Source organism: Bradyrhizobium sp. GW821-FHT13H05 (assembly GCF_058804065.1).
The window spans coordinates 895410-936263 of record NZ_JBXAPO010000003.1; the positions used below are offsets into that span (position 1 = coordinate 895410).

General features: G+C 63.0%; 37 protein-coding genes. 24 read left to right on the forward strand and 13 right to left on the reverse strand.

Going from position 1 to position 40854, the window contains the following annotated elements; all coding sequences use genetic code 11:
* The first annotated feature begins 7 nt into the window (after positions 1–7).
* The 3 genes from AC1RR3_RS13125 (at position 8) to AC1RR3_RS13135 (ending at position 3193) form a co-directional block, all read left to right on the forward strand.
* Entirely contained in the window at positions 8–1072 is a 1065-nt protein-coding gene (locus tag AC1RR3_RS13125) for a serine hydrolase domain-containing protein (RefSeq protein WP_492823051.1), read from the forward strand.
* Positions 1073–1436: 364 nt separating this feature from the next.
* A complete protein-coding gene (locus tag AC1RR3_RS13130) occupies positions 1437–2240 on the forward strand; it encodes an alpha/beta fold hydrolase (RefSeq protein ID WP_492823053.1) in 804 nt (267 codons plus the stop codon).
* A gap of 221 nt (positions 2241–2461) precedes the next feature.
* A complete protein-coding gene (locus AC1RR3_RS13135) occupies positions 2462–3193 on the forward strand; it encodes a class I SAM-dependent methyltransferase (protein ID WP_492823055.1) in 732 nt (243 codons plus the stop codon).
* Positions 3194–3689: 496 nt separating this feature from the next.
* Here AC1RR3_RS13135 and AC1RR3_RS13140 read toward each other — a convergent pair whose 3' ends face one another.
* From AC1RR3_RS13140 to AC1RR3_RS13165, 6 genes are all read right to left on the reverse strand, one after another.
* On the reverse strand, positions 3690–4793 hold the full coding sequence (locus tag AC1RR3_RS13140) for a tetratricopeptide repeat protein (protein WP_492823057.1): 1104 nt from the start codon (positions 4791–4793) through the stop codon (positions 3690–3692).
* A gap of 34 nt (positions 4794–4827) precedes the next feature.
* Positions 4828–5379 (reverse strand): hypothetical protein, encoded by a 552-nt coding sequence (locus AC1RR3_RS13145; protein WP_492823059.1) that lies wholly within the window; start codon positions 5377–5379, stop codon positions 4828–4830.
* 331 nt (positions 5380–5710) lie between these two features.
* Entirely contained in the window at positions 5711–6424 is a 714-nt protein-coding gene (locus tag AC1RR3_RS13150) for an ABC transporter ATP-binding protein (protein WP_492823061.1), read from the reverse strand.
* On the reverse strand, positions 6421–8190 hold the full coding sequence (locus AC1RR3_RS13155; protein WP_492823063.1) for a branched-chain amino acid ABC transporter ATP-binding protein/permease: 1770 nt from the start codon (positions 8188–8190) through the stop codon (positions 6421–6423). Before AC1RR3_RS13155 ends, AC1RR3_RS13150 begins: the two co-directional genes overlap by 4 nt.
* Positions 8187–9230, reverse strand: coding sequence for a branched-chain amino acid ABC transporter permease (locus AC1RR3_RS13160; protein WP_492823065.1), 1044 nt, complete (start codon positions 9228–9230; stop codon positions 8187–8189). Before AC1RR3_RS13160 ends, AC1RR3_RS13155 begins: the two co-directional genes overlap by 4 nt.
* Positions 9231–9272: 42 nt before the next feature.
* Positions 9273–10433: an ABC transporter substrate-binding protein gene (locus tag AC1RR3_RS13165; protein ID WP_492823067.1), complete on the reverse strand. Its 1161-nt coding sequence runs from the start codon at positions 10431–10433 to the stop codon at positions 9273–9275.
* A gap of 633 nt (positions 10434–11066) precedes the next feature.
* Between AC1RR3_RS13165 and AC1RR3_RS13170 the strand changes: the two genes are divergently transcribed.
* The 7 genes from AC1RR3_RS13170 to AC1RR3_RS13200 are packed head-to-tail and all read left to right on the forward strand — an operon-like array spanning position 11067 to position 18430.
* Positions 11067–11849 (forward strand): aspartate/glutamate racemase family protein, encoded by a 783-nt coding sequence (locus tag AC1RR3_RS13170; protein WP_492823069.1) that lies wholly within the window; start codon positions 11067–11069, stop codon positions 11847–11849.
* Positions 11850–11879: 30 nt separating this feature from the next.
* Complete coding sequence (locus tag AC1RR3_RS13175) at positions 11880–12308, forward strand: organic hydroperoxide resistance protein (RefSeq protein WP_492823071.1); 429 nt, start codon at positions 11880–11882, stop codon at positions 12306–12308.
* A gap of 25 nt (positions 12309–12333) precedes the next feature.
* Positions 12334–13512: a thiolase family protein gene (locus tag AC1RR3_RS13180; protein WP_492823073.1), complete on the forward strand. Its 1179-nt coding sequence runs from the start codon at positions 12334–12336 to the stop codon at positions 13510–13512.
* On the forward strand, positions 13509–14750 hold the full coding sequence (locus AC1RR3_RS13185; protein WP_492823075.1) for an SDR family NAD(P)-dependent oxidoreductase: 1242 nt from the start codon (positions 13509–13511) through the stop codon (positions 14748–14750). Before AC1RR3_RS13180 ends, AC1RR3_RS13185 begins: the two co-directional genes overlap by 4 nt.
* Positions 14751–14785: 35 nt before the next feature.
* A complete protein-coding gene (locus AC1RR3_RS13190; protein ID WP_492823077.1) occupies positions 14786–15568 on the forward strand; it encodes a cyclase family protein in 783 nt (260 codons plus the stop codon).
* A 57-nt stretch (positions 15569–15625) separates the two neighbouring features.
* Positions 15626–16783: an ABC transporter substrate-binding protein gene (locus AC1RR3_RS13195; RefSeq protein WP_492823079.1), complete on the forward strand. Its 1158-nt coding sequence runs from the start codon at positions 15626–15628 to the stop codon at positions 16781–16783.
* 9 nt (positions 16784–16792) lie between these two features.
* Positions 16793–18430 (forward strand): ATP-dependent acyl-CoA ligase, encoded by a 1638-nt coding sequence (locus AC1RR3_RS13200; protein WP_492823081.1) that lies wholly within the window; start codon positions 16793–16795, stop codon positions 18428–18430.
* A gap of 9 nt (positions 18431–18439) precedes the next feature.
* Here AC1RR3_RS13200 and AC1RR3_RS13205 read toward each other — a convergent pair whose 3' ends face one another.
* Positions 18440–18784, reverse strand: a complete 345-nt coding sequence (locus tag AC1RR3_RS13205; protein WP_492823083.1) for a MarR family winged helix-turn-helix transcriptional regulator — start codon at positions 18782–18784, stop codon at positions 18440–18442.
* 453 nt (positions 18785–19237) lie between these two features.
* Between AC1RR3_RS13205 and AC1RR3_RS13210 the strand changes: the two genes are divergently transcribed.
* The 3 genes from AC1RR3_RS13210 to AC1RR3_RS13220 are packed head-to-tail and all read left to right on the forward strand — an operon-like array spanning position 19238 to position 23201.
* Complete coding sequence (locus tag AC1RR3_RS13210) at positions 19238–21556, forward strand: bifunctional salicylyl-CoA 5-hydroxylase/oxidoreductase (RefSeq protein WP_492823085.1); 2319 nt, start codon at positions 19238–19240, stop codon at positions 21554–21556.
* A gap of 16 nt (positions 21557–21572) precedes the next feature.
* Complete coding sequence (locus tag AC1RR3_RS13215) at positions 21573–22751, forward strand: acyl-CoA dehydrogenase family protein (protein ID WP_492823087.1); 1179 nt, start codon at positions 21573–21575, stop codon at positions 22749–22751.
* 18 nt (positions 22752–22769) lie between these two features.
* Complete coding sequence (locus AC1RR3_RS13220; RefSeq protein ID WP_492823089.1) at positions 22770–23201, forward strand: RidA family protein; 432 nt, start codon at positions 22770–22772, stop codon at positions 23199–23201.
* Positions 23202–23234: 33 nt separating this feature from the next.
* Here AC1RR3_RS13220 and allE read toward each other — a convergent pair whose 3' ends face one another.
* A complete protein-coding gene (allE, locus tag AC1RR3_RS13225) occupies positions 23235–24032 on the reverse strand; it encodes a (S)-ureidoglycine aminohydrolase (protein WP_492823091.1) in 798 nt (265 codons plus the stop codon).
* 287 nt (positions 24033–24319) lie between these two features.
* Here allE and AC1RR3_RS13230 point away from each other — a divergent pair, with 287 nt between their 5' ends.
* From AC1RR3_RS13230 to AC1RR3_RS13255, 6 genes are all read left to right on the forward strand, one after another.
* Positions 24320–25366 carry a Rieske 2Fe-2S domain-containing protein gene (locus AC1RR3_RS13230; protein ID WP_492823093.1) on the forward strand — a complete coding sequence of 349 codons (1047 nt, stop codon included), beginning with the start codon at positions 24320–24322 and terminating at the stop codon, positions 25364–25366.
* A gap of 276 nt (positions 25367–25642) precedes the next feature.
* A complete protein-coding gene (locus AC1RR3_RS13235; RefSeq protein ID WP_492823095.1) occupies positions 25643–27031 on the forward strand; it encodes an MFS transporter in 1389 nt (462 codons plus the stop codon).
* Positions 27032–27168: 137 nt separating this feature from the next.
* Positions 27169–27996 (forward strand): 3-oxoadipate:acetyl-CoA acetyltransferase, encoded by an 828-nt coding sequence (locus AC1RR3_RS13240; protein WP_492823097.1) that lies wholly within the window; start codon positions 27169–27171, stop codon positions 27994–27996.
* A 134-nt stretch (positions 27997–28130) separates the two neighbouring features.
* Positions 28131–29336: an MFS transporter gene (locus AC1RR3_RS13245; protein ID WP_492823099.1), complete on the forward strand. Its 1206-nt coding sequence runs from the start codon at positions 28131–28133 to the stop codon at positions 29334–29336.
* Between the two features lie 181 nt (positions 29337–29517).
* The gene (locus AC1RR3_RS13250) at positions 29518–30747 is read left to right on the forward strand and encodes a CaiB/BaiF CoA transferase family protein (RefSeq protein ID WP_492823101.1); all 1230 of its coding nucleotides are present in this window, start codon (positions 29518–29520) and stop codon (positions 30745–30747) included.
* Between the two features lie 4 nt (positions 30748–30751).
* On the forward strand, positions 30752–31627 hold the full coding sequence (locus AC1RR3_RS13255; RefSeq protein ID WP_492823103.1) for a beta-keto acid cleavage family enzyme: 876 nt from the start codon (positions 30752–30754) through the stop codon (positions 31625–31627).
* Between the two features lie 23 nt (positions 31628–31650).
* On the opposite strand, the gene AC1RR3_RS13260 is transcribed toward AC1RR3_RS13255, so the two are convergent.
* Complete coding sequence (locus tag AC1RR3_RS13260) at positions 31651–32001, reverse strand: hypothetical protein (RefSeq protein ID WP_492823105.1); 351 nt, start codon at positions 31999–32001, stop codon at positions 31651–31653.
* The gene (locus AC1RR3_RS13265; protein WP_492823107.1) at positions 32002–33456 is read right to left on the reverse strand and encodes a hypothetical protein; all 1455 of its coding nucleotides are present in this window, start codon (positions 33454–33456) and stop codon (positions 32002–32004) included. It abuts the gene before it with no gap.
* 368 nt (positions 33457–33824) lie between these two features.
* Between AC1RR3_RS13265 and AC1RR3_RS13270 the strand changes: the two genes are divergently transcribed.
* From AC1RR3_RS13270 to AC1RR3_RS13280, 3 genes are all read left to right on the forward strand, one after another.
* Positions 33825–34040, forward strand: coding sequence for a hypothetical protein (locus AC1RR3_RS13270; protein WP_492823109.1), 216 nt, complete (start codon positions 33825–33827; stop codon positions 34038–34040).
* A 99-nt stretch (positions 34041–34139) separates the two neighbouring features.
* Positions 34140–34532: a RidA family protein gene (locus tag AC1RR3_RS13275; RefSeq protein ID WP_492823111.1), complete on the forward strand. Its 393-nt coding sequence runs from the start codon at positions 34140–34142 to the stop codon at positions 34530–34532.
* Positions 34533–34702: 170 nt separating this feature from the next.
* Entirely contained in the window at positions 34703–35521 is an 819-nt protein-coding gene (locus tag AC1RR3_RS13280; protein ID WP_492823113.1) for an outer membrane protein, read from the forward strand.
* Positions 35522–35591: 70 nt separating this feature from the next.
* Here the strand turns inward: AC1RR3_RS13280 and AC1RR3_RS13285 are convergent, their stop codons facing one another.
* Positions 35592–36254: a TetR/AcrR family transcriptional regulator gene (locus tag AC1RR3_RS13285; protein ID WP_492823115.1), complete on the reverse strand. Its 663-nt coding sequence runs from the start codon at positions 36252–36254 to the stop codon at positions 35592–35594.
* A gap of 220 nt (positions 36255–36474) precedes the next feature.
* On the opposite strand from AC1RR3_RS13285, the gene AC1RR3_RS13290 reads away from it, so the two are divergent.
* Both AC1RR3_RS13290 and AC1RR3_RS13295 read left to right on the forward strand, forming a co-directional pair.
* Complete coding sequence (locus AC1RR3_RS13290; protein WP_492823117.1) at positions 36475–37710, forward strand: acyl-CoA dehydrogenase family protein; 1236 nt, start codon at positions 36475–36477, stop codon at positions 37708–37710.
* A 140-nt stretch (positions 37711–37850) separates the two neighbouring features.
* Positions 37851–38909, forward strand: a complete 1059-nt coding sequence (locus AC1RR3_RS13295; RefSeq protein ID WP_492823119.1) for a phosphotransferase family protein — start codon at positions 37851–37853, stop codon at positions 38907–38909.
* Positions 38910–38971: 62 nt separating this feature from the next.
* Here AC1RR3_RS13295 and AC1RR3_RS13300 read toward each other — a convergent pair whose 3' ends face one another.
* Both AC1RR3_RS13300 and argE read right to left on the reverse strand, forming a co-directional pair.
* Entirely contained in the window at positions 38972–39268 is a 297-nt protein-coding gene (locus AC1RR3_RS13300) for a GIY-YIG nuclease family protein (RefSeq protein WP_492823174.1), read from the reverse strand.
* A gap of 232 nt (positions 39269–39500) precedes the next feature.
* On the reverse strand, positions 39501–40688 hold the full coding sequence (gene argE / locus AC1RR3_RS13305; RefSeq protein WP_492823121.1) for an acetylornithine deacetylase: 1188 nt from the start codon (positions 40686–40688) through the stop codon (positions 39501–39503).
* Between the last annotated feature and the right edge of the window lie 166 nt (positions 40689–40854).

Here is a 40854-nt window from a genome sequence, read left to right on the forward strand (position 1 = left end):
ACCTGATATGCGGGCATGGTCGTTTTTCACGGTGGCCTTTTCTGCTTTCGCTCTCAGTCTCACCGGAGCCCAAATTGCGCTCGGAGCGGCGCCGGATTGCGGCATGCCTTCAGACATCCATGATGGATGGGCCATTACGTCGCCGGAAAAGCAGGGGCTGAACGCGACGCTGCTCTGCACGATGGCCGACGGCATAACCGGCGGCACACTTGCCAATGTGGATTCGATCGTCGTCGTTCGCCACGGCGTGCTCGTCTACGAACGCTACTTCAACTACCCGATGCTGCCCGAAAATGATGCAATCACGCGGCACCAAGGTTATTCCATGACCAAGAGCGTCGTCTCGCTGCTGGTCGGGATAGCGATGGATCGTGGCCTGATCAAGGATCTGGACGCGCCGATCGTTTCGTATCTTCCGGAAGATGCCAATCTTCGTGGGTCCGGCAAGGATCGTGTCACCCTGCGTCATCTCCTGACGATGTCGGCAGGATTGGGGTCCGATAGATCTCCCGGTGCATCCTTCAAATACGACAGCCGGGAGACCGAACTGATTGGAGCTGTCCTCCGTCAGGTCACCGGGAAAAACGTCGAAGAGCTGGCTCAGGAAAGCATTTTCGCTCCGCTCGGCATCAATGATGTTGAATGGCATCAAAACGCATCGAGCGGCCTCCCGGCGTCAGGCAGCGGGCTGGACCTGCGGCCTCGCGACTGGGCGAAAATCGGCCAGCTTGTTCTCAATCACGGAGCTTGGGAAGGCAGGCAGATCGTCTCGGCTTCCTGGGTCACTCAATCCACGACCGAGCACATCAAGACCGGCCCGCCGTCTGCCGCGCAAATCGAGGCGGAAGGCCCACACGCTTATGGCTATCAATGGTGGCTCGGGCAATCCCTGGACAAGGACCACGCGGTTCAATGGATCGCCGCGATGGGCTTCAACTCCCAAAAAACCCTCGTCATTCCCGCGCTTGACATGGTCGTTGTCTTCAACTCGTCCCGACAATCCAAAAACATGGTTGCACCTGAATTGGACTTGCTGGATCGATACATCCTGCTCGCGACTTCAGAAAATTGATCGTGCCGCGGCAACGCGCCGAATAGAGGTAAGGCATTTCGTGCCCGGAAGTCCGTCCGAGGGAAATTGCGTCGATCCAGGCATATCCGCAACCCTGCGCTGCTTTCTCGGACTACGGTGACGATGCTGGACTGCACCCCTGAAGTGAGACACGATAATTACAGTGACAGGCATTTCGAGGATGACCTGTGGCAGGACGAGGAAAGAAGCGTCAGTTTCCGACGGCTTACAAATTGAAGGCGATCAAGCGGTTGAGCGGGGCGAAGGCCCTCGCGAACCGATGCGCGAATATCCTCCTGGTTGCAATCCGCTTCAGTCCCGATCTTCCTTAAACAATAGGAATTTTGTCATGACAAATAGTGGAATGACCCGCCGTCGCATCCTTCGCAGCGCTGCGACCGGCGGTCTCGCGGCAGCAGCGGCCTCAGGGGCGGTCGGTGCTGTTCGCGCGCAATCGGCGCGAAAGACCTTTGTCTTTGTCAGCGGGGCTTTTTGCGGCGGCTGGATATGGCGCCGGGTCACTGACCGGCTCGAACAGGGCGGCCATAAAGTGTTCGCTCCGTCACTCACGGGTTTGGCCGAGCGCTCGCATTTGCTGAGCAAGGACGTCAATCTGGACACCCACATCGCCGACGTCGTCAACCTGATCAAATGGGAAAGTCTCGAGAACGTCTGCCTTGTGGCGTGGTCCTATGCGGGTTTTGTTGGCTCCGGCGCACTCGAAAGCATCGGCGATCGCGTTTCATCGATTGTATGGCTTGATGCCTACGTTCCGGCCGACGGACAAAGAGTGGCGGACTTTGCAGCCGAACCGGTTCGTAAAGGCATACAAATGGCCATTGATACGGGCGAGGCCGGCGTTCGTGGATCGGCGAAGTATCCGGCCATTGTAGTTGCCGAACGCGATCGGGCATTCGCCGAATCTAAAGTTACTCCGCATCCAGTCGGCACCTATCTCCAGCCGATCAAGATTTCCGGGGCACTCCAAAAGGTAGCGAAGAAGACATACATCCGCCTCCCAAAATTTCCACAGCCACCCTTTGATAAGGCCCTGGCAGACTGCAAGAGCGACACGTCTTGGGCCACATTCGAACTGCCGGACGTCGGGCACATGGTCATGCTCGATGCACCGGACCGCGTGAGCGAGTTGATACTGCAAGCCGCGTGAGATCGACCGGTCCATAATCTAAAGTGCGGACATCACGCCGCAGGATTATCGTGTCTCACTTGAGGGGTGCAGTCCAGCACTGTCACCGTAATTCAGCGCGTCGAGCACATGCAGCGCAACAAGCTGGTGTTCGACAGCCCGCAAGCCCTCGCGCACGCGCGGGCCGCTGACACCGGTTATCGAGAAATTTAATTGGCTGGAAGAGCAGAGGCCGACCACCAATGGCGCAGAATATCTACGATCAACCGGAATTTTTTGACCAATACAGTCAGTTGCGCCGCTCGGTTTACGGCCTGGATGGCGCGCCTGAATGGCCGTCAATTCGTGCTTTGCTGCCCAATCTCAGCGGCAAGAGCGTGGTTGATTTAGGTTGCGGGTATGGATGGTTTGCTCGCTGGGCACGGCAGCATGGCGCGCTGCGCGTCCTCGGCTTGGATTTGTCGGAGAGAATGATCGCGCGTGCCAAGGCCGATACGGATGATCCTGCAATTGAATATATGATCGCCGACATGGAGCGGGTCGAGCTCCCGGAAGGCGCATTCGATATGGCGTACAGTTCGCTCGCGTTCCACTACATCGTTGATTTCAGCAGGCTTGCAGGCATGGTGCGTCGCGCGCTGCGACCCGGTGCGCAATTCATCTTCACCATCGAGCACCCGATTTACATGGCGCCAACAGACCCGAAATGGCAGGTCGACGAGCGGGGCAAGACTTGGCCAATCGATCGTTATGCGGTCGAGGGGGAACGCACGACGGATTGGTTAGCCAAGGGCGTGGTAAAGTGGCATCGCCGGATGGGGACGACACTTAACACGCTCATTCGTGCAGGATTTACGATCCGTCATGTCGATGAATGGGCCCCAACCCCGGAGCAGATCGCGGCGAACCCGGCTTTGGCTGACGAGTTGGAGCGACCGATGATGATGATTGTTTCAGCCCAGCTCGACGCATGACGCCGGGCTTGCTCGATTCGACGGGCCGGACGATCGTCGTCGGATTTGTCCTTGCCACTGAAGCTGGCATGCGCTGCCGAGGCGGACGCGGTCAGTAGCGCCTGATGCTGCAGCGGGTTGAGGAAGCCAGTCCCGGGATAGCCGCGTGCCGCCTGCCAGCGTGTGATGACAGCGCGGGTCGACACGTCGACCGTCCGTTGACCCTGGTGTCGAAACCGAGACCGGTCAGGGATGCGCTGGACGTCGCGACGCTTTGCCTTGTTGAGGCCGATCTGATCTTCGGCTTCCTGAGTGGCCTCATCCTGCCGGCTGGCTTTGTATAATCGGTAACCGAACTCGACCGCACGGAAAACACCGGAGCCCTTGTCGGTACACGAACGATTTCATTCGATCTGCCTTGCGGACAAGTCGAACTCCTGCTGCCATGGAAGAAGTCTGCTGCCGGCCAGTCACCGCGATCGCTTGAGCGCGTGGCCCGCAGCGCTGCATAGCCAAATCATTTCGGTTCGAGCCGCGCCGCCGCGTCGTAATCGGCCATGGCGCGGCCCTTGTCGCCCTTGGCCTTGTACGCATTGGCGCGGCCGTTAAATGCGGCCTGGTATTCAGGGAATAGCGAAATCGCCTCGCTGTAGTCGGCGATGGCATGGTCGAAGTCGCGTTTGGCGTAGTAGGCGTCGCCGCGGCTGTTGAAGGCGGGCGGGTATTTGGGGGCGAGCGCAATCGCTTGACCGTAATCGGCAATCGCGTGATCGAGGTCTCCCTTGTCCCGATAGACATCGCCGCGATACACATAGGTCGGCGCATAAGTTGGATTGATCTGGATCGCTTCGTTGCAGTCTGCAAAAGCCAGATCGCTCTCATGCCTCTTGTTGTGGTCCACGCAGCGGCCGGTATAAGCCAGCATGAATCCCGGTTGGAGCGCGATCGCCCGATCAAAATCGGCGATGGCGCGCTCGAGATCGCCTTTCTTGTCGTAGGCCGCGCCGCGACCGTGGAAGGAGAGTGCAAATCCCGGATCGAGCGCGACCGCTTCATCGAAGTCGGCAATCGCCTGATCTAGGTCGCCCCTCAAATAGTATGTATTGCCACGGCCGTTGTGGGCGATAACGAATTTCGGATCGATTGCGATTGCCTGACCATAATCGGCGATTGCACGATCAAGCTCGCCCTTGTCCTGATAGGCGTTGCCACGATTATTGTAGGCGAGCGCGCTCTTGGGATCGAGTACGATCATTCGATCGTAATCGGCGATGGCGCTGTCGTAGTTGCCCTTTGCCTGGTACGCGTTGGCGCGGTTTCCGTAAGCTGGACCAAAGTTTGGTACGAGCGCAATCACCTGAGTATCGTCGGCGATGGCGCTGTCATTGTCACCTTTGGCTCGGTGCGCGATCGCGCGGTTATACAGCGCGCCAGCCGCACAGTCCCCGGTGCATCTTCCTGATTTGAGCACGTTGGTGCAGCCGGCGATCTGCTCGTCCCAGGGGAGGTCGGGATTGCCGGTGCATTTCCAGTCATTCAAGGAGTCCGCCCGAATGGGCGAAGCGGTGGCCGCCAGCAACAGCGCTGCACCGACGAATTGAACGAGAGCATGTCTTCCCATGAATTCTCCAGAGCCCGGCTATCCGACCTTTACGTCAGCCTGGCGCAAGCGACGCCGTCTCACCGGGCGGGATGGTCCATCGTTCCCAATTGTCGCGGGCGGTCTTCAACTTGCCGATCCCCTTGTGGAGAAAGGCCTGCCAGCGCGGCGCTTCCTCTTCATCCAGCAGCACAGCGCTGCCCTCGACGTTCAGGCTGAACCGCGGGCTGCCGTAGAGGCCAAAGCCGTCCCTGGGCAGGCGGAATTCCTGGATGATACGGACATTGTTGCCGACCGGTGCTTCTCCTGCATCCACCATCATCACAGGTTTTTCGTTGTCGGTCGGATTGAGGGCGATGCAGGCAAAGGCCCATGCGTCCCACGTTCCTGCGTGCTTCGCGGCTTCGGCGCGCGCCAATTCCGTCAGCCCTGTATCGGGATATGACCCGAAGCGAATCTGGTTGATTTTCGTGCCGCTCCAGAACGACGTCTTGGCGAGGTGAAGCGTGGGCACGTATTGCGGGACCGACAGCAGCAGGACCAGATCGGCGAGGGCAATTCCGGCCAGCGTCAGGACGTTTTCCGGCTTCGCGAAGATATTTCTCATATCCGTCCGATTCGCGCATGAGATGCTGCGTCAAAATGTAACAACCAAACGGATCGTCTTCAACGGTGCCAGTGACGGCAACATGTCAGCCGTCATCATGGCGCGGCGAGGCGCGCTGGCGTTTGGCAGTTCACATCGGAAGTCTGGGATGCGTGGGTTGGCGCGATCCCGGGGAGCGGCGATGATGGCATCATGCCACTGTTTTGCCCGACGGAGCAAGCGAATTTCGTAAAATCCGTAAGTGAGCGATCAAGCCATTGATATCGTTAGCGCCGGCTACTGTGCATGGGGTTGTTTTCGATGTTTTGTTGTGCGGCTCGCCAAGCCGGTCTCAGTGGCCGCCGAGATAGGCCGTGATCAGCCTGTCATCGTGGATCAGATCCTTGGCGGGGCCGGATTGCACGATCTCGCCGGTCTCGAGCACGTAGCCGTAATCGGCCGTCTCCAGCGCGGCGCGGGCGTTCTGCTCGACCAGCAGGATCGAGACGCCGAGATCGCGCAGCGAGGCGATGGTGCGGAAGATCTCGCGCACGATCAGCGGCGCGAGGCCGAGGCTTGGTTCGTCCAGCATCAGCAGTTTCGGCTTGGCCATCAGCGCGCGGCCGAGCGCAAGCATCTGGCGCTCGCCGCCGGAGAGGGTGCCGGCCGCCTGGCGCTGCCGCTCCTTCAGGCGGGGAAAGCGATCATAGACCTCGTCCAGCGTTGTCTGCACGCCCGAGCGATCGCGCAGGCTGTAGGAGCCGAGCAGGAGATTGTCGGCGACCGACATGTCGGAGAACAGCTCCCGCTTCTCCGGCACAAGGCACAGCCGGCGCTCGACGCGGTCCTCGACCGACATTTTTCCGATATCGCCGCCCTGGAAGACCATGCTGCCACGAGAGGCGAGCAAGCCGATGGCGGCCATCAACAGCGTGGTCTTGCCGGCACCGTTCGGGCCGATCACGGTGACGATCTGGCCTTCCTCGACCGACAGCGAGACGTTGCGGACCGCTTCGACATTGTCGTAGCAGACGGTCACGTCAGTCATTGAAAACATCTGGCTCACGCGACGCCTCCAAGATAGGCCTCTTGAACCCGCTCATCGCTGCGGATCGCGGCGGGCGCGCCTTCGCAGAGCTTTGAGCCGAAATCGAGCACCACGATGCGATCGACCAGCGACATCACGAACTCCATGTCGTGCTCGACGATCAGGATGGTCAGGTGGTCCGACCGTAGCGAGCGGAGCAGTTCGGCTAGCCGCAGCTTCTCCTGGCGGCGAAGGCCGGCCGCCGGCTCGTCGAGCACCAGCAGCGCCGGGTCCGCGGCGAGTGCGCGGGCGATCTCCAGGATGCGCTGGTTGCCGAGCGGCAGATTGCCGGCGAGCTCGAATGGCTTCTCGCCGAGCCCGACGCGTTCGAGCTGCGTCAAGGCCTCGTGCCGCGCGCTGGCTTCCTCGCGCTGGTTGAGACGGAAGGCGCTGGCAAGCAGGCCGGTGCTGGTGCGGGCGTAGGTACCGAGCATGACGTTCTCGAGGAGGCTCATGCGCGGCCGCAGCTTCACATGCTGGAAGGTTCTCGCGATCCCGGCTTTGGCGATGCGCGATTGCGCGTCGCGTGTGATCGGGCGTCCCGCAAACACGATCTCGCCTTTGTTGACCCGGAGCGCACCGGTCAGGCAGTTGAACATCGTGCTCTTGCCGGCGCCGTTCGGGCCGATGACGGCAAGGATCTCGCCGGAGCGGACCTCGAAGCTGACATTGTTGACGGCGACCAAGCCGCCGAACCGCCGCTCGGCGCCATCGACCTTCAGAAGCAGCTCGCCCGGTGCCGGTTGTGCGCGGCGGGGCAGGGCAGCCGCCGGCTCCGGCCGCTCGCGTTTGATCTTCGGCAGATAGCGCGCGACGAAGGGCACGATGCCCTGCCGTGCCCATTGCAGGAACAGGATGAACAGCGCCGAGAAAGCGACGATCTCGAGCTGACCGGAGGCGCCCTTGGCGATCAGCGGCAGATAGTCCTGCACGCTGTTCTTGAGCAGGGTGACGACGGCGGCACCGACGACACCGCCGAGCAGGCTGCCGGCGCCGCCGACCATCGACATCATCAGATATTCGATGCCCATGCCGGCATCGAACGGGCCGGGGCTGATGAAGCGGCTCATATGGGCGTAGAGCCAGCCGGAGAGCGAGGCGAGGAAGGCCGCGATCACGAAGGTCACGAGCTTGACCTGGAATGCGTTGATGCCGAGGCTCTCGACCAGCGTGTTGCCGCCGCGCAGCGCGCGCATGGCGCGGCCGAGCCGGGAGTCCAGCAAATTGTATCCGAGCAGGAGGACCGCTGCGACGATGCCCCAGATCAGGAAATAGATCTGTGCGCTCGTCACCAGCGCGAACGATCCGATGCTGATCGGCGGGATCGACGCGATGCCGTTGAAGCGGCCAAGTCCCTCGACATTGCCGAACAGGAAGCCGATGGCGAGGCCCCAGGCCACGGTCGAGAGCGAGAGGAAATGGCCCTGAAGCCGCAAGGTGACGACGCCGAGGATGGCTGCGACCGCGCAGGTCAGCGCCACGCCGAACAGAAGGCCGAGCCACGGCGAATAGCCGTTCAGCGCCGAGACCCAGGCTGTCGCATAGGCCGCGACGCCGACGAACGCCGCCTGCCCGAACGACACGATACCGCCGACACCGGTGAGCAGCGCAAGCCCGATGGCGACCAGCGAATAGATCCCGATATAGTTCATCAGCGTGATGCTGAACGGGCTCAGGACGAAAGGCGCAAGCGCGAGGCACACGACCGCAGCCACCGCCGCGAGCTGAACATGAAGGCGCGTCATTCCTCGATCTCCTCCTCGGAATGCAGCGAGGCGAGGGATCGCCAGATCAGGATCGGGATCAGCAGCGAGAACACGATGACGTCCTTCAGCGCACTGCTCTCGAAGGATGCGAAGCTTTCGAGGATGCCGACGCCGACGGCGCCGATCGCAGCACCGGGATAGCTGGTCATGCCGCCGACGATGGCGCCGACAAAGGCCTTGAGGCCGATCAGGAAGCCGGAATCGTAGAACACGGTATTGACGGGTGCGATCAGGATGCCCGAGACGCCGGCCATCAGCGATCCCAGCAGATAGGCGATGGTGCCGGCGCGGGCCGGCCGTATCCCCATCAGGCGCGAGCCGGTCCGGTTCACGGCCGTGGCACGCAGCGATTTTCCGACCAGTGTGAAGTCGAAGAAGAGATAGAGCAGGCCGCTGAAGACGAGGGCCGCGATCACGATCAGCATGGTCTGGCCCGAGACCAGCACCCCGGCGACCTCGGTCGAGAACGAGGTCAGCGGTTCGGTCCTGACGCCTTCGGGGCCGAAGAACAGCAGGCCGAGACCGACCAGTGCGAAATGCAGCGCGACCGAGACCGTCAGGAGCAACAGCACCGTTCCGTCCGCGATCGGGCGGAAGACGATCCGGTCCAGCAGTGGGGCGACCGGCGTGATCAGCATCAAGGCAAGCACGAGCCTGACGGCAAGCGGCGGCTCGGTGCGCATGGCGAGCCAGGCGATGCCGACCACGGCCAACGGCAGCGCGAGATAGAAGAAGAGCGCGCGGGGCAGCAGCCGGGTCTCGCCGGAGCGTACGAGCGAGACGATCTCGATCAGGGTCGCAAGGCAGGCGAGGATGACGACCAGCGCGCCCGTCCCCGGAAAGCGCTTGGCGTCGAGGGCAGCCAGCGTCAGTGCGGTAAACGCCGCGATGTCGCCAAAGGGAATGAAGATGACCCGTGTCACCGTGAAGATGAGGACAGTCCCGATCGCCACCAGCGCATAGACTGCGCCGGTGGCGATCCCGTCGATCCCAAGGATGGCTGCGATGTCGCTCGTCATTGAGACGCCGTTCCCCTGTTCTGGCGGCCAGCCGCCGTCCGACTACGGCGCGTACTTCCAGGCGCCGCCGGTCAGGCGCACCACGACCAGCGAGCGCTCGTCGACGCCGGTCACCGCACCGGGCTTGAAGTTGTAGACGGCATGCACGCCCGGCAGCTCCTTGGTGCTGAGGATCGCATCGCGCAGCGCGGCGCGGAATTCCGCCGTTCCGGGCTTTGCCGTCTTCAGTGCGCGCTCGGCGGCGTTGGCGAAAATCAGCCAGGCGTCGAAGGAGTAGGCGGAGAAGCCGTCGGTGGTCGGGATGTTATGGGTCTTCTGGTAGATGCTGCGGAAATCCAACGCGATCTTCTTGGCGAAGTGCTCGTCGGGAAGCTGCTCGGCGACGATCACGGGCCCTGCGGAAACCTGGATGCCGTCAGCCGCCTTGCCGCCGACATTGACGAAATCAGGATTGACCAGCGCCACGGTGCCGTAGGTGTTGCCCTTGAAGCCGCGCTCGGCGAGGCTGAGCAGAGGCAGTGCGCCTTGCGTGCCCGAGCCGCCGTCGAGCACGGCGTCGGGACGTGTAGCCATTACCTTCAGGATCTGCGCGGTCACCGAGGTGTCGGTGCGGGCATAGCGCTCGTTGCTCTGGATCTTGATGTCACCGGCGGCTTCGGCCGCCTTGGCGCCGTTATAGACGAGATCGCCCCACGCGTCGGTGAAGCCGATATAGCCGATGTTCTTCATGCCGTCGCGCTTCATGCGGTCGGCGACGATCTTGACGAGGAGGGAGGCCGGCTGCGGCACCGACACCACCCACTGCTCCGGTGTTTCAGGCAGCTTGCCGATCGGCGACACCGCGATCATCGGCACTTTCAGCTCGCTCGCCACCGCGGCCATCGCGATGGTCGAGGGCGCCGTGGCGGTGCCGATCAGAAGGTCGACCTTCTCCTCTTCCACCAGCTTGCGGGCGTTGCGGGTTGCGGCCGACGGGTCGGAGCCATCGTCGAGCTGGATCAGGCGAATGGTCTCGCCATTGATGGTCTTCTTGTATTCATAGGCGGCGTTGATGCCGCGCCCGTAGGGGATTCCGATCGACGAACCGTTGCCGCTGAGCGAGGTGACGAAGCCGATTGTGATGTCGGCCTGCGCAGCCGGAGCAGCGACGATTCCGGCGACAAGTGCAAGAACAGGTGCAAGTAAGCTCAGAGTCTTGCGCATTTGCGTTCTCCTCCGTTGATGCTGGATAGGAATGCCTTGAAGCTGCCGCGCGGGGAACCCGAACGACGAACCAACCGATTGAAAGCATTGCTGCGGCGCCGAATCCCCGGCGCGACCGAAGAGAGTTTGCTTGGCGGAGCGTCAGCAGCCATGATGTTGCTTGCCGCTCGAACCACGGGCCCGCCGGCGAATGCGGGCGGGCCTTTCCTGAAGCGATGAAAGGTCGTCGGCGCGGCCGCGATGCGCGGCCGGCGGTGCTGCTGCCACTGCCGGCTGTTCGATCCCGGCGACTGTCCACACGATTGAGTCTCTCAAAATCGGTGCCTGCAACGTCATTGTCATGGCCACCGGCCCTTGACCGGCGAGGAATTACTTAAAGCCTAAAGTATTGTCGGTGGGGCCGTCAACACGTGTCACGGCACTGTCAGAAAAAAATGTCGTTGCATACAATTCCGTCAGAGTGCGGCGTTTCTCCGCCGCTCGACCGGACGAAAATGCCATGCTCGCTGCGCCGTGACGGTGCCCGTCGTCGGCGCCGCCGTGCGCATTTGACGCGTGAATTAGTTTATGGTTGAAATATATTCATCGGCAGCCGACGACCGATCCTCCGACCACCGCTTGAGGAGCAGGACGATGCGCATCTTCTGGCAGAGCTTCGTTGATGCGAGCGTGAACGCGCCCTACATGGCGCGGCTGTCGGAGTACCTCAACAACATCGCTGCACCAGGCACGACGGTTCACGTCGAGGGCATTACGCCGCCGGACCGGGAGTTCGGACGGCTCGCGGAATTGCGCTGCGCCGTCCAGGCGATCGACAACGGCATCGCGGCCGAGGAGGGCGGGTTCGACGCCTTCGTCATGGGACATTTCCAGGATCCCGGACTCTACGAGCTGCGCTCGGCGCTCGACATCCCCGTGATCGGGACCGGCGAGGCGACGCTGCTGGCGGCCTCGCAGCTCGGCCGGCGATTGGGCCTCGTGACGCTCGATCCCGTCTTCGAGGTCTGGCACTACGAGCAGGCCGAGCGTTACGGACTCGGCGGCCGGGTGGTCCACGTGACAGGTCTTGGCTGCAAGCCGGAGGATTTTGCCGATGCGTTCGCCGGCGACCATGCCGCGCAAGCCCGCATGATCGAGGATTTCGTCGCCTGCGCCCTTCCGCTGGTCGAGCGTGGCGCCGACGTCGTGATCCCGGCCGGCGTATTGCCTGGCCTCCTGATCGGCAGGGAGCACGGCCTGAAGGTCGGACACGCGCCGGTGGTCAACTGCGCGGCCGTGGCGCTGAAGAGCGCCGAGATGTGGGTGCAGCTCCGGCAGCTCAACGGTACCGAACCCAGCCGCGGACCGAGCTTCAAGCGGGCCAGTCCCCAGGCGCGCGCTGATTTTCGCGCGCTGCTTGCCCGCAACAGCCGCTAGTCCTGGGAAACTGTTCTTGGAGACCAAATCATGATGACTCCCGAAAAGATCCTGTACGAGACCGAGGTGACGGCGACCGGAGGTCGGGATGGCAAGGCTGCCAGCGCCGACGGCCTCTTGTCGGTGTCGCTGTCCTTGCCGAAATCGATGGGCGGCCCCGGCGGCGACGGCACCAATCCGGAGCAGCTCTTTGCGGCCGGCTATGCCGCGTGCTTTCTCGGCGCGGTCAAGCTCGTCGCGCGAACACGAAAGGTGGTGCCCTCCGCTGAGCCATCCGTGACCGCAAAGGTTGCGATGGGGCCGGTTCCTGTCGGATACGCGCTCGCTGTAGAATTGAAGGTCAATCTGCCCGGTGTCGAGACATCAATGGCCGAAGAGGTCGTGGCCGGCGCGCACGAGCGTTGCCCCTATTCGAACGCAACCCGTGGCAATATTGCCGTGAAACTGACGGTGGTCTGAGGCGGATGAACATGGCGGGCGGTCGGTGACCAATACCTTGCGCACACCGTATGATGGCGTCGTGATTGCGGCGCCCGTCACGATTCCCTATGTGCGCTACTCCATCGAAAGCGCGCAATGGTGGATCGGCCGTGCGCTCAGCGCGCTTGTCGCACAGGCCGGCATCAAGGCGTCCGACATCGACGGCCTGTGCGTCTCCAGCTTCACCATGGGCACTGACAGCGGGGTGGGACTGACGCAACATTTTGGGCTCTGCGTGCGATGGCTGGATACGATCCCGCTCGGTGGCGCCAGCGCCATCGCTGGCTTACGAAAGGCGGCGCGCGCGGTTCAGGCGCGTGACGCCGACATCGTGGCGTGCGTCGCAGGCGATACCAATCATGTCGATTCGTTCAGGCTGACGCTGGAGAATTTTTCGCGCTTCAACCAGGACGCCGTTTATCCCTATGGTGCGGGCGGCGCCAATGCGAGCTTCGCGCTGATCGCGCGCAACTACATGCGGACCTTCGAGGTCACGCGCGAGGACGTCGGCAGGATCGCCGTTGCCCAGCGCGCCAATGCCTTGCGCAATCCGCATGCGCTGATGAAGGCGCCGCTGACGCTCGAACAATATCTCGCGGCCCGGCCGATTTCCGATCCGATCCATCTGTTCGATTGCGTGATGCCCTGCGCCGGCGCGGAAGCGTTCCTCGTCATGCGCGAAGAAACCGCGGCCTCGCTTAAGCTGCCGGCCGCGCGACTTCTCTCGACGATCGAGCGGCACAATGCCTTTGCCGACGATCCGATGCAGGTACGCGGCGGCTGGGCGATGGACATCGGTGAGCTCTATGCGATGGCCGGCGTGAAACCCGATGATCTCGACGTTGTGCAGACTTATGACGACTATCCCGTCATCACCATGATGCAGTTCGAGGATCTCGGCTTCTGCAACAAGGGCGAGGGCGCCGAGTTCGTGCGCCAGCACGATCTCACCATCGATGGCGACTTTCCGCACAACACCTCGGGCGGGCAGCTCTCGGCCGGACAGGCCGGTGCCGCCGGCGCCTATCTCGGTCTCGTCGAGGGACTGCGGCAGGTTCTGGGGACTGCAGGCCCGACGCAGGTCAGCAACGCAAGCCTCGCCTTGGCTTCGGGGTTCGGTATGATCAACTATGATCGCGGTCTCGCCTCGGGCGCCGCGATCTTTGCAGGGCCTTCGCGATGATCGAGCCGATCAAGCCGCCACTGCGCAAGAACCCGCTGCTGCGGACGCGGCTGCCTGCGTCGCCGCCGCGGCCGCGCAGCAGGACGTCGCATGGGTTCACGCGGGCAGCCGCCGAAGGCCGCTTCATGCTGCAACGCTGTGAGGCTTGCGGCGCCTTTACTTATCCGGCGCGGGAGGCATGTCCGTCTTGCCTGTCAGCCGGCCTTGCGTTTGTCGATGCGCCACGACGAGGCGTTCTGCTCGCCGAAACGACGGCACGCGTGCCGAGCGACGTCTATTTCCGCGAACGGGCACCCTGGCGGATTGGCCTCGTCAAGATGGACTGCGGTCCGACGATCGTCGCGCATCTCCATGCCGACTGCGTGGAGGGCGCAGCCGTCCGCATGTCGTTGCAACTCGACAAGAGCGGCCAGGCGGTGGCCTTTGCCCATCCCGAGGGGGAGACTCCCAACATGGCAGACGACAAGCAGTGGCGGGAAATGACGGCCGATCCTAAATTCCGGCGCGTGCTGGTCACCAACGGCCGCAGCGTGATTGGCCAGGAAGCCGTCGCCGCCTTGAAGGCGGCAGGCGCCAAGACGGTGTTCGTCGGCGTTGCCGAGCCGTGGCGACCATTTACCGGCGAGGAGCGGCTGCGCGGTCAGGACGGGATCGAGATCGTGACCCTCGACGCAGCCGACGAAAAATCTGTGGCTGATCTCGCCGCCGACATTGGCGGCAAGGTCGATATCCTCGTCAACACGACGGAATATGTGCGGCCGGGCGGCCTGCTCGACCGCAGGGGCACGAGCATTGCGAGGGACGAGATCGACCAGGCCTATCTCGGCTTCATCAACCTCGCGCAGGCCTTTGGCCCCGCCATGCGGATGCGGGGTGCCGATGGCATCAACAACAGTGCCGCGTGGGTCAACATTCTCTCGGTCTATGCGCTGGCGAACTGGCCCGCTTTTGGCGCCTACTCGGCGTCGCAAGCGGCGTGCCTGTCCCTCTCACATTGCCTTCGTGCCGAGCTCAGGCCCGGCGGCGTCAGGGTGATGAATCTGTTCACTGGGCCCGTCGACACCGAGTGGTTCCAGACCGTGCCGCCGCCGAAGGTCGCGCCGCGCGCCATCGCGCAGGCGGTCGTGTTGGGGCTCAAAGGCGGCCTAGAGGAGATGTATGTCGGAGATGTCGCCGAAGAGATCCGGCAGCGTCTCGCGGCCAATCCGAAAGCGCTCGAACGCGAGCTCGACAGGTAAGAAGCGGGATTTCAACCAAGCTGGAGGACGTGAGGATGCAAAGCAACAATCTCCTGGAGCTGGCGGGTGCGATTTCCTCCGGCGCGGTGCGCGTCGTCGATTTGACCTTTACGCTCAGTCCGGACTTTCCGGTCATCGTGCTGCCGCCGGAGTTCGGCCAGGCGGCGCCGGTCCGCATCCAGGAAATCTCGCGATACGACGGTCGCGGCCCCGCCTGGTACTGGAACAACGTCACGTTCGGCGAACACACCGGCACGCATTTCGATGCGCCGATCCACTGGTTCACCGGCAAGAACCTGCCGAACAATGCCGTCGACACCATGCCGCCTAAGGACATGATCGCGCCGGCCTGTGTCATCGACTGCTCCGCGCAAGCTGCCCAGGATCCTGATTTCCTCCTGACTGTCCCACTCGTCGAAGCCTGGGAAGCAACGCACGGCCGGATCCCCGAACGGAACTGGGTGCTGCTGCGGACCGACTGGTCGAAGAAGGGCTGGCGCGACTATTCCAATCTCAGGGATGACGGCGCGCACACGCCGGGCCCCAACGCGGCCGTCATGAAGTGGCTGGTGGAGGAGCGCGGCGTCATCGGGTTCGGCACCGAGACCATCGGCACCGATGCGGGGCAGGCCGGGCATTTCGAGCCGCCTTATCCGGCGCATCACTTCCTGCACGGCGCGGGCCGCTATGGTCTGCAATGCCTTTGCAACCTGGACCAGCTTCCCGCCACGGGTGCGGTGATTGTGGCCTCACCCTTGAAGATCCAGAACGGCTCCGGCAGTCCGCTTCGCGTCATCGCGCTGGTGTCGTCAACCTGAACTGAATCCATGGCGCTTGCCAATCAGACCAAGACATTCTCACGAAAGACAGGTGCCATGAACTTGATCAAGAGCCTGCTGGCTTCCACTGCATTGCTTCTTGCCGTCCCGCAGCTTGCGCAGGCCGAGATCCTCGTCGGATTCGTCACCGGCCTCAGCGGGCCGGTGTCGTCGATTGGAATTCCGAACGGGAAGGGGATCGCGGCGGGTCAGGCCTATCTCGGCGAGATCGGTGGCGAGAAGGTCCGCGTCATCCAGCTCGACGACGGCTCCGATCCGACTGCGTCGGCGCGCAACGCCCGCAAGCTCGTCGAGCAGGAAAAGGTCGATATCCTGATCGGCACGTCCGGCGCGCCCCAGACGCTCGCGATGGCGACTGCGGCCATCGAGATGAAGATTCCGATGGTCGCGGTGTCCCCGATCGCGCCGGTGCCGCCGGGCGAGGGCGGTCCCTGGGTGGTGCAGACGCCGCAACCGACGCCGCTGCTGTTGCAGGGCATCGTCGACAACATGAAGGCGAAGGGATTGAAGAGCGTCGCGTTCATCGGCTTCTCCGACGCGTTAGGCGACCTCTTCTACGAGTCCCTGGTGCAGGCCGCCAAGTCGGCGGACATCAAGGTGATCGCCAATGAGCGCTACGCGCGTTCGGACTCTTCGGTTACAGCGCAGGTGTTGCGCGTCGTCGCCGCGCATCCCGATGCGATCATGCTGGGCGGAACGGGAACGCCGGGTGCGCTGCCGGTGATCGCCTTGTCCGAGCGCGGCTACAAAGGGCCGCTCTACGGCAATCATGGCATGATCAGCTCCGATTTCCTTCGCCTTGCCGGCAAGGCTGCCAACGGCATCATCTGCCCGACCGGGCCGGTGACCGCGGCGGAGCAGCTTCCCGCCAGCAATCCGATTCAGAAGGTTGCGCTGGATTTCCGCGCGGCGTTCGAGAAGGCGAACGGCGAGGCGCCGACGGATTCATTCTCGTCCTATTCGTTCGACGGCTGGCTGGTGTTCGCCGATGCCGCCAAGCGCGCGATGGCGACCGGCGCCAAGCCCGGCTCGCCGGAATTCCGCACCGCGCTTCGTCAGGCGCTGTTCACGACCAAGGAGGTGGTGGGGACGCAGGGCGTTTACACCTATACGCCGGCGGACCGGCACGGCGTCGACGATCGCTCGCGCATCATGGTCCAGATCGAGGACGGCAAATACAAGCTGTTGCCCTGAGTCGGGAGCATGAACGTGACGGAGAACGAGGTGCGGGAGAACGTGATGCCGGCCTGGGCGCGTGCGGTAGTGTCGTTTCCGCCATCCGACCGGATCCTTTCCACCATCCTCACGCGGCAGGCCGAGCGCTACGGCGATCGCATCCTGCTGGTCGCGGGTGAGACGCGCTGGACCTTTGCACAGACCGCGGCGATCGCCGCCGCGTCGGCCCAGGCGCTGCTCGATGCCGGGATCAAGCCGGGCGATCGGGTCGCGCTGATGTGTTCGAACCGTCCGGAGTTCTTACAGGTCTACCTCGGCTGTGCGTGGCTCGGGGCCATCGCAGTCCCGATCAATACCGCGCTGCGCGGCTTCCAGCTCTCGCACATCTTCCGCAACTCGCGTCCCGCGCTCCTCGTCGTCGAGGCTCAGTTCGTTATCGCGATCGAGAGCGTCGAGGCCGGTGTCGAGCTGCCGCCTCGGACCTGGGTCATCGGGGCTGAGCCCGGAGCAGTCGATGCCAGGCTTTCCGCGGTGCATTTGCCGGCGCTGGGAGCCGCGGCTCCGGCGGGGGCCGTGCGTCCCGGCGACACCGTTGCGATCCTTTATACGTCGGGCACCACGGGGCCTGCGAAGGGTGTGTGCTGTCCGCAGGCGCAACTATTCTGGTGGGGGATCTATTCGGCGCGGGCGCTCGGAATTCGCGAGGGCGATGTGCTGTTCACGACGCTGCCCTTGTTCCACACCAACGCGCTGAATGCGTTCTATCAGGCGCTGCTGAACGGATGCACCTACGTGCTGGAGCCGAAATTTTCCGCCTCAGGCTTTTGGGCGGCCGCACGGCGGCACAATGCGACGGTCGGCTATCTGCTCGGTGCGATGGCGTCGATGCTTCTGGCGCAGCCGAAGAGCGCGGATGATTCGACGCATCGCCTTCGCGTTGCGCTCGGCGGCGGCGTGCCGCCGCAGATCCACGGTCCTTTCCGCGAACGTTTTGGCGTGCCGCTGGTCGACGGCTATGGCTCGACCGAGACCAACTTCGTGTTCGCCGGCACGATTCCATCCGATCGTCCGGGGACCATGGGCTATCTGACCGACGGCATCGAGGCGCGGATCGTCGATGAAAATGATTCAGCGCTTCCTGACGGGCAGGCCGGCGAACTCGTACTCCGCGCCGGAGAACCGTTTGCCTTTGCCACCGGCTATTTCGGCATGCCGGAGAAGACGGTCGAGGCCTGGCGCAATCTGTGGTTCCACTCGGGCGATCGGGTCGTTCGCGATGCTGACGGGCACTATCGCTTCATCGACCGCATGAAGGATTCGATCCGCAGGCGTGGCGAGAACGTATCCTCATGGGAGGTCGAGCAGACCATCCAGTCCCATCCCGCGGTCGCCGCCTGCGCGATCTATCCGCTGCCGTCCGAACTGGGAGAGGACGAGGTTGCGGCCGCTATCCTGCTCGAGCCCGGCCAATCGCTGCAGCCCGTCGACATCGTCAGACATTGCGAAGGCCAGATCGCCTATTTCGCCATTCCGCGCTATGTGCGCATTCTGAGCCAGATGCCGCTGACGGAGAACGGCAAGATCAAGAAAGGCGTCCTGCGTGACGCCGGCGTCACCACGGATACGTGGGATCGCGAAGCGGCCGGAGTGAAGGTGCGGCGCTGACCGTCGGTCTCAGCGTTTTTGCAGAGCGTCCCTGACGGCGCCCTTCAGCTCATCGAGCTCGCCGATCAGTCCGTCGAACCGGTCCGCCGGGAAATCGGCCAGCAGCTCGGCCAGCCATGCGCCGTGGCTCTTGGCCATCCGCCTGAAGGTCTTGCGGCCTTCGACCGTCATGCAGACAATCTGCACGCGGCGGTCGAGGTTCGACGGCGTGCGGGTGATGTATCCGTCCTCGACCAGGCGGTCGACGATCGGCGTCAGGTTCCCGGCCGAGACCATCAGGCGCTTGGGCAATTCGCCCAGCACCAGCCCGCTCGGCTCGCGATCGAGCTGGGCGAGAACATCGAAGCGGGGCATCGTGAAATCGAACTCTTCGCGAAACCGGCGTCGCAGCTCGCCTTCGATCAGGGTCGTGCAGGCGAGCAGCCGGAGCCAGACTCGTGTTTGAGCCCTGTACTCGGCCTCCTGATCCGCCCCATTCCTGGTTGAAACGGGCGTCGACTCCTTTGCGAGTGCCAATCGAATCTCCCGGGCTTCGTGGCCATTTGAAAGCTGGTGCAGCTCTCGTGGACGCTTGCAAGATAGTTCGTGCCAAAAGTAAATTCAAGGCTGAGCGCGATCGGCCCTGAATCGGCGCTGCGGTGTGCCCAATTTGCACTGAATCTCCAGATCGGCGCTGTGGAGACGGGCTTGTGGCCCGTGGTCCTTGCAGAACCGCCTTGACAATGCGCGCGCCGAGGAAATATTTTATGCTTAAAATAATTTCGGTGAAAGCTCGGCACACGGCGCGACGCGCGAAAGCGAGGGATCATGCGCATAGTCTGTATCGGCGGCGGCCCGGCCGGTCTCTATCTGGGCCTGCTGATGAAGCGTCGGCATCCGGAGCACGTCGTCACCGTCGTCGAGCGCAACAAGCCCTACGATACGTTCGGTTGGGGGGTCGTGTTCTCCGATGCCATGATGTCGGCGATGCGCCTTGCCGATCCCGAGAGCGCGGCCGAGATCGAGGACGCCTTCAATCACTGGGACGATATCGAGCTCGTGTTCAAGGGGACGCGCCAGCGCACGACCGGCCACGGCTTCATCGGCATCGGGCGCAAGCATCTGCTCAACATTCTCCAGAGGCGCTGCGAGGCGCTGGGTGTCGAGCTCGTGTTCGAGCGCGAGGTCGAGTCCGATCTCGATTTTCCGGATGCCGATCTGATCGTCGCCTGCGACGGCGTCAATTCCAGGATCCGCGCCCGCTATGCCGAGCAATTCAAGCCCGACATGGTGATCCGGCCGAACCGCTTCATCTGGCTTGGCACCAAGAAGGCGTTCGACGCCTTTACGTTCGATTTTCAGAAGACCGAGCACGGCTGGTTCCAGGCACATATCTACAAGTTCGATGCGGAGACCTCGACCTTCATCGTCGAGACCACGGAAGAGGCCTACAATGCCCATGGGCTTGGCGAGCTCGATCAGCAGGGCTCGATCGAGTTCTGCGAAAAAATCTTCGCCGAGACGCTCGATGGCGCGAAGCTCCTGACCAACGCCCGCCATCTGCGCGGTTCGGCCTGGCTCAATTTCAGCCGCCTGATCTGCGGCAAATGGAGCGTGTTCAACGGCAAGTCCCATGTCGTGCTGATGGGCGACGCCGCGCACACCGCGCATTTCGCCATCGGCTCCGGCACCAAGCTCGCGCTCGACGACGCCATCGAGCTGGCCAACCAGTTCGATCGCCATGGTCACGGTCGTGACAGCATCGAGACCGTGCTCGACGCCTACGAGGAAGTTCGCCGTGTCGATGTGGCACGCATCCAGAATGCGGCGCGCAACGCCATGGAATGGTTCGAGGTGGTCGGCCGGCGCTATGCCGACACGCTCGAGCCGCCGCAATTCTTCTATTCGATGCTGACACGCTCCCAGCGCATCAGCCACGAAAACCTGCGCCTGCGCGATCGCACCTGGCTGGAAGGTTTTGAGCGCTGGTTCGCCGAACGCTCGGGCATCGCCGTCAAGGACGGCGAGCGGGTGCCGCCGCCGATGCTGACGCCGCACCGTGTGCGCGGCCTTTCGCTTGCGAACCGCATCATGGTCTCGCCGATGGCGATGTATTCGGCGCAGGACGGGCTCATCGACGATTTCCACATCGCTCATCTCGGCGCGCGCGCCATGGGCGGCGCCGCGCTGGTCTTTGCCGAGATGACCTGCGTTTCGCCGGATGCGCGGATCACGCCGGGCTGCCTCGGGCTCTGGAACGATGCGCAAGCCGCGCAATGGCGCCGGCTGGTCGATCTGATCCACAGCCTGGGGCACGCCAAGGTCGGCATCCAGCTCGGCCATGCCGGACGGAAGGGCGCGACCCGGGTGCCCTGGGAAGGAATCGATCAGCCGCTGGCTTCAGGAGATTGGCCGCTGATCTCGGCCTCGGCCTTGCCGTATCTGCCGCACAGCCAGCTGCCGCGGGCGATGGACCGTAGCGACATGGACCGCGTGCGCGACGATTTCGTCGCGGCGACACACCGTGCCGCTGCCGCCGGCGTCGAGTGGCTCGAGCTGCATTGCGCCCACGGCTATTTGCTGTCGAGCTTCCTGTCGCCGCTGACCAACCGGCGCACGGACGAATACGGCGGCAGCCACGAGAACCGCGCACGCTTTCCGCTGGAAGTGTTCAAGTCGATGCGCGCGGTGTGGCCGTCGGATCGGCCGATGTCGGTGCGCCTGTCGTGCCATGACTGGACCGAAGGCGGCAACATTCCGGCCGATGCGGCGATCTTCGCCGCGATGTTCAAGGAGGCAGGCGCCGACGTGATCGATTGCTCCTCGGGGCAGGTCTGGAAGGAGGAGCGGCCGATCTATGGACGTCTGTTCCAGACGCCGTTCGCCGATTTGATCCGCAACGAGGTCGGCATCGAGACGATCGCAGTCGGTGCGATCTCCGAGGCCGATCACGCCAACTCGATCCTCGCGGCCGGCCGCGCCGACCTCTGCGCCATTGCGCGGCCGCATCTGGCCGACCCGGCCTGGACGCTGCACGAAGCCGCGCGCATCGGCATCACCAAGGTGGAGTGGCCGAAGCAATATCTGTCCGCCAAGGGGCAATACGAAAGCAATCTGGCGCGCGCTGCCGCGGCAGCCGCGCAGTGAGCGGAGGAGGGATCGGATGAGCTCCGTTGCAAAGGTCATCAAGCGCGACTGGCTGGACTGGCCGTTCTTCGAACAGCGCCACCACACGATTGGTGAGCGGCTTGACCGCTTCGTCGAGTCGGGAGTGCTCGACACAATCGATCACGACGATGTCGATGGCGCCTGCCGCAAGCTGGTGCGCGCGATGGGCGAGGCGGGGGTGCTCGATTGCGCGGTTGCGGCGCCCGACGGCGATGCGACCACGATCGATTCCCGCTCGATCTGCCTGTCGCGCGAGTCGCTGGCCTACGCCGACGGCCTCGCCGATTTCGCCTTCGCCATGCAGGGCCTTGGCTCCGGCGCGATCGCGCTCGGCGGCTCGGCGGAACTGCGCAAGGCCGTGCTGCCCAAAGTTCGCTCCGGCGAATGGCTCGCGGCCTTCGCGCTGTCGGAGAAGGAGGCAGGATCGGATGTCGCGGCGATGTCCTGCACCGCGCGCGCCGACGGCAACGACTACGTCATCGACGGCGAGAAGACCTGGATCTCCAACGGCGGCATTGCCGACGTCTACACGCTGTTTGCGCGAACCGGCGAGGCGCCGGGCGCCCGTGGCATCTCGGCCTTCGTCGTCTTTCCCGATGATCCCGGCTTCAGCATTGCCGAGCGCATCGACGTCATCGCGCCGCATCCGCTGGCGACGTTGCGCTTTACCAATTGCCGGATCCCGGCGAGCCGTCGCCTCGGCGCGCCCGGTGGCGGGTTCAAGCTTGCGATGCAGACTCTTGATATTTTCCGCGCATCGGTTGCGGCCGCTGCCCTCGGTTTTGCCCGGCGGGCGCTCGACGAAGCCCTGTCGCACGCGCGCAGCCGGCACATGTTCGGTGCGACGCTCGGCGATCTCCAACTGACCCAGGCCGCGCTCGGCGACATGGCGACCGACACCGACGCCGCCGCGCTTCTGACCTACCGCGCGGCCTGGCGCCGCGACGTCCAAAAACTTCCGACGACGCGCGAAGCTGCCATGGCGAAGCTGACCGCCACCGAGACCGCGCAGCGCGTCATCGACCGCGCTGTCCAGATGTTCGGCGGCCGCGGCGTGCGCAAGGGCGAGATCGTCGAAAGCCTCTACCGCGAAATCCGGGCGCTGCGCATCTACGAGGGCGCGACCGAGGTCCAGAAACTGATTGTCGCGCGCGATCTCCTGAAGCCGCGCTGAGAGGATTGAGAATTCGACATGAGTACGATGACAAAGCCGGACGCCGGCGCGACCAGCGGTTTGCAAGTGCTTCAGCCCAGCGGCTGGCCGCAGCCGAAGGGGTATGCCAACGGCATCATGGCCGAGGGACGCCTGGTCGTGACGGGTGGTGTCGTCGGCTGGGACGTCGCCGGGCGGTTTGCTGATGGATTTGTCGCGCAGGTCCGGCAGGCGCTCGAAAACATCGTCGCGATCCTGGCAGAGGGAGGCGCGCGTCCGGACCATCTCGTGCGCCTGACCTGGTACGTCGTCGACATGGACGAGTACGTGTCGAATCTGAAAGCGCTTGGCAAAGCCTACCGCGAGGTCATCGGCACCCATTACCCCAGCATGGCGCTGGTGCAGATCGTGCGTCTCGTCGAGCCATCCGCGCGCGTCGAGATCGAGGCGACGGCCGTCATCCCGCGCTGACGAGGGCGGTGACCGGCAACGCCGCGGCCATTGTCAGAGGACGACATCCCGGTTGACGTTCTTGTACAGGAGATAGACCGACTGGTTCGAGCCGGTGGGATAGAATTGCTGCGGACAGAACGATCCCATCCAGATGAAGTCGTCGACCCAGATCTCGTGCCAGCTGTCGCCGAGATAATACAAGCCCTGGCCCTCCAGCATGAGCAATCCGTGCTCCATGATGTGGGTCTCGACCGCTGGAAAACAGACGCCGGGTTGGAAGAACATCAGGTTCATCTCGAAATCGAATCGCAGATCGCCCATCGGCAGCAGGTGCTTGAAGCCGCGCCCCTGTAGTCCGGTATGGTTCGTCATCGGCATCGATTGCTGCTGACCGATGACAACAGGCGGTGTCGCGATGCCTTCAGCTGTTTCATAACGTTTCTTGACCGCGATGACGCGAGCGGGCGCAGCGGGATGGCAGTGCATCGTGAAAGAGGTGCCCGGCGGCACATAGGCAAAGCCGCCTGACGTCAGTGAGGTCGGGGCTTCGGTGCCGACGCTGATGTCGACGGCTCCCGTCACGACGTAGAAGAAATGCTGAAGATCCACGCAGATCGGCTTGGCGGTGCCGCCCGAGGGCTCGATTTCCAGCATGAACTGGGCAAACTCGGCTCCGAGCGTCGGCGCCGCCAGAAAACGCACAGTCGTGGACGACCACGCCGGCAGCCGGCTCTTCAACACGCCTTCAGGCGGCATGAACGCGAAATTGCGGCCGACGACCGCGCGGCTGTGGCCGATCGCACCAGGACGAACGACGCCGGGTTGGGCAGGCAGATCGGTGGGGTGCATCTGGGAGTCCTTGGTCAACTCGCAACAGCGGAAGACCGGAACGTTGCGACGCGGGCGAATGTGGTTCTGTTTAAACCGGCTTCTTCAGTTTGATAGATGAGAGCGAGATGTACCGCAACGGCGGCCGGCCATCCGCCATATTCTGGTTGACGTGTAAGCATTCAGAGGTTGTATTTAGTCCTTCAAGCATGAGTTGCGGGAGAGGAGGAAGCCCACCTGTCACTCCGCGCGACCGCATGAGTGATGACGCCCTGTCCGGCAGGACCAAAGGCGAGTGAGGTGAGGTCATGGTGATCGCGTCAACCTGGGACATTGAGAGGGCCGACTATCGCGCCATCGTCAACGAATGGCACGTGGTCCGCCGGAGCGAGGAGGTCGTGGAAGGCGCCATCGTGCCGGCGCGCCTGCTTGGCGAGGATATCATCCTGTGGCGCCATGACGGCGAGGTTCATGCCTGGAAGGACTATTGCCGTCATCGCGGTGCGCGCTTGTCGCTCGGCTGGGTGAAGGACGGTTGCGTCGTCTGCCCCTACCACGGCTGGGAATACGGCAGCGATGGAGCCTGCCGCCGTTACCCGGCCCATCCGACGACCCGGCCGACGAGCCGAGCCACGGCATACCGCCATCACGCGGTCGAGCGGTATGGATACATCTGGGTCTGCATGGGCAATCCCGTCGCCGCTGTTCCTCCGTTTCCCGTTTGGGAGGATGCGACCTATCGCAAGGTCCAGGCCGGGCCGTATTACTACAAAGCAAACGCCCTTCGCGCCGTGGAGAACTTCCTCGACCCCGCGCACTTTCCGTTCGTGCACGCCAACCTCAATGGCAACCCCGATGATCCTGACGAGCTCGTGGATTACGATGTCGCGTTGACGGATGAAGGTTTGCGCACGAGCGAGATCACCTTGTTTCAGCCGTACGGCGATCATCGCGGCATTCCGATCAATGCGGTCTATCGATACTACTGCTTCCGCCCGACGACGGCCTATTTCAACAAGGAGACCGGCGAGGTTGAGCGCTTCTGCACGTTCCTCGCCGTCACGCCGGTCGATCTGGAAAATTGCGTGCTGCATCTGACCGCCGCCGTCAATTATGGCTTTGATGTTCGCGCCGAGCAGATCGTGTCGCGCATGGACAAGGTGTACGAGCAGGATCGCGTGATCGTCGAGTCGCAACGCCCGAAGACTTTGCCGCTTCATCCCAAGGACGAGATTCACCTGAGAAGCGATCTTCTCGGTGTGGAGTATCGCCGCTGGATTCGTGCCTTGGCGGGTGAGGGACCCATGCCGGATCGCGCGCAAGAGCCGGCGGACGAGGGCGCGGTCGCAAACTGAGTGATCGGGCGAAGCGCAATGCGCGTGACGTTGAAGACGGCACTTTGAGTGCGGCGGCGCTCAAACGTCCACCGCGTAAAATAACATCATGTTAGGTTTATCGCATAACTGGGTAATTGTGTTAGCCCGGCGATAGCCTATTGTCGCGATCAATCAGACACCTGTCGGCAGTGACAAACGCTTGCGGAAACTCTGCAGAGCGCGCGGAGAGTGCTGCCCAATTTCCAGCGAAGCCCGTCAACGGGACGTCAGAAAACCCAGTGGAGGAATTTTCAGATGACCGCGATCCAACACATGAGTCAGTCCAGGAAGGCTGCTGCCAGCGGCTGGATCGGGTCGGCTCTCGAATATTATGACTTCTTCATCTACGCGACTGCCGCCTCGCTGATCTTCCCGCAAATCTTCTTCCCGTCGGAGAATCCCACCGTCGCCATCGTCGCGTCGCTGGCGACCTATGGCGTCGGCTATGTGGCGCGTCCGATCGGCGCCTTCGTCCTCGGACATTGGGGCGACACCCATGGCCGCAAGACCGTTCTCATCGTCTGCATGTTCCTGATGGGCATCTCGACCATGGCGGTGGGTATCCTGCCGACCTATCAGCAGGTCGGCATCCTCGCACCGATCCTGCTCGTCATCCTGCGCCTCGTGCAGGGATTTGCCGTGGCCGGCGAAATCTCCGGCGCGAGCTCGATGATTCTGGAGCACGCGCCGTTCGGCCGGCGCGGCTTTTACGCAAGCTTTGCGCTCCAGGGCGTGCAGGCCGGACAAATTCTCGCCGCCGCCGTCTTCCTGCCGCTGGCGGCCTATATGCCGACCGAGGCCTTCAACAGCTGGGGCTGGCGCATTCCGTTCCTGCTGTCCTTCTTCGTCATCATCGCGGGCTACATCATTCGCCGCGAAGTCGACGAGACCCCGGCCTTTGCCCGCGAGGGCGAGCGGGGAGAAACGCCGCGGGCGCCCATCGTCCAGGCCATCAAGCTGAGCTGGCGCGACATGCTCAGGGTCATCTGCATGGCGCTGATGAACGTCATTCCCGTGGTTGCGACCATCTTCGGTGCGGCCTACGCGGTGCAGCCGGCCTATGGCATCGGCTTTGCCAAGGACGTCTATCTCTGGATCCCGGTGCTCGGAAACATGCTGGCCGTGTTCGTCATTCCGTTCGTCGGCCATCTCTCCGACAAGGTCGGCCGCAAGCCTCCGATCATCGTGGGCGCGCTGCTCTCCGGCCTGCTCGCCTTCGGCTATCTCTATGCCATCAGCATCAGGAACGTGCCGCTGGCGATCCTGCTGTCGCTGCTGATGTGGGGCGTGGTCTATCAGGGCTACAACGCGATCTTCCCGAGCTTCTACCCCGAGCTGTTTCCGACCCGCACCCGTGTGTCGGCAATGGCGATCTCGCAGAACATCGGCACGACCATCACCGCGTTGCTTCCGGCGCTGTTTGCGATCGTGGCGCCTCCCGGTTCGCCCAACATTCCCTTGACGGTGGGGGCGATCGCCTTCGGCATCACTGTCATCGCGGCCCTGGCGGCTGTCACGGCCCGGGAAACCTATCGCGTCAGCATCGACGATCTCGGCAATCCCAAGGCCGTTCCGATGCCGCGGGCCGACTATGAGCGGCAGCGCGCGGAGGCGGCGAGCGGTGCGGCCGCAATTCCGACCTGACGGAAACGCAAGGAAGCCGCCGCTGCGATCGATGATGGTTGCAGCGGCAAGGCTCCACGCATGACAAGGCTCGACGCGTGACGCGACAGCCTGCTCGAACTCTGTGCGCGCGAGCGCGATCATCATGAGGTTGCTGAATGAACCCCGTCGTCGTTGCCGTCGCCATCACCGGCTCCGTTCCGCGCAAGAAAGACAATCCCGCGGTCCCGATTCTGCCGTCCGAACAGATCGAGTCGACGCACCAGGCCTTCGAAGCCGGCGCCACGCTCGCCCATATCCATGTTCGCAACGACGACGAGACGCCGTCCTCCGATCCCGCGCGCTTTGCGCTGGTGCAGGAGGGGATCAAAAAACATTGTCATCGAATGATCGTTCAGTTCTCGACCGGCGGGCGCGGCCGCGATCCCTCGGCGCGGGGATCGTCGCTCTATCTGAAGCCCGACATGGCCTCGCTGTCGACGGGATCAGTGAACTTTCCGACCATCGTCTACGAGAACAGTGCCGCTCTGGTCGAGACCCTTGCCACCGGCATGAAGGCGAACGGCATCCGGCCGGAGATCGAGATCTTCGATCTGTCGCATCTGCACGGTGCCCGCCGTCTGATTGAGGCGGGGCTGATGGACACATGTCCGCACGTGCAGTTCGTGATGGGCGTCAAGAACGCGATGCCGGCCGACGAGCATGTCCTCGACATCCTCCTCGGAGAGTTGAGGCGGCTGATCCCGAAAGCGACGTGGACGGCGGCCGGGATCGGACGCCATCAGGCCGAGGTCATGGGCTGGGCGCTTGCGCGTGGCGCCGATGCGGTTCGCACCGGGCTCGAGGACAATATCAGGATCGACAAGACGCGCCTCGCCGCCAGCAATGCGGAGCTCGTGACCATCGCCGGCGAGGCCGTCGCGCGCCACGGCCGGCGCGTCGCGACCGCGGCCGAGGCGCGATCCCTGCTCGGGCTCGCGGGGTAGGGGCTACTGCCTCCTCCTGACATGCTCCCGGCTGCCTTCTGCTATTCGGTGGCCGGCGTTCCCGTGCGCTGAGTCTCCGGATAAGACAGGTGTCTCAGGCGCCATCTGCGCCTGCCGGGCAGGCGACGAGTGGAATGCGATTCCTGAAATCTGACAGCAGGCTCATCGGGGTCCTGCTGGTGCTGGCAATCACCCAACTCATCGGATGGGGAACGATCGGCCTTCCGGCCGTCATCGGGCGTGACCTTGCGGCCGATCTCGGCCTGAGCCTGCCGGCGGTGTTCGCGGGAAGCTCGGTGCTTTACGTCACCATGGGGCTGTGTGCGCCCTGGCTCGCCAGGGCGTTTGCGAGGCACGGCGCCCGCAAGGTGATGATGGTGGGCACCGTGGTGGCCGTGCCGGGCTACATCGTGCTGTTCTTCGCACGGGAGCCAATCCTCTATTTCGCGGCCTGGGTGATCCTCGGCATGGGCGGCAGCGCCACGCTGTCGACCGGTGCCTATATCATGCTCAACGAAGTGGCGGGGCGGCAGGCCAAGAACGCCATCGGTGCGCTGATGCTGGTGACCGGTCTCTCCAGCAGCATCTTCTGGCCGACCACCTCGTTTCTCAGCGGCTATCTCGGCTGGCGCGGCACCTGCCTCGTCTACGCCGCCATGCTGATCCTGGTCTCGCTTCCGCTCTATGCCTTCGGTGCGCCGCGCCGGAAGGTCGTGGAGGACGAGGGTGGGGAGGCTGCAAAACCTTCCGATGCGCCCGCGATTCCCAAGGGTACGTTCAATCTCGTCGTCATCGCGATCACGCTCAACGCCTTCGTCAATTTCGGCCTCGGCGCCGTCCTCATCGAGCTGCTGCGGGCCGAGGGTCTGGCGCCGGCCCAGGCCATCGCCTTCGGCTCGATGCTCGGCGTGATCCAGGTCAGCGCCCGCGGCCTTGATTTCCTCGGCGGCGGCCGATGGGACGGAATCACGACCGGGCTTGTCGCCGGCACGACGCTGCCCGTCGCCATGCTGCTCCTGATGGTGAGCGAGGGGGCGACCTGGGCGGTCGCGGTCTTCATCCTGCTCTACGGCGCCGGCAGCGGCGCGATGGCGGTGGCCCGCGCAACGATCCCGCTGGTGTTCTACGACCAGGCCGAATTCGCCAAGGCGATGTCGATGATCGCGCTGCCGCTCAATCTGGCATCCGCCATCTCGCCGCCGCTGCTGGCTGCGCTGCTCACCCAGTTCGGTAGCCGCGGTGCGCTGGGCCTGACATTCGTATTTTCCTGCGCGACGGTGCTGATCCTGGTCATGCTCGGCCGCCGCCGGCCACAGGTGGCCACGGCCGGCGCAACCTGAGTTCGACGCGGTAATCTTCGCGACGCGGAAATTCGCCGCCGCAGGGCCGCGCCCGCCGTAGGGGCGGGGATGCCCGTATGCCGTCAGTGCAGTGCTCGGAACCGCAAAATAGTGTATCCGCAGGGAGCGCGGCCCGCTTGTCGCCGCCGCGCCAAGATCCAGTTCCCCGGAGGAAACTTACATGTCGGCCTTGCCGCTCTCAGGCATCAAGATCCTTGACCTCACGCGCGTCCTTGCCGGACCCCTGTCGGCCCAGATGCTGGGCGATCTCGGTGCGGAGGTGATCAAGATCGAACGGCCGGGCACCGGCGACGACGCGCGCGCCTTCGGCCCGCCTTACCTGACCGATCCCGAGGGCAAGGCGAACAACAACAATTCCTTCTATCTCTGCGCCAACCGCAACAAGAAGTCGGTCACCGTCAACATCGCCAAGCCCGAGGGGCAGGCGATCATCCGCGAGCTTGCCAAGGACGCCGACGTCTTCATGGAGAACTACAAGGTCGGCGATCTCAAGCGCTACGGCCTCGACTACGAAACCATCAAGGCGATCAACCCCGGCATCATCTACTGCTCGGTGACCGGCTTCGGCCAGACCGGACCTTACGCGCCGCGCGCCGGCTATGACGCCATCCTCCAGGCGATGGGCGGCCTGATGAGCGTCACCGGCCACATCGACGGCGAGCCGGGCGAGGGCCCGATGAAGGTCGGCCCGTCGATCGTCGACTACATGACCGGCATGAACACCTCGATCGGCATTCTCTCGGCGCTCTACCATCGCGACGCCAATGACGGGCAGGGCCAGCACATCGACGTCTGCCTGTTTGACACCGTCATCGCATCGCTGTCGCACTGGCTGCAGATCTACCTCGTCAACGGCAAGATGCCGCCGCGCCGCGGCACCTGGGGCAATGGCGGCATGCCGGCCGGCGTGTTTCGCTGTACCGACGGCGAGCTGATGCTGGTGGTCGGCAATGACGGCCAGTTCCAGCGCACCTGCGCCGTGCTCGGCGAGCCCGAGCTCGCCAATGACAAGCGCTTCGTCAAGAACAACGACCGCGTCGTGCACGGCAAGGAGATCATGGCGATCTTTGCCGGCCTGTTCCTGAAGCAGCCGGTGGCCTACTGGCTGGACAAGCTGGAAGAGGCCGGCGTGCCGTCGGGCCCGATCAACAATTTCGAGCAGGTCTTTTCCGATCCGCACGTCCAGTCGCGCGGCATGCGGGTGAAGGTCGACCATCCCTTCGAGCCCGATCTGTCACTGATCCGCAACGCGCTGACGCTCTCGGGCACCCCGATCGAGAATTACCGCGCCCCGCCGCTGCTGGGCGAGCACACAAAGGAAGTGCTCGGCGGCAAGCTCGGCTATGATGCAGGGAAGATCGAGCAGCTGAAGCAGCAGGGGATCATCTGATCGCATGGCGGGCAAGACCATCATCACCTGCGCCATCACCGGCAACCTGACCAAGCCCGAGCAGTCGCCGTATCTGCCCATCACGCCCGAGCAGATCGCGACGTCCGCGCTGGAAGCGGCTGAGGCCGGCGCCGCCATCGCCCACATCCATGTGCGCGATCCCGCGACCGGGCGGCCGTCGATGTCGATCGATCTCTACCGCGAGGTGGTGGAAAAAATCCGCGCCCGCAACAAGAGCCTGATCATCAATCTCACCACGGGTCCCGGCGGGCGCTTCGTGCCCTCGGTCGAGGATCCCAAGCTCGCCGGCCCAGGCACCACGCTGATTGCTCCCGAAAAGCGTGTCGAGCATATCGAGCTGCTCAACCCCGACATCTGCACGCTCGACCTCAACACCATGAATTCCGGCGGCGAGGTCGTGATCAACACGCCGCGCAATGTCCGCATCATGGCCGAGCGCATGACGGCGGCCGGCGTGCTGCCGGAGATCGAGCTGTTCGATTCCGGCGACTGCCACCTGGCGCGTGACATGTTCGCCGACGGCACGCTGAAGGGACCGGGGCTGTTCTCGCTGGTGCTCGGGGTGAAATACGGCTTCTCCGCCACGCCGGAGACGATGTTCTATGCCCGCAGCCTGCTGCCGCCGGGCGCGATCTGGTCCGGCTTCGGCATCGGCCGCGCCGAATTCCCGATGGTCGCGCAGGCGTATTTGCTCGGCGGCCACGTCCGCGTCGGCATGGAGGACAATCTCTATATGTCCAAGGGCGTGCTGGCCAAGACCAACGCCGAGTTGGTCGCGCATGCCGCGGGCATCTTGAAGAGCCTCGGCGCGACGGTCGCGACCGCGACTGAAGCACGCGCGATGCTGGGACTTTCTTAGGCCGAACTATTGGTCACGAAGCACTAGTCTCTGAGCCAATCCGACAGCCACTTTGGTTTTGGACCGTCGGACTGCCGTCCCATCTCGCCTTCAGGCTTCCCCTTGGCTCCCTCGACCAACGTTGTCTGGGCCCCTGTCGCGGTGCAGAACAGCAAACAAGAATTGAAAAAGGCCACGAGCCACTCGGGCCAAACCGAGAGCTTGGCGGCCATAGCTGCCGCGCCGTAAGTTACTAGAAGCGATATTAGAAATGGGACGAGCGGAGAGCGAACTCCCGCAAGTGAGCGTATGGTGTTCGTTACCACGATAATAATCGTCGTTGCCCCGGCGAACGTACCCAGAGTCGCCACGGTAAAAAAATCTTGCGCGTTCATCTAGCCCTCCCAACACAATTTTCTGATGGGTCCCTCATCAAGTTCCTGTTCCAAAAAAGGATCGAGTCTGTACGCCAAGTTGACGCAAGATTGTCTTCCATCTCCCGCGACCACGATTCCAATCCAAACAGGCGCAGGCGGGTCGCGCACTTCATTTTCCAAGTCGAGGGTCACCCAAGATCCGGAGTCTGATTTCTGACTGAAGGAAGCATTGAACAGCGGCCAAGGGATGCACCAGAAGTACCACCTCCGTCTTGGTGCCTCGATGATGCAGGTCGCAAAGCTTCTCTGGATGTTGTCGCTGTCCAAATTGTAAGTTGTTCGGGGATATTTGATTTTGCCCGCGGATTTTCGAGAATAGCCACCAACACGCTTCACGAGCATTTTGGAAGTGCAGGCATTCTCCACCTGTTCGACAGTCGCTACTTCAACTTGCCGCAGCTTCCCAGGCCCCTTCATGCAATCGTGGCCGTGCAACAAAGTTATGTCAGGATCTCGCTTCGCAGCAGCCGATGTATGCGTCCCAAGGTGAAAAGGAAGCCTCAGATTTGGGCAACTGCTAGGAATGACGTGGGCGCAAGTCAACATATAGGTGGCTTGGCTCGTTTCAATCATTCCAGCAACAGTTCCGCGTTCTTCCGAATGCTTGCAACTTCGCTGCGCCTTGAACGAAAAGGGCTTTGCAATCTCGACCCCGACCCCCAGCCATTCCCGAATTTGAAGGAGAAAGCTCTCAAAACGTTCGGGTTCGTTAGTGCCGATTTCCACAATCCATGGGAAGCGACTGCCGCGGCGTTCGCGCCAGTCGAGATAACGAAGTGAAACATCGTAGACGACGTTGCCTGAGATTTGGCGCGCAATGAAGCCTGCCGCGTCCGATGCGCGGCCAAACAATAAGAGTTGCTCTGATCTCAATTGAATTTCGCGATCAATGATCGAGGCGGTCGATCCGAGGTCCGGGTCGTCTTGTGATCTTGGGTTGGTGTCAGGAATCGGTGGCGTCTCATAAAACTGCTCTCCACGAAGTAAAAATTCCCTGCGAGAGCGCGCAGCCTCTGCTGCATCCGCGAAGGTAGCAAGAAACAGGCGTTTGCTCGACCGCGTTCCCTCTTCTCTGACAAGTCCCGCAAGAATTCCAGCAGTCAGAGTTTTGCTTATATAGTCAATCAATTCCGAGCAACGAGCGAGCCAGAGAAGCGGAGCACTGCTTCTCGAAATTGACCGCCAAATTACTAGCGATCCGAGACCGAGAGTAACAATCAGTAGAACAGCGAGCGTAAAGGGAAGCGCGGCTGTGAATAGAAATACCACGAGTGCGCTGAGAAGGCTGAAAGCCCAGACGAGAAAACCGCCAAGTAGGCCAGCAAGCCAAACGACAAGGCTTGCAATGAAGATTAGCAAGCCAGAAACCAAGCCAAATATAGACTTGATGACTCCGACTATAAAATCAAACATCAAACAAGAATACACCTATAACGGGAGAATGTCTATAGTATGCCGTTTTCAGTGTAGCGCCTTCTGATCAGGAGGTGGCACGAAGAAGTGCGCGATCCGTACGGGCGAAGATCAATGCCGAGCTAGTCACCCATGCCGCGGGCTTTCTCAGAAGTCTCGGTGCGACGATTGCGGCCGCAGAAGACGCGCGATGAGAGTTATGCCGACACCGGATCGCTGGACATAGGCTGGTGACACCAGCATGACGCTGGTGCGGCCTTGCCTGAGGCTTGCGCGCAATCCCCAGATAAACCCGGTCCGTACACACACAGGCTTCCGCTTCGCGCGCGACTCAGATTCGATCACTCCATTGGGTCGGGAGAGAGCGCATGTCCTATACGATCGGGTTTCAGGCCAAGAACCAGAAGGCAATTCTGGCAACCGAGGCGGCCACGGCCAATCAGGCGGTCGCCATCATTGCCGCATTGCGGCAAAGCGCCGACGAAATCAAGTTCATCCGCTCGCCGCAGGAAGGCGACATGGGCATCGAGATGCTGCTGCTGCTTGCCAAGGAAGAGGCCGAGGAGATGCCACAGCGGGCATAATTCCGGCCGAGCGACCACACTTCGACCAGAAGCGAAGCATGCCCGCTACGGAATAATGTAGTCAGGCCCCAGTCTCGCTTGAACCGAAGGTGGCCGCCCATGAAACGCGAAGCGCTCCGCGTCGAACCGATCTCGTCCTTTCTCGATCGCTGGAAGGCGCCGACCTCGCCGGTCACGCGCGCCGGCAACATGATCTTCGTCGCAGGGCTCCCGCCCTTCGACCCCGAGACGGGCGAGATCGCCTCGGCGCCGATCGAGCGGCAGAGCGAGATCATCATGGAGCAGATGAAGCTGTGCCTTCAGACGGCCGGCGCCTCGCTCGACAACGTCATGAAGTGCAACGTCTACTGCACCTCGACCAAACACTTCGCCGTGTTCAACGCAGTCTATGCCCGCTACTTCCCGGTCGATCCGCCGGCGCGGATTTTTGTCGTGACGCCGGAATGGTTCGGCCCCTTCGACGTCGAGATCGACTGCATCGCGATGACCTAGAGCCCTGCGTATTGCAGATTGGCAACACTTGCATCAAGACATCACTTGTCATCCGGGCGAATGACGCGCGCGGTGTGCGTTCCCCTTAAGCCTCATCCATCGCTGGTCGACTCTCGGGTCGAGGGATGGAAGGGGCGCGAACGATGTCTTGTCGAATTTTACTGAAGCAGTTGCTTGCAGCCGCGGGCATTCTCTGCGCCGGCCTTGCCGGCGCGCACGCTGCGGACATGGCGCCGCGCTACACGAAGGCGGCCGCAGCGGCGGGCGCGGCCTGGGACTGGTCGGGATTTTATCTCGGCGCCGATATCGGCGGCGCCAGCCAGACCACATCATCGGGGCGTTCGGAGTTCTTCGAGGCGCAACCCGGCAGTCCTAATCCGGAGTCGCAGGCGCCCTCGTCCTCGGGCGTCATCGGCGGCGTTCATCTCGGCTACAATTGGCAGATGGCCCATGTCGTGCTGGGCGTCGAAGGCGACTGGCAATGGACGCAGGCCAGCTACTCGTTCTGTCGCAAGACCGATTCCGTCAGTCTCCCATGCAGCGATAACGGTTTTGGCTTCGTCAACGTCCAGAGCGAAACGCGCGGCATCGGCACCGTGCGCGGCCGCCTCGGCTACGCGTTCGATCGCGTTCTGGTCTACGGCACCGGCGGCGTTGCGTTCGCGGATCTGCGCGGGTCGATCACGGCCGACTGCCGGGCCGCCGGGTGCGCGGCCGACGGCACGAGGAACCTGAGCACCGCGAATTTCTCGACGTTGAAGACCGGCTGGGTCGCAGGCGTCGGTGCGGAGCTGATGCTGTCGCCGAACTGGATCGTGCGGTCCGAATATCTGCACGTTGATGTCGCGGCGTCCGACACGCTCAATCTCGCGCCCGTGAATTGCGCCAGCCCCGGCCCGTGCGGCGCATCCTGGTCGCGCAACCAGCGCTACGACATCGGCCGGGTCGGCTTCAGCTACAAGTTCGGCGGCGCCAACCGGATGAATTGATCGCATAGACCTGCGCGATCCAACTCAACCCGGCCTCTGGCCGGGTTTCTTTTGAGCGCGTGAGGACGCGCTAACGCGCCGCCACCTTTGACGGCGCCTTGGTCTCCATCCGTCCCGCCGTCAGCGCCATCGTCGCCACGCTGACCACGCGCGCGACCACGTCCTCGACGTCGTCGAGGTCGCATTTGCCGTCCGACAGCTTCGTCAGCCGTTCGCTCTCGCGGATGGTGTGGTGCGCCATCGCGAGCGCGAAGTTCAGGCCCCAGTAGATGTCGACGTCGCTGCGGTCGGGCAGGGATCTGCGCATCGCGCCGGCGAATTTGCGCAGATGGTCGATCTCGCGGTTCTTGATGCGGCGGATCGGCGGCACGGATTCGATCGAGGCGCGGATCATGAAACGCGCCGCAGCGGAGCGCTGGTTCTCGGGGCCAAGGCAGCCGCGCAAGGTCGGTCCGACCAGCGCGTGCAAGATCACCTCGATCGGCGCGCGGCCGCCGCCTTGCTCTTCCGCCGCCTTCAACTCGCGCAAGCGTTCGCGGTTGGTTGCGATCGAGCGGGTGACAAATAATTCCGCGATCAGCTCGTCCTTCGAGCCGAAATGATAGTTCACCGCCGCCAGATTGACGTTCGCCTCCGCGACGATGTCGCGCAGCGTCACGTCACCGAAGCCGCGATCGGCATAGAGCCGTTCGGCGGCGGCGAGAATGGCAGACCTCGTATGATCGCTGGCCATGGAAGCCCTCAGGGAGGGGAGTTGCAATTCAAACAGTTGTATGAAACTATCGTTTGAAGGCCGGGAAAAGTCAATCCGCATGATGGAATTGCGCCGCACCAAACGGCGCGGGTTCCACGCCGCTCACAGCACGCAGTCCGAATGGTGCTTGCGGGCCGCGCGCGGTGGGAGGACAGTCCGGCGCAAAAACGATCAGCGAGAGAGCAACGAGGAGCGTCCCATGGATTTCGATCTGTCCCCCAAGCAGAAGGAATGGCTCGACCGCGTGCGGTCCTTCATGGCCAAGCACGTGCGCCCGGCGGTGCCCGTTTATGACGAGCAGGATCGCACCGGCGAGCGCTGGAAGGTCATCCCGGTGCTGGAGGACCTCAAGAAGAAGGCGAAGGCCGAGGGCCTCTGGAACATGTTCATGCCGCCGAACGAGCATGAAGATGACGAATTCCGCGGTGCGGGATTGACCAATCTCGAATACGCGCTGCTGTCGGAAGAGATGGGCCGCATCACCTGGGCCTCGGAAGTGTTCAACTGTTCCGCGCCCGACACCGGCAACATGGAAGTGTTCATGCGCTACGGCTCCAAGGAGCAGAAGCGCAAATGGCTGCGTCCACTGATGGACGGCGAGATCCGTTCCGCCTTCCTGATGACGGAACCGGCAGTGGCCTCGTCCGATGCCACCAACATCGAGACCAGCATCAAGAAGGACGGCGACCACTACGTCATCAATGGCCGCAAATGGTGGTCGTCAGGCGTCGGCGATCCCCGTTGCAAGATCGCGATCCTGATGGGCAAGACCGATTTCAACGCGGCCAAGCATCAGCAGCAGTCGCAGATCCTGGTTCCGCTCGACACATCAGGCATCAAGGTCGAGAAGATGCTGCCCGTGTTCGGCTTCGACGATGCGCCGCACGGTCATGCGCAGGTTCTGCTTGAGAACGTGCGGGTGCCGAAGGAGAATATCCTGCTCGGCGAAGGCCGCGGCTTCGAGATCGCGCAGGGCCGCCTCGGCCCCGGCCGTATTCACCATTGCATGCGCACCATCGGCAAGGCTGAGGAGGCGCTGGAGAAGATGGTGAAGCGGCTCACCTCGCGCACCGCATTCGGCAAGAGGATCGTCGAGCACTCCGTGTGGGAGCAGCGCATCGGTGACGCCCGCACCAACATCGAGATGACGCGTCTGCTCTGCCTCAAGGCCGCCGACATGATGGACAAGGTCGGCAACAAGACCGCGCAGGCCGAGATCGCCATGATCAAGGTCGCGGCGCCCAACATGGCGCTGAAGATCATCGACGAGGCGATCCAGTCGTTTGGCGGCGCGGGCGTCTCCGATGATGCCGGCCTTGCCAAGGACTACGCCCACATCCGTACCCTCCGTCTCGCCGACGGTCCGGACGAGGTACACAATCGCGCCATTGCAAGGTTGGAGGTTCGGAAGTATGCCAACTCTCCCAGTCATTAGAAACGGGAGAGAGCGCATGGCGCTCTCCACTCCGTCATTCCGGGATGGTCCGTAGGACCAGACCCGGAATCTCGAGATTCCGGGTTCGCCTCTTTGAGGCGCCCCGGAATGACGGACACAGGAATTAAGGGAGCGTCACCGTGGCTGACGGCGTCAGGAAAGACGAAGAGTTCTCGGGCACCAAGCCGGTCGAGGAGCGTCATCGCTTCGACGAGATGCGGCTCGAAGCCTGGATGCGCGACAACGTCGAAGGCTATGAAGGCCCGCTGGTCGTGGTCCAGTTCAAGGGCGGTCAGTCCAATCCGACCTACCGGCTCAATACGCCGAACCGCTCCTACGTGATGCGCAGAAAGCCGTTCGGCAAATTGCTGCCGTCGGCGCATGCGGTCGATCGCGAATATCGCGTCATCGCAGCCCTCGGAAAGCAGGGCTTTCCGGTCGCGCATGCCTATGCGCTGTGCCAGGATGACAGCGTCATCGGCGCTGCGTTCTACATCATGTCGATGGAGGAGGGCCGGGTGTTCTGGGATCCGGCGCTGCCGAGCCAGGACGCGGACGCGCGCCGAAAAATCTTCACCAGCAAGATCGAGACGCTGGCCAAGCTCCACATGTACGACCCTGTTGCGATCGGCCTCGGCGATTTCGGCAAGCCCGGAAACTATTTCGCGCGCCAGATCGACCGCTGGACCAAGCAGTACCGGGCGTCCGAGACGCAGCACATCCCGGAGTTCGAGAAGGTCGCCGAATGGCTGCCGCGGACCGTGCCTGAACAGGCACGCGTCTCGATCGTCCATGGCGACTACCGCCTCGACAACATGATTTTCCACCCGACGGAACCGCGCGTGCTGGCCGTGCTGGACTGGGAATTGTCGACACTCGGCGATCCCATGGCCGACTTCACCTATCTCTTGATGCAATGGGTCATGCCGGGATTGCAGGGCATCGATCTCAAGGCGCTCAACATCCCGAGCGTGGAAGAGGCCGCCCAGATCTATTGCAACGTCACCAAGATGAGCGTGCCTGATCTCAACTGGTACTTCTCCTACAATCTGTTCCGCCTCGCGGGCATCACGCAAGGAATCGCCGGCCGCATCCGCGACGGCACCGCCGCCAACGCCAAGGCGCTGGAATCAGCCAAGCGCACCGTGCCGCTGTCGCAGGCGTCGTGGGAGTACGCGCAGAAGGCGGGGGCGGTGTAAGCCGCTCTCGTGTCCCGGACGCGGTGCAGCACGAAGTGCTGCTCCGCAGAGCCGGGACCCAGTCACGTTGCCAAAGTATTCAGCTCATCCGTAAGATCGCGCCAATCCGGATTGAGGTCTTCGATTAACTTGAGCTTCCAAGCGCGCCGCCAGCGCTTCAATGAATGCTCGCGTGAGCGTGCCTCGAGGACTGACTCGAAGGTTTCGAAATAGACCAGCAGAGTCACGCCGTGCTCGCGCGTGAAGCCGGGCACGAGCTTGGCCTTGTGCTCGGTCATTCGACGAGCGAGGTCGTTGGTGACTCCAACGTAGAGAGTGCCGTTTCGCTTGCTCGCGAGGATGTACACGAAGTAGGGCATGTACGCGCAGCCAACGCTGACGATGATGCCTCCAAAGTTGCATTTTTCGATGCCGTCGCCAAGTGTTCGGGGTCCCGGCTCTGCAGTGCGGTACTGCGCACCGCACTGCGTCCGGGACACGAGACCTGAGTTCTTCGCGCCTGCGCCTTTGATCGCTCTCTCGTGTCCCGGACGCGCTGCAACGCGTAGCGTTGCTGCGCAGAGCCGGGACCCAGTCCGTTGCCGAATCCGGTTACCCCTTCACACAATGCGCGATCAGCTTCTCCACAAACCCCGCGCACTTCTCCAACTCCGCCATCTCCACAAACTCATCCGGCGTGTGCGCTTGCGCGATCGACCCGGGGCCGATCACCACTGACGGAATATCGGCGATGCTGGCAAACAAGCTCGCTTCGGTGCCGAAGGCGACCTTGGCGTGGTCGTTGCGGCCCGCAAGGCTCTTGGCGAGCGTGACGATGGTCGCGTCGGCTGCGGTGTCGAGTGCGGGATAGTCGAGGATCTCCTCGAAATCGATGCCGCAGTCCGGATGCCGCGCCTTCATCGCGGGCTCGATCTCGGCTTTGGCCCAGGCGACGATCGCATCCGTCACCTCGCGCGACTCGGTGATGCCGATGCCGCGGCATTCGAAATCCACCGTGCATGTATCAGGCACGATGTTGAGCGCGGCGCCGCCATGCACGATGCTGGTCAGCAGCGTCGAGTGCGGCACGTCGTAGAGGCTGTCGGTCGCGCGCACGGCTGCGAGCGCGACGGCGCGGCGGCGGATCTCGACGATCAGCTCGGCGGCATATTCGATCGCGTTGACGCCGTCGGGGGCGATCGAGGAGTGGCGGGCGAGACCGCGGAAGGTCGCGCGCACGCCGTGCTTGCCCTTGTGGCCGATGATGACCTTCATCTCGGTCGGCTCGCCGATGAAGGCGCCGATCGGCTTGATCCGTTTCTTGGCGACTTCGCCGAGCATCGGCCGCACGCCGACGCAGCCGATCTCCTCGTCATAGGAGATGGCGAGATGAATTGGCGTCGCGAGCTTCGCCTCCAGCATCTCTGGCACCATGGCGAGGCAGACCGCGACAAACCCCTTCATGTCGGTGGTGCCGCGGCCATAGAGTTTGCCGTCGCGCTCGACCAGCTTGAACGGGTCGTGGCTCCAGTCCTGGCCGACGACAGGCACGACGTCGGTATGGCCGGAGAGCACAAAGCCTGGCCGGTCCTCGGGCCCGATCGTCACCCACAGCGAGGCCTTCTGCCCTGTTACGTCGGTGATGCGCTCGCCCTTGACGCCGAGGAAAGCGAGATAGCTCTCGATGTGGGTGATCAGGGGCAAATTGGTGCGATCGCTGATGGTGTCGAAGCCGACGAGGTCGGCGAGAAGCTGGCGGATGCGATCGGGTCGTGAGCTAGGGAAAATCGGGTTGGGCATTGTCATTTCTTGTCGGGGGAGAGGGAGGCTGAGGTTGCCTGCATGAACCATACCAACGTGGCGGCCGGTGGTGCAAATCAACACCGGCCCGTAGATGGGGTAACGGGCCCCCCGGCCTTCCATCCAAGCCGCGCTCGCTACGGCGCAATTTGATGGCGCGCGTCGC

Excerpts from the sequence above, each read along its gene's own strand:
- AC1RR3_RS13125 (WP_492823051.1), top strand. The coding sequence starts at position 8 with ATGCGGGCATGGTCGTTTTTCACGGTGGCCTTTTCTGCTTTCGCTCTC.
- AC1RR3_RS13130 (WP_492823053.1), top strand. The coding sequence starts at position 1,437 with ATGACCCGCCGTCGCATCCTTCGCAGCGCTGCGACCGGCGGTCTCGCG.
- AC1RR3_RS13135 (WP_492823055.1), top strand. The coding sequence starts at position 2,462 with ATGGCGCAGAATATCTACGATCAACCGGAATTTTTTGACCAATACAGT.
- AC1RR3_RS13140 (WP_492823057.1), bottom strand. The coding sequence starts at position 4,793 with ATGGGAAGACATGCTCTCGTTCAATTCGTCGGTGCAGCGCTGTTGCTG.
- AC1RR3_RS13145 (WP_492823059.1), bottom strand. The coding sequence starts at position 5,379 with ATGAGAAATATCTTCGCGAAGCCGGAAAACGTCCTGACGCTGGCCGGA.
- AC1RR3_RS13155 (WP_492823063.1), bottom strand. The coding sequence starts at position 8,190 with ATGACGCGCCTTCATGTTCAGCTCGCGGCGGTGGCTGCGGTCGTGTGC.
- AC1RR3_RS13160 (WP_492823065.1), bottom strand. The coding sequence starts at position 9,230 with ATGACGAGCGACATCGCAGCCATCCTTGGGATCGACGGGATCGCCACC.
- AC1RR3_RS13165 (WP_492823067.1), bottom strand. The coding sequence starts at position 10,433 with ATGCGCAAGACTCTGAGCTTACTTGCACCTGTTCTTGCACTTGTCGCC.
- AC1RR3_RS13170 (WP_492823069.1), top strand. The coding sequence starts at position 11,067 with ATGCGCATCTTCTGGCAGAGCTTCGTTGATGCGAGCGTGAACGCGCCC.
- AC1RR3_RS13175 (WP_492823071.1), top strand. The coding sequence starts at position 11,880 with ATGATGACTCCCGAAAAGATCCTGTACGAGACCGAGGTGACGGCGACC.
- AC1RR3_RS13185 (WP_492823075.1), top strand. The coding sequence starts at position 13,509 with ATGATCGAGCCGATCAAGCCGCCACTGCGCAAGAACCCGCTGCTGCGG.
- AC1RR3_RS13190 (WP_492823077.1), top strand. The coding sequence starts at position 14,786 with ATGCAAAGCAACAATCTCCTGGAGCTGGCGGGTGCGATTTCCTCCGGC.
- AC1RR3_RS13195 (WP_492823079.1), top strand. The coding sequence starts at position 15,626 with ATGAACTTGATCAAGAGCCTGCTGGCTTCCACTGCATTGCTTCTTGCC.
- AC1RR3_RS13200 (WP_492823081.1), top strand. The coding sequence starts at position 16,793 with ATGAACGTGACGGAGAACGAGGTGCGGGAGAACGTGATGCCGGCCTGG.
- AC1RR3_RS13205 (WP_492823083.1), bottom strand. The coding sequence starts at position 18,784 with ATGCCCCGCTTCGATGTTCTCGCCCAGCTCGATCGCGAGCCGAGCGGG.
- AC1RR3_RS13210 (WP_492823085.1), top strand. The coding sequence starts at position 19,238 with ATGCGCATAGTCTGTATCGGCGGCGGCCCGGCCGGTCTCTATCTGGGC.
- AC1RR3_RS13215 (WP_492823087.1), top strand. The coding sequence starts at position 21,573 with ATGAGCTCCGTTGCAAAGGTCATCAAGCGCGACTGGCTGGACTGGCCG.
- AC1RR3_RS13220 (WP_492823089.1), top strand. The coding sequence starts at position 22,770 with ATGAGTACGATGACAAAGCCGGACGCCGGCGCGACCAGCGGTTTGCAA.
- allE (WP_492823091.1), bottom strand. The coding sequence starts at position 24,032 with ATGCACCCCACCGATCTGCCTGCCCAACCCGGCGTCGTTCGTCCTGGT.
- AC1RR3_RS13230 (WP_492823093.1), top strand. The coding sequence starts at position 24,320 with ATGGTGATCGCGTCAACCTGGGACATTGAGAGGGCCGACTATCGCGCC.
- AC1RR3_RS13235 (WP_492823095.1), top strand. The coding sequence starts at position 25,643 with ATGACCGCGATCCAACACATGAGTCAGTCCAGGAAGGCTGCTGCCAGC.
- AC1RR3_RS13240 (WP_492823097.1), top strand. The coding sequence starts at position 27,169 with ATGAACCCCGTCGTCGTTGCCGTCGCCATCACCGGCTCCGTTCCGCGC.
- AC1RR3_RS13245 (WP_492823099.1), top strand. The coding sequence starts at position 28,131 with ATGCGATTCCTGAAATCTGACAGCAGGCTCATCGGGGTCCTGCTGGTG.
- AC1RR3_RS13250 (WP_492823101.1), top strand. The coding sequence starts at position 29,518 with ATGTCGGCCTTGCCGCTCTCAGGCATCAAGATCCTTGACCTCACGCGC.
- AC1RR3_RS13255 (WP_492823103.1), top strand. The coding sequence starts at position 30,752 with ATGGCGGGCAAGACCATCATCACCTGCGCCATCACCGGCAACCTGACC.
- AC1RR3_RS13260 (WP_492823105.1), bottom strand. The coding sequence starts at position 32,001 with ATGAACGCGCAAGATTTTTTTACCGTGGCGACTCTGGGTACGTTCGCC.
- AC1RR3_RS13265 (WP_492823107.1), bottom strand. The coding sequence starts at position 33,456 with ATGTTTGATTTTATAGTCGGAGTCATCAAGTCTATATTTGGCTTGGTT.
- AC1RR3_RS13270 (WP_492823109.1), top strand. The coding sequence starts at position 33,825 with ATGTCCTATACGATCGGGTTTCAGGCCAAGAACCAGAAGGCAATTCTG.
- AC1RR3_RS13275 (WP_492823111.1), top strand. The coding sequence starts at position 34,140 with ATGAAACGCGAAGCGCTCCGCGTCGAACCGATCTCGTCCTTTCTCGAT.
- AC1RR3_RS13285 (WP_492823115.1), bottom strand. The coding sequence starts at position 36,254 with ATGGCCAGCGATCATACGAGGTCTGCCATTCTCGCCGCCGCCGAACGG.
- AC1RR3_RS13290 (WP_492823117.1), top strand. The coding sequence starts at position 36,475 with ATGGATTTCGATCTGTCCCCCAAGCAGAAGGAATGGCTCGACCGCGTG.
- AC1RR3_RS13300 (WP_492823174.1), bottom strand. The coding sequence starts at position 39,268 with ATGCCCTACTTCGTGTACATCCTCGCGAGCAAGCGAAACGGCACTCTC.
- argE (WP_492823121.1), bottom strand. The coding sequence starts at position 40,688 with ATGCCCAACCCGATTTTCCCTAGCTCACGACCCGATCGCATCCGCCAG.